We start from the raw sequence: 57,671 nt of genomic DNA on the forward strand, positions 1-57,671 counted from the left end.
TGGAGCAAGAAAAGTCATAGCAGCGGATTTTCAGATAAATACGCCTCAATGCGTCAAAGAAGCTATAGGAAACTATAGGGAGGATAACGACTGGCTGGGACGTTTTCTGAACGACTGCTGTGATGTGGATCAGTGCTATAAGGAGAAGTCAGGAGAGATATATAAGGAATACAGGCGATATTGCGGAGAGACAGGCGACTTTATCCGTAGTACTACTGATTTCTATGGAGCTCTGGATCTTTGCGGTTTTGAGCGTAAAAAGACAAAGAAAGGTATTATAGTCAGCGGTCTGAGACTGAAAGCAGATGATTTTCTTGACTGATGACCTGCACTAAAAAACACTGTTTTTCTCCAATTTATGGAAAAGTGCATATCGGTGTATATTATTTCCATACTTTACGCAGGCGAGAAAAAATAAAAAATTCTATTATGTAAAAGGTATGGATTTGATAATCACCGAGGTGCACTTCTCATAGAATAGCCCTTTATTTGATGTGACGGGTGAATGTCACAAGAAAGGATAAATACCATGACGAAAAATGAAACAGGCAGCTTCTATAGCTGGATGATATATAATTTTCTGGAAAAGAACAATCGCTTCGGTGATCTTGCCAGAGATATGAACGAGGACTATAGCTTCCCACATGATAATGATTTTGATGCCATTATTGACTACCTTGTCTTTGACTGCGGTGCAGCGGAGGCCTGTGTTGATGTATTCCGCGAATGCTGGAAGAAATATCAGGAGGCACTGGTATATGCTTGAAAGGGAAGTAGAGAGGAAGCTGGTGAAGGCTGTCAGAGACAGAAAAGGTGTCTGCTGGAAGTTCGTATCACCTGGAACAGCAGGTGTACCTGACAGGATAATACTGATGCCTGCAGGGAGGATAGCCTTTGTAGAAGTAAAAAAGCCGGGAGAAACTCCAAGAAAGCTGCAGCTTTCAAGGCACAGGCTCCTGCGGCGATTAGGCTTTAAGGTATTCGTGCTTGATAAGGCAGAGGAGATAGGAGGGATTCTTGATGAAATACAGACCACATGATTATCAGAAATATGCATCGGAGTTTATAAAGTCGCACCCTGTGGCAGCACTTCTCCTTGATATGGGACTGGGTAAAACCAGTATAACACTGACAGCTATACATGATCTGATGTTTGACAGCTTTGAGATAAGCTCTGTCCTTGTTATAGCTCCAATCCGCGTAGCTCAGAATTCATGGCCTGAAGAAATCAGAAAGTGGGATCACCTCAGTGACCTGAGATACAGCATAGCAATTGGCACTGTTGAAGAACGCAGGGAAGCTCTTAAGAAAAAAGCTGATATTTATCTTATCAACAGGGAGAATGTACAGTGGCTTGTGGAGGATAGCGGCATTCCATTCAAGTTTGATATGATAGTAATTGATGAGCTGAGTTCATTCAAGAATCATCAGACAAAACGGTTCAAGGCTCTGATGAAAAAGCGGCCTTTGGTCAGACGTATAGTAGGACTTACAGGAACACCAAGCAGTAACGGGCTCATGGACATTTACGCCGAATACCGAATACTGGATATGGGAGAAAGGCTGGGCAGATTCATAGGTAAATATCGTGAAGCCTACTTCAAGCCTGATAAGCGCAATGGAGTTGTCATATATTCTTACAAGCCTCTTCCTGATGCAGAGAAAGAGATATATGAGAAGATATCGGATATTACTATTTCCATGAAAGCTACAGATTATCTGAAAATGCCTGAGCTTCTGGAACTGAGCTATCCTGTATATATGTCCGATGCAGAAAAAGAGAAGTACAGTGAGATGAAGCAGGAACTTGTTCTTGATCTGCCTGACGGAGAGATAACGGCTGCAAATGCTGCCAGTCTCAGCAACAAGCTTTCTCAGATGGCAAATGGTGCCATATATGACGAGGATAGACAGGCAGTTAAGATACACGATCATAAATTAGACGCACTAGAGGATATAATAGAAGCTGCAAATGGTAAGCCTGTACTTGTAGCCTATTGGTTCAAACACGACCTTGAGAGAATAAGTGAGCGGCTTAAGTCTCTGCATATACAGTTTTCAACAATGGACAAGCCTGATGCTATACAACGATGGAACAGGGGAGAGCTCCCCGTAGCTCTTATACACCCTGCCTCAGCAGGACACGGTCTCAACCTTCAATCGGGAGGAAGCTGTCTTATATGGTTCGGCCTGACATGGTCGCTTGAGCTTTATCTTCAGACCATAGCAAGACTCTGGAGACAGGGGCAGAGATCAGGTACCGTAGTAATACAGCATATTATAACCAAAGGGACAATAGATGAGCGTATCATGAAGTCCCTGCATATCAAGGACGCAGACCAGTCCGCGCTGCTTGAAGCAGTGAAGGCAGAAATAGGACAATCATAGTAAATCAGAGTCAATCCGAGCGGAATACATACATCGGAGGTAACTTATGAATATTATCTGGCAATACTTAGATAAAAAGGGAGCAGCCATAAATGCTCTCAAGGATTATAACAGCATGGCATATATCATTGAGCACACAGATGAGGAGATAGCAAATATTCACGATGACCTTACTGCTATCGGCAGTCCCGAGTTCACTGATATGCCAGGCGGTATACATAACCCGCAATCAAGAGAAATAAAAATGGCAGCCGCTATTGATGAGATAGACGTGCTGCGCGAGCGATACAGGCAGGCGAAAGAATATATGGAGTGGTTTCAGCCTGCATGGGATACACTATCTGATGATGAACGATACGTTCTTGAGCAGTTTTATTGGGTGGAGGAAGATGTATATACTATCTGCGAGCACTTCAATATTGAGCGTTCTTCAGCGTATAACAAGAAAAACAGGGCTGTTCAGCATCTGACACTTCTTCTTTACGGAAAGGCATGAGTAATTTCGTGGATGACATTTCCGTAAAGGTGTGATATGATATATATTAGCAAAGAAAGAGAGCCGTTGTGGATATTCACAGCGGCTTTTATTATGTTTGAAGGAGGTGTCGGCGATGCCGAGGAAGGCACTGAAACCGTGCAAGCATTCCGGCTGTCCGAGATTGACAGAGGGTGTGTACTGCGACGAACACAAGCCGCTGCACCCTGACCGACCTTCAGCAACCAAGCGAGGCTACAGCAGCAAGTGGCAGCGTGTCAGTATTATAGACAGGGAATATAACGTCATCGCAGGACATGGACGTATAATGGCTGCTATCCCATCGGCAACTCCACGCAGGAGAACGCCGTGGTCATTGATACCTTCGGCGGCAGCGGCTCGACGCTCATGGCGTGTGAACAGATGAACCGCATTTGCTACATGATGGAGCTTGACGAAAAATACGCCTCCGTCATTCTCCGCCGCTATGTTGAGGACACCGGGAATGCCGAAGGCGTGTATGTAATTCGTAACGGGCAGCAGATTCCTTATTCCGATCTGGTTAAAGAGGTCGAAACGAAGGAAGGCTGACAACGTGATGAGTGTACGATTTAATATTCAGTATTTTGGTGCTTTTTTATCCATTCTAATATTTCTTCTATGCTTGCATCAGGCTTAAACTGTTTTTGATACAACCCACTCCAATACAAGTCACCGATGATGAAATCAGCATATTCCTCCATCATATCGATCTTTCTGTTATATACATCCCAACGCAAGGCAGCATACTGTGGTTCAGGGGATTCAAACAGTTCATAGCAATACGGATTGATGGTAAGCTCAGCAATGCTTTTATGGGTAAATTTTTCGATTGACGATATCATCTTTTCAAATGAATCGAATTTAAAAGCAGCTCGGAAACCACCCTCTGAATCACGATCATCATATGTGTGATCATAATCAAGAAAAACGGTATTATCCTTTGTGACTCTAAGCAGACAGCAAATGCCTTCATACTTTTTTTCACAGTAAACAACAGGCGGGTAATTTCCCAATTCAATATATCGTATCAACTCTTCTTTCGTCATGACTATCACCCCATAGTACGATGTTATTTACTATGATTATACATTATAGCCGCCGATCTGTCAATATCCGGAAACGCTGTAATATGCACAAATAGACGCAGTGTATATCGCCCTAAACGAACAGCAGATGCTGTATGCGGAGCTGGTAAAAGAGGTCGAAACGCAGGAAGTCTGACGCTGTATCATACTTATAATTTGTATTCAGTAGGAATTAAAAATCCTAAACGACCATTCGTATGCCTGTGGGTTCGCTCTGAATTTTTGACGATCCTCTTCAAGAATAATAAAACTATCAGGTAATCTGTACGAATGATTTTCCCATAATCCTTCATGCTTGTCTGATTCAAGTGCTGTGTATCTGTTTTCATAATGGATTCGTTCTAATTCATATATAAACTTTCGCAGCAGATTGGCTTTTATCAGGAAATTGTATTCATCGTTTTCACGTTCATCCCATTTATGGAATTCTTTTTCATCATCAGAAAGCTCCATATACGGAATATTATTTTCTTTTTCACGCTGATGTATATCCCAGTAACTGCTTTCAACTTCATATAAGAAACGGTTATCTTCAGGAAAAATCGCATTGCTGAAAAGGCAGCTGCACATTTCTCTCAAAGCCGATTGAGGAAATGGAATAATGATATCCTCATAGCTATAATTTGTCTTCAGATACCTGTTTATTATGTCAATCCAACTGTTACGAGGTACAGCCGCATCCCATCCGCACATCCATAATATAGTAAAATATTGGCATTCTTCGGGATCAAATACGTCAGGATCAAGCACTCTTTTTCGTGCATCTTCTGTATCGGGCATAGTAATACATCTTCCTGTTGCCTTCTCAGTTATCTTAGCTTCTATGTATAGATCAAGTCCCATAACATCCTCCAAATCAAGTAGTTAAATAAATACCGATTTCTGTTACTATGATTATACAGTGCCTATGACGATATGTCAATATCCGGAAACGCTATAATATGCACAAATCGGCGCGGTGTATGCTATCTTCAACAGACAGCAGATTCCGTATGTAGAGTTAGTTAAGGAGGTTGATACAAAAGAATCATGAAATGCTTTCGGGATTTATTATTTCTCCACGTTTTCTTATTTCATTTATAAGCTTAAGTTCTGAAATTATCTCGCCTTCAATCGGATATGTATCCTTAAGCTTCATTGCAGCCTGATATTCCTTTTCAGCAGCTTCGGCATCATGCTTGATAAGCAATTGATAAGCGTACATAAGTCTTCGTTTGGAAATAAATGTCTTACCTGCAGAGGAATGTACTTTGCAAGCTCCTGATCATATATCTTCTCAATTTCTTCAGCAGATGCACCATTCATTATTTTACAGAACATCAGTTCCGAAAGGCTTTCAAGCTGATAATACATGATCTTATCATCACTTGCAGCTTCGGATAATATCTTTTCTGCACCTTCATAATCCATTTTATCCATAAGAGCCTGTCCTTTTAGTAATTCTTCAGCTGCTTTGTAAAAGCCTTCGTTGCCAAGAGCCAGAAGCTCGGGAGAAATCTGTGACAGAGTCATGCCGTTAAAGAGAAGCCCGTTTACTTTCAGTGTTTTGTATATTGCAACTCTTTCAGCAGGATTTCGTAGCATCATCATTATATTATAGCCGTCATTTGGAACTTGTATTATCATTGGAATAAGGTTAGTAAAGCCAATGACTAGAGATATTGCTCCTAATACCCAAAGGAAAGTACGTATAATGATTCCGTTGATTGAAAAAGCTATTGGAAATGTGATAAGAGCAGTCAGGATGTTGAAAATACCTCCGCCTGCGTGATACAGGAAAAAAGGCACTTTTTCAGGTTCTTTGCTTTCTGGGGGCATAAGGACACATTGTCCTGCTGTACCCTTTATTGACATTTTTTTAAATTCAAATTTATTATTGCGCTTTATCAGTGTAAGTGAGCCTACTCTAAATAACAGATATTTGTACCCTGAGAGCAAACCGAAAACAAGATGTCCCGCTTCATGTATTATTATTATAAGCAGATAAGAAATAAAAAGTGAAACACAAGCTGTAATTACCATAGCTGTTTTGTCTGCTCCGCTTACAGCTAATGAACTGGGAGATATATGCTTGATTATTTTTCCAGCTACCAAGCCTCCACCGAAGCAGCCTATAAAAAACGCAGTTAAAAGAAATATTATTTTTTGATCTTTTTTCTTTTTCATTTCAATTCTCCTTAGTAGTTTTTTATTGTAGTTTATATTGCGTAAGAACCAATAAGAACCAAATAAGAACCAAACGCCTATTTGGACAAATAGTGTACTGGAAGAAAATACTCATATTTTTGGTTCTTACGTAAGAACCAAAATGACATTTTTAGAGAAAAACGGTATATAAAATTTTAACCACGCAGTCCATAAACCGCGTGGTTAAGCCATTTGCTTGGAGCTTGTGACGGGACTCGAACCTGCGACCTGCTCATTACGAATGAGCTGCACTACCAACTGTGCTACACAAGCAACTATTAAATTTTAGAAGGAGACCTGAACATTACGAATGCGCTGCACTACCAGCTGTGCTACACAAGCAAATATTAAATTTTGTAAGGCGGTCTGAACTAACCGATCAGCAAATCCGTAACATAGATATTATACATCAAAAGGGCGGCGATGTCAAGAAAAATCTTTACAAAAGGGAAATGCGACAGAAAAGACCGCCGCATTTCTCTGAACACACATTATATAAGAAAGAGGTCAATAGATGTTTACGTGTGCTTTTGAAGCAGGTTCTGTTTTGATCTCGAACTCGAAATCGTCGGAATTATCGTCAGAAAAATCGAAATCAACGTCTGAACCTATTGAGAGGCTGAACGACATCTCGGTATCTTCGGGAACTGGAGTGAATTCGTCAACCTTTACGAGATAAGCCTTGAAAACTGACAAATCATCAGACATATCAAGTATCAGCTTATCGTCCTTCTTTATGAGAGTCATTTCTTCGCTCTCATCTATAGACATACCGTCCTTATCCTTTGTTTTTCCCTCGTCGGGATCAACAACTGTAAAAGTGATCGTATTTGCGTCCTTTTTCTTCCACTTTATATCCAGAGGATCCTCAGAGCCTAAAAAGCCTGAATAGAGGAAAGAGAAGAACGAACCTGTATTATCCTCGTTGATCTCGATCTGGAAGAGAGTAAAAGCATCTGCACCCCAAAGATTATCGGTTTTTCCTTCTTCTGTTTCCAGCTCTTCACACTGCCACTTGCCTGAAAAACCGTCAGTATCGGACTTGTTTGAAGTCTTTCCGGACTTTTTATCCTTTGCTGTCTCTGTAGCAGCAGAAGACGATGGTGCGTCAGACTCATAATCCTTGACCTTCCTGATGCTGAAGCTGCAGCTTGCAAGAGCTGATGTAAGGCAGATAAGAGCTGCGGATAAACATAATACTTTTTTCATAATAAAACCCTCCTAAATCATGGACGTCTTTTTTGAAGTTCACTGCAACCTCTGTGGTAGTCATCTGAACCTCTCGACGAATGCATTGTAACACAGCCTGCTATCATTGTCAAATAAATGTCAATGGTAGGACAAGTTGCGAAAAACAGCCATAACAGGCGATTTCTGATATTCTGTTATGAAGCCTGCGAGAGAAGCGCGGTTTGGCTGATAACTGCCAGGATCGCCAGAAACAGGCAAAAAAACGATATACGGCAGCATGAAATGATATAAAAAAGTGCGATTCTGCGTTTTGAACAACTGGACTGCAAAAATAAGTATGCTTTATTGTGCTATATGCTGCAAAAACATATAAAAAAGCGGACAGAAATGAAATTTCATCTCTGTCCGGTCAATATTTATTCATAATCGTCTTCCGACTGGTCGCCGCTGTCGCCATTTTCATTTTCAGAGCCGCTCAGGTCGCCTGAAACATCTTCAAACTCCTTGGTAGTAACTTCCTCGACGATAGGCTTCTGACCCTTGTATACGGTAACTATGAAGCCGTCCACATTGTTTCCGGAGATCTCATATCTTTCTCCGTTGGGAACAGGAATGCTTGTCTTTTCCGAGCTGTCGTCAGCAGCCACGAAGTATATTTCGTAATCGTTCTTGTCGTCACTGAATTCAAGGTGTTCGCCGCTGTAGGGGTACTTGCGCAGGAGGTCAATATATTCCTCAAGGCAGAGGTCGTGTGAATCCATATAATATGCATGGGGCTTGCCCACATAGCGGAAGTGCCACGGCTCGTCACGGAATTTTGTAATGCTCTCCTTTGAACGTGTATAGCGAACTATAAAGCCGTACTTGTAGCAGTTCGCGTTTAACCACGCGAAATCGCCCTCGCCGTTGTAGTCATAGTTCTCTGTCTCGGTAAAGTCAAAGGCAAGACCTGATTCATGTTCGCTGAAGCCGGCAGGAGCGACCCGCTTTGAGTCGGATTCGCCGGTGGAAGCAAGGTCCTTCTGGTAGAGCTCGTCCTGAAACTCCTTTGTGCGGTATGAGCCATATATCTCAAGGGTATCATTTGCGTAGATATCATAGAAGTCCTGTATCATTTTTGACATTGGTCCGTATACCTGTCTGAGAATAGTATAGGAGGTGTCAACTATGGAGAAACAGTGGCAGTTGTTCTCGACGTTCATATCATAGATATTGACAAGGTCTTCGTTGAATGATGTAAAATACTCATGGTCTCTGTTTATAAGTATAAGGTCGCCGTAGAACTTGTTCTTTGTCTCAACGGACAGCGACTCGTATATGACCTGATTCGGGTCAGGCTCTGTAGTCTGGGTCATAAGGTCCTGTTCGATATTGTTATTATCGAAATAAGGCGACTGTTCCACCTTTGTGATGTCGGTAAAGGCGTTCTTGACAAAAAGGCCGCAGCTGCCGAGGAGTACAAGGCTTATAACGATCTCGGTGGTAGTTTTGGCGTGCCTTATGCTTTTTTCTTTGCTTATCCTTTTCTTGGACATAGGTATTCTCCAATCCGCTGTCATAATTCAGCTTGCAATAGGTTGCTTTTGTTCTTTATTATCTCTTTTCTGAAAGCTTTTTGATTACTGACATATGACCGTTACGGGAAATAAAAAGTGTTCTCCGACGGTTCACGGTATATTATAACACATTTCTTTGTGAAAATATAGTGGTTTGGGATTATATTTGTAAAATCGCGGTATATGCATAACAATATGACGAATTATATGTTATTATTTACCAATGAGGAGAACCTGATTGTTACTCAAAAAGCTCCTGTTATGTGACAAATTGCTCATAAAAACGGCACAAAGCGTTATTGTATACAAAAAGGGTCGGCACTTTAGCACAGTATTGCACAATCTTTTTTTAAACCCCTTGAAAATCCATTAACATAATGATATAATATATTTGTGAAAGTATGTATTAGCAGAGCTGTTAGGGGGGCGGCTTTAAAAAAACAGTCGTTCTTCCTGTATTTCCGGCTCTGCGGTTTTTCTGTATTTTCGCCTAAAGGAGTGATGTTTATGAAATGTCCACAGTGCGGAACCAACAATGAAAAGGGCTTCAAGTTCTGCGTGAAATGCGGAACCAATCTCGAAAATCCGCAGGATATTAACATTGAACAGGTAGATATGGGCGGATATCATTCTGAAGAAGATTCTGCGACCGGCGGATTTACCCTCGGCAGCGGCACTTTCACCATCAGCGACATTTCATCGAGGGATTCATCTTCAGACCTTTATACCGCCGCTGAGCTCAATGATACTGATGAAGAGTTTGATTTCAGCAGCTTTGACGATATAGATGAGCCTTTTATCCCTAAGCTCGATACAGGAAGAGTTACTCTTCCGGAACAGACAAAGGCTGTAAGGCAGGCACAGATGCAGAATGCGGGCGGTATGCGTCCGCAGGGCATGATGCAGGGTATCCCGCAGCCACAGGGCATGATGCAGGGCATACCTCAGCCGCAGGGTATGATGCAGGGTATCCCGCAGCCGCAGGGCGTGATGCAGGGAATCCCGCAGCCTCAGGGCGTGATGCAGGGAATCCCGCAGCCTCAGGGCGCGGCTTCACCTCAGGGCGGCGCTCAGCAGATGAACGGAATGCCTGTTTACGGACAGCCCGTGATGTATGCTCAGCCTCAGATAATCGGCTATGACCAGAACGGTATGCCTGTTTACGGTCAGCCCGTGATGTACCAGCCCCAGCTAATCGGCTATGACCAGAACGGTATGCCTGTTTACGGACAGCCTGTGATGTACAGCCAGCCTCAGATAATCGGCTATGACCAGAACGGTATGCCTGTCTACGGACAGCCCGTGATGTATGCTCAGCCTCAGATGGGCGAGCTGCCGGAGGGCGCCGCTCCCAATGCGGCAGGTATGCAGGCGGTGCCTAATATGGGAGGTATCCCCGGAGCCCAGTTCGCGCAGAATGCTCCTGTTCCTCCTCCGGTGGAGGACAAGGAAAAGGTAGAGGTGCCTGACGATTTCTGGGAGTTCTTCGACGGCGGAAAGGCTACAGAACACGCTGAGACAGATAACGCCAGCGACTTCTTCGGAAAGCGCGGAGATGAGATAGAGGGCATGAAGCGTTTCGAGAAGAAGGGCAATCCCTATATGAGCGATACCCCTCTTGTTGACGCCAGCGAGCTCAAGAAGAACGATTCCTCAAAGCTGAGCAATATGTATATGAAGAGCGCTGAAGTCGGCGACGCCAGCAAGCTCCGTGCCAAGGACGACTACAGAATGAGAGACTATATGGGCTCTACAAAGGCTGTTGACGCTTCTGAACTCAGGGCTAACGAGAAGGGCAAGGCGTGGAATATCATGGGCGGTACAAAGACGACCAACGCCGACGACCTTGAAGCCGCAGGAGCAGCGCAGCGCAGAGGTTCTATGATGGCTCAGGCAGATCACGCGGTACAGGCTATGCCTAAAAAGGCAAAGACCTACAACGACGAGATAGACGCCATAGAGCTGCCGGAAGAAATGAAGGCAAAAAAGACCAGAAACAAAGTGGAAATTCCCGGCTTGCCGGAAATTTAATAAATCTATTTTATATCTTATCAAGGAGATGTTGTAAAAAATGAAGAAGTTTTTACAGGAATTCAAGGAATTCGCACTCAAAGGCAATGTAATGGACATGGCAGTCGGCGTTATCATCGGTGCTGCATTCGGAAACATTGTAACAGCTCTCACTGAGGACTTCATCAATCCTCTCATCGCTTGTATAGGCGGCGCTGAAGTTGCCGGCAAGATCAAGCTCGGTGATACCGGACAGTACCTCAACTGGGGTCACTTCATCACAGCTATCATCAACTTCCTCATCATGGCATTCTGTATTTTCCTCATGATAAAGGCAGTAAACAAGGTCATGAGCATGGGCAAGAAAAAGGAAGAGGAAAAGCCTGCCGAGCCTCCGAAGGAAGAGGTTCTCCTCACAGAGATCAGAGATCTGCTGAAGGAAAAGAAGTAATTGCATACTTTCTGTTATAACACCAAAAGCTCCCGTATTTACGGGAGCTTTTTGCATATTTTTTATCCGATTTTCATTGCAAGAAGGAACAGACCTACGAAAGCGCACCACATTCCTCCGATGAGCCACGCGGAGAGCTTTGCGGAGCGGAACAGCTCCTTGCAGTACATCTCGCTGACATTGTCCGAATTTATGAAAAATCTGATCACTCCGCCGTATCCGGGGGAGAGGAAATCCTCGTTCTGGTCAAAAACTATGGTACGGTCTTCGATAAAAACTGTGGGTTCTCTTTTCCCGGTATATTCGTTCATGGCGAATCTCAGCTCACAAGGAATATCGCACCTTATTTTTCTGAGCCATGCGTCGGCGTAGTTCAGCACTATTAGTGCAACTCCGAAGAACAGGAAAAATATATGCATAAGGTCGTTTATGCGATCAAAGCTGCGTGAGAATACGCACACCCATGCAAAGCTCAGCGCTCCCCATATAACTGCCGCCGCGCTCTTGAAACAGAAACGTCCGCAGCTGAGATGATGTCTCAGGTGAACAGATCCTGCCCCGAAGAATATAGCGCTGACCGCCAGATAACAAAGCCTTACGTCTGTAATGCGGATCGCCGCAGGGATAATTGTCGCTGTCAAAGCAATGAGCAGGCATTTAGTTACATTTAAAGCCAGCTTTGTATTATAAGTCATATTCACAGCTTCAAGGAGTCTTTCCTTCAGTTCCTGATCACTGTATTCGTTGTAAGCTTTTTTGTTCATATTGATCCCTCATATCATTTGTGCCGCCTCAGAATAAGAGACGGCACTTTTATCAGCTGTTAATGTCACTTGATATCGGCGTGATGTGCCTGAAGCGACTTTACGCCGAGGTGAGTATTGTTCTTGATAGCCTTGATGCCCTCTGCGCTTGCCTTTGCGGCAGCCATAGTGGTCATGTAAGGAACCCTGTGCTTGATAGCAGCCTTGCGGATATAGCTGTCGTCGTGAGCGCTGGTCTTGCCTGCGGGAGTATTGATTATCATCTGTATCTCGCCGTTTGCGATCTCATCAGCGATATTCGGACGTCCCTCGTAGATCTTGAAGATCTTGTCGCAGGGGATACCTGCTTCCTTTATCATCTCATAACTCTTGCCTGTAGCGATTATATGGAAGCCCAGCTCATGGAATGACTTTGCGATATCAACAAGCTCAGGCTTGTCTCTTTCGCATACGCTGAGAAGAACAGTTCCCTCCAGCGGGAGCTTGTTCTTTGTAGCCTCCTGAGCCTTGTAGTAAGCCTCGCCGAAGGAAGGAGATATACCGAGGACCTCACCTGTTGAACGCATTTCAGGTCCGAGGAGAGGGTCTACCTCCTGGAACATATTGAATGGGAATACAGCTTCCTTTACGCCGTAGTGACCTATCTGCTTGTCCCTGAGCTCCGGAACGGGAGAAGGTCTGCCTGTGATAGAGGAAGTGATGATATCCGTAGCAATCTTTACCATGTTGATATCGCATACCTTTGATACCAGCGGAACAGTTCTTGACGCACGGGGATTTGCTTCGAGAACGTATACTGTGTCGCCCTCGATAGCGTACTGCATATTCATAAGTCCGCATACGTTCATTTCCACAGCTATCTTCTTGGTGTACTCCTTGATAGTAGCCACCTGCTTTTCTGTCAGGTTCTTTGAGGGGAGTATACAAGCGGAGTCGCCGGAGTGTATGCCTGCAAGCTCGATATGCTCCATAACAGCGGGAACAAAGCAGTGCGTACCGTCGGATATAGCGTCAGCCTCGCACTCTGTAGCGTGGTTGAGGAAACGGTCAATGAGGATAGGTCTGTCGGGGGTAACACCAACGGCAGCGTTCATGTATACTCTCATCATCTCGTCGTCGTGAACTACCTCCATTCCGCGTCCGCCGAGAACGTAGGAAGGACGTACCATTACGGGATAGCCTATCTTGTTGGCGATAGCGATAGCCTCGTCAGCGTTTACAGCCATGCCGGCCTCAGGCATTGGGATACCCAGCTTGTCCATCATAGCGCGGAAGTGGTCACGGTCTTCGGCAAGGTCGATAGTCTCCGGAGTAGTGCCGAGGATATTGACGCCGTACTTTTTCAGGTCGTTCGCAAGGTTGAGGGGAGTCTGTCCGCCGAACTGAGCGATAACGCCCACAGGCTTCTCCTTTTTGTGTATAGCGAGAACATCTTCAAGAGTAAGGGGCTCGAAATAGAGCTTGTCCGATGTATCATAGTCAGTTGATACTGTCTCAGGGTTGCAGTTTACGATAATTGACTCGAAGCCCAGCTTTTTCAGTGCGAGCGCGGCGTGAACGCAGCAGTAGTCGAACTCGATACCCTGACCGATTCTGTTAGGACCGCCGCCGAGTATCATTATCTTGGGCTTTTCGGTGCTTACAGGGCTCTTGTCTTCGTCAAGATGATATGTTGAGTAGTAGTAAGCAGCGTCCTTTGTACCGCTTACGTGAACGCCCTCCCATGCTTCCTTTATACCGAAGCCGATACGGGCATTGCGTATCTCCTCCTCTGTTACTTCGAGGAGAGAGCTGAGGTAACGGTCGCTGAAGCCGTCCAGCTTAGCCTGTCTGAGCACGTTCTCGGCAGGAACTGAGCCCTTCATTGTAAGGAGCTTCTCCTCCTCGTCAACGAGCTCCTTCATCTGCTCGATGAAGTACTTCTTTATCTTTGTGAGCTCATAGAGCTCGTCTATGGTCGCGCCCTTGCGGAGAGCCTCATACATTACGAACTGTCTCTCGCTTGTGGGGAAGCGGAGCTGTGCGAGGAGCTCCTCCTTGGTCATGCTGTTGAAGTTCTTGGCAAAGCCGAGACCGTATCTTCCTGTCTCCAGTGAACGGATAGCCTTCTGGAAGGCTTCCTTGTAGGTCTTGCCGATGCTCATTACTTCGCCGACAGCTCTCATCTGAGTGCCCAGCTTGTCCTCAGCGCCCTTGAACTTCTCAAATGCCCAGCGGGCGAACTTGATAACTATATAATCGCCGTCGGGAACGTACTTGTCAAGAGTACCGTACTTGCCGCATTCGATGTCCTTCAGTGTAAGACCGCAGGCGAGCATAGCCGAAACGAGAGCGATGGGGAAGCCTGTTGCCTTTGAAGCGAGAGCGGAAGAACGTGAGGTCCTTGGGTTTATTTCAATAACTACTATACGACCGGTCTCAGGGTCACGTGCGAACTGACAGTTGCAGCCGCCGATAACCTCGATGGATTCGATTATCCTGTATGACATCTCCTGGAGTTCCTTCTGAACGTCCTCAGGAATAGTGAGCATAGGTGCGGAGCAGAAGGAATCGCCTGTATGAACGCCGATAGGGTCGATGTTCTCGATAAAGCATACTGTGATCTTGTTGTTCTCCGCATCGCGGACAACCTCAAGCTCCAGCTCTTCCCAGCCGAAGATACACTCCTCGACCAGTACCTGTCCTACAAGGGAAGCCTGAAGACCTCTTGCACAGACTACCTTCAGTTCATCTACATTGTATACCATACCGCCGCCGGCGCCGCCCATAGTGTAGGCAGGACGGAGAACAACGGGATATTTCAGCTTTTCAGCTATTTTAACAGCCTCATCGACAGAATATGCTACCTCGCTCTTTGGCATACCGATACCGAGAGCCTTCATAGCGTTTTTGAACTCTATACGGTCCTCGCCGCGCTCGATAGCGTCCACCTGAACGCCTATTACCTGAACGCCGTACTGTTTGAGTACGCCTGCCTTGTCCAGCTCGGAGCAGAGGTTGAGACCTGACTGGCCGCCGAGATTGGGAAGAAGAGCGTCGGGGCGTTCTTTTTCGATTATCTGGGTAAGTCTTTCGAGGTTGAGAGGTTCGATGTAAGTAATATCAGCAACATCGGGATCCGTCATGATAGTAGCAGGGTTTGAGTTTACGAGGACTATCTCATATCCAAGCTTGCGGAGAGCCTTGCAGGCCTGAGTGCCTGAGTAGTCGAATTCGCAGGCCTGTCCGATGATGATAGGACCCGAACCGATTATCATGATCTTGTTAATATCCTGTCTTTTTGGCATATTATACTCCTGACCCGTACACCGGAAAATGTACGTTGATATATTTGCCATGAAACGTCATGGCGCAACTTCTTACCTTATATAATAACATAATTCGGTGCAAATTGCAATATAGAAAATATCTTTTACGACCAGTACAATTTTAGGGAATATGCCGTATCTGTATGAGCCGTTAGCTTGCAGGGGCGTACAGTGTGCGCCCGCCACTTACCTGCTTTTTTTGCGGGCGGGACTCGTCCTGAAAAAAATTTTTTTGTTTCCTGTTACACCCTGCAAAAAAAATGCGTTAGTATAAGTGAAGGCTGCTTTCAGCCTTGAATTTTATGTAAAGGATGTAATAAGAATGAAAAAGGTAAAACTTATCGGCACATTACTTGCAGCTGTGATAGCAGCAGCACCCGCAGCAGGTTTCACAGGAAACGTATTACCGTTCAACGATAATGCTATCGTTGCAGATGCAGCAGCATATGCACCTATTTCAAGAACGGTATTCGGTACGTATTTAGTATTCAGATCCAATACCGTTGATCCTATTCTCTCGACTGGCAACGGTGAAGGCTGTTACAATTTACATTACAGAAATGGCAGAATGGTGATTTCAAGAGTTCATTATGCACAGGGCAGAAGATATGAGTACAATGTAAAAATGTATGATGTGGGCGGAAATTCTCTCTTATTACAGGGAGACGGAAATCTTGTAGCATATAACTGCGCATATCCTGATGATTTTTCGCGTCCCACCGCACATTCAAATACATGGAGCTTTGATCTTGCAAACATTACATTCAGTTACACTTATAAACTGACTTATTCGGGCGAATTGCAGATCCAGCGCAATTTCTTATCTGGACAGTATAAAGGAAAAAGCGATATTATCTGGAGAAGCTCAACTGGCAGAATGTATAAATTATGATCATGAAAATCTAAAAAGAATAATCATAAGTGAAGGCTGCTTTCAGCCTTGGATTTAATGTAAAGGATGTAATAAGAATGAAAAAGGCAAAACTTATCGGCACATTACTTGCAGCTGTGATAGCAGCAGCTCCCGCAGCAGGTCTCACAGGAAACGTATTGTCATTCAATGATAATGCTATCGTGGCAGAAGCAGCAAATACTCCGGCTTCAGTTACGATTTACGGCAACGGAACAGAATACAGGCAATCAAATAATCCTGTTCTGAAAAATGGTTCATACGCTTTATATTATCGAAACAACAGAATAGAAGTTACTCAAACTGTAAAGGCAGGCAGATCAACACAGGTACGGACCCGAAAGTACAGATCGGTAGGCGGAGTCAAGCTTTCAATGCAGGGAGACGGTAATCTTGTGACTTACGATCAGTCCGGACGTCCCGTATGGCATACCAATACATGGATGTATAACCTCTCAGACCCAAAGGTGCGTTTTACCTATCAGTTGACCAGCACTGGCACATTACAGATCAAACGTACATTTTTAACTGGACAGTTTGCAGGTAAATATGATATTATCTGGCAGATGTAATATATAAAAAAGGACTGCAAAAGCAGTCCTTTTTCTTACCCTTTGCGCCGTGCAAGCATTGCAAGGGTAAGGGAGAGATTCTCATATAGATGTCCTGTTATCGTCAGCCAATAGTTCTTGAATGGTACAGCCTTGAAAGGTAAAAATATTGTAATTATATATTTTTCCAAAGATTACTGCGCTTTTGTATTCGTGTGTCATATAGCATTTGCGCCCGTCAGAAAGTGTGAACACTGCTCTGTTTCCATCATATTTCGCTCTGACAAAAGCTGTGAATTCACTGAGGTCTTTTGCAACGACTACCTGTACATCTTCGCCGTTTTTGTTTCTGACAGTACGCAGAACTTCGTATTCGCTGTCGTTATTGACTTTTATTATTTTTGATATATCGCCTGCTTGAGTGTAATCATAACTGATAAGGTGGTATTCCGAATAAGCAAACGGAGAAATAATGCCTGCGAGTACGATAATTAATGCAATAATGGTTATTTTCTTTGCTTTTGACTTGTTTTTCATGGTATTCTCCTTTCAGCAGCGGAAAAGCTTTTGCTTACAAGTCTATAATAGCATATAAATACCTTAAAAACAATAAATATGACGAAAAAGTAATAGAAAAAGGGCTGCAAAAGCAGTCCTTTTTCTTACCCTTTGCGCCGTGCAAGCATTGCAAGGGTAAGGGAAATATTCTCGTTATGCACCGCAACGCCCTTTGGAGCGCTGAGATATACTGCGGCAAAGTTGAGGATAAACCTTATCCCTGCCTTTGCCATTCTGTCGCAGACCTCCTGTGCAGCCGCCTCCGGAACGGTAATGATACCGATGTGTATGCCGCTGCTTTTGCAGAAGCTTTCCAGCTCGTCGATATGGCGGACCGGCTTGCCGTTTATGGAACTGCCCACGCGCTCGCTGTTGCAGTCGAAGCCGCAGACTATATCGAAGCCGTAAGCCTCAAAGCCGTTGTATTCAAGCATAGCCCTGCCGAAATTGCCCATACCTGCCACAACAACGCTGTCATGGTTCTCGAAGCCAAGAAATCTGCCAATATCGCTCATAAGCTCGGAGGTGATATAGCCCACCTTGGGTCTGCCGCCGCTGCTTACCGAAGCAAGGTCCTTTCTGACCTGAACGTCGTTGAGTCCGAGGGCTTCCGCGATCGCCGTAGCAGAGATATTGCCTTTTTTCCGCTCTTCCGGGAGGGATCTGAGATAATTGAAGTACACAGGGAGACGCGCCAGCGTCTGAGAGGTAATATTCTTATTCATGGTGTACCCCCGTTCAGGGACTTACTTTTTCTGCATATATTCGTCCATAGCTGCGGCAGCCTTCTTGCCGGCGCCCATAGCGAGGATAACTGTAGCAGCTCCTGTTACAGCGTCGCCGCCTGCGTAAACGCCCTCCTTTGAAGTAAGACCGTCCTCATCTGCGATGATACCGCCCCACTTCTGGGTATCGAGACCTGCTGTAGTGGACTTGATGAGCGGATTCGGCGAAGTACCGATAGACATGATGACGCAGTCAGCCTCGATGTCCACGAAAGCGCCGTCTATCGGGACAGGCTTTGCTCTGCCGGAAGCGTCGGGCTCTGAGAGCTCCATCTGCTGGCAGTGAACGCTCTTTACCCAGCCGTCGTCTGTAGCCTGTATCTCAATAGGATTTGTGAGGAACTTGAAGATAATGCCCTCTTCCTTTGCGTGCTCGACTTCCTCTGCTCTTGCAGGGAGCTCAGCCTCTGTACGTCTGTAAACTATGTATACCTCAGCGCCCAGTCTCTTAGCGCAGCGGGCTGCATCCATAGCAACATTTCCGCCGCCTACGATAACAGCCTTTGTGCCTGCCTTGATAGGAGTAGCGCTGCCCTCCTTGTAGGCTTTCATGAGGTTTATACGTGTGAGGAACTCGTTGGCTGAGTAAACGCCGTTGAGGTTCTCGCCGGGGATATTCATAAATCTGGGAAGACCCGCGCCTGAGCCGATGAATACGGTCTCGAAGCCCTCTTCCTTCATGAGCTCGTCAACAGAGATAGTCTTTCCGACTACTGTATTTGTCTCCACCTTTACGCCGAGAGCCTTCAGACCGCCGATCTCCTTCTGAACTATTGACTTGGGAAGTCTGAATTCGGGGATACCGTAGGAGAGAACTCCTCCCGCAACGTGGAGAGCTTCAAATATAGTAACGTCGTAGCCCTTCTTGGCAAGGTCGCCTGCGCAGGCAAGACCGGAAGGACCCGAACCGATAACAGCAGCCTTGTGACCGTTCTTTGCGGGTACTTCGGGAGCTGCTTCGGGCTGTGCGTTGTGCCAGTCGGCAACGAAGCGCTCCAGTCTTCCGATAGCAACGGGTTCGCCCTTGATACCTCTTACGCACTTGCTCTCGCACTGTGTCTCCTGGGGACAAACTCTTCCGCATACAGCAGGGAGAGAGCTGGACTTTGTGATTATTTTGTAAGCCTCTGCGAAATTTCCCTCAGCCACCTGAGCGATAAATGCGGGGATATCTATCTGCACCGGACATCCTGTTGAGCAGGGCTTGTTCTTGCAGTTAAGGCAGCGTTTAGCTTCATCTATAGCCTGTTCTTCGGTATAGCCGAGAGCTACCTCGCTGAAATTCTTGTTTCTTACGTCGGGAGCCTGTACAGGCATCTCGTTTCTTGCAGCAGACATATTCGGCATTTTACTTTACCTCCTTGAACAGATTGCAGGCTTCCTCGTATGCATGGCGCTCGAAGGGCTTATACATAGCTCCTCTTGCCATAGCCTGGTCGAAGTCTATAAGATGACCGTCGAATTCGGGACCGTCGACGCAGGCGAATTTTGTCTCGCCGCCGACTGTGAGACGGCAGCCGCCGCACATTCCCGTACCGTCTATCATTATGGGGTTCATAGAAGCAACAGTGGGAACACCGTACTCCTTGGTGAGCTTGCAGACGAACTTCATCATTATGAGAGGTCCGATAGTGATGACTCTGTCGTACTTTTCGCCGCTGTCTATGAGCTTTTTGAGAGCGTCGGTAACGAGACCCTTTTCGCCTGCGCTTCCGTCATCGCTCATAAGTACGAACTTTGAGCTTGCTGCTTTGAACTCGTCCTCAAGAATAACGAGGTCCTTTGTTCTGAAGCCAACTATTGAATGTACCTCAACGCCGAGGGCATGGAGCTTCTTTGCAACGGGATAAGCAATAGCGCAGCCAACGCCTCCTCCTACGACAGCTACTTTTTTGAGACCCTCTGTCTCTGTAGCCTTTCCGAGAGGTCCTACGAAGTCCTGTAAGCAGTCGCCCTCGTTCATGTGGTTGAGCTTTTCTGTCGTAGCGCCTACTATTTGAAAAATGATAGTAACAGAGCCGCTTGTGCGGTCAAAATCAGCGATAGTGAGCGGTATGCGCTCGCCGTCAGCGTCTGTTCTGAGTATTATGAACTGTCCCGGCTCAGCCTTCCTTGCTACCTTGGGAGCGTTTATACGCATAAGGGTAACGGTGGGGTTGAGGCTTCTTTTTTCAAGAATTTCAAACATTGTCCATACCTTCCTTGCGATAGATTTGCAATGCGGGAGCTTTTCGCGGACGTCGCCGTTGACTTCCGCCGATACAGGCATTGCATTGATATATTCAATATTATATCACATAACGGGGGTGTTGCACAAATATAACAGCGGAATATCGATATTCCGATATCGATATTTTTGCTGTGAATGATATCGGGAGCACTGCCGGACTTTGGCTTATCTCCGTGGGAATACAGTGGAAATAATAAAAAAGGGCGGCGTGAGCCGCCTTGAAATATATAATTGCATAGTATAAGGGCTGATCGGTCATCAGCCCCTGCACAGCGCAGATCTGACTGTAAAATACAAGGGGCGATGTGAACATCGCCCCGCAAATAACAATATATGATGATTATTCTTATTCAGAATGCGCCCATATTCAAATACACATATCATTTGTACTCTGCAAAGGCACTCTCATTTCTTACCTCATAAAGACGGTTTACAAGTTTCAGCTCGTTTTCCGAGAGCTTATGTCCGGAAGCATATATGAGCATATCCTTGAAGTTGTTGTCCGGGAATGCGCATTTGCGCTGTACAAGACCATATTTTCCGCACAGGCTCGCAGGCATGGGAGAGTCCAGCATGAAAGCCTGAGGCACGGTGAGCAGGAAGTCGAGAGCGCTTCCGCGGTCGTACATACAAACCTTTCTTACGGGAACGTCAGCAGGACGGTTTGAAGCATAGAGCTTCTCGACGGCTCCCGACACATAGGGAACAGCGTCGTCGCCCTGTCCGAGCTCGGTGTAGTTGCAGGAAAGGTCGGAATAGGTTATGATATCCGCGTTTGCGGCAGGGTGCTCGGAGGACATTACCGCCAGCATCTCAAATTCCCAGAGCAGCTTGTTGTCGAGATTCTTTTCCGCAAGGAAGTCTGTGAAGTATTTCTCATGGGCTGCGTTGAAGCGGATTACTCCGAAGTCGTAGCCGTTTTCACGGACGTTTTCGATAGTTCTCAGGGAGTTGGTCTCACAGAAGAATATCTCCATATCTTCGGGAGCGTTCAGTCCCGCGATATACTCCGAGAAAGCCTTTGAGATGTAGCCGGTTCTCGGTACAGATATCCTCAGACGGCTGTTTTTCGGCTTGTCCGGAGAGTGTATCGCCTCCATATTGTCTATCTGTATAAGTATCTGCTTGGCGTAGTCGAGGAACCTGAGTCCCTGATCTGTAGGTATTACGCCCTTTGAGGTACGTCTGAATATAGTTATGCCAAGGGTGCTTTCCAGTTCCTTGATAGCCTTGCTCAGATTGGGCTGAGCCATGTAGAGATTTTCCGCAGCCTGTGTTATGGAGCGTGTCTTTTCTATCTCAACGGCGTATTTGAAGTGAAGAGTATTCATGGTTCAGTCCTCCTTTTGTTATTTTCTTCTGTTTGGGAAGCCGTTTCCGTTCGGATTATCCACGCGGTGTACCTCAAGGTGTCTTGAGCCGGAGGGCTTCCTGTTTTCGGGAGCCGCAGGTGCGGCAGGTTTCTGTTCTTCTTTTTGCGGAGCTGCTGCGGCACCGGGAGCTGCCGCCGGCTTTTCCTCAGCCTTTTTCGGCGCTTCATGAGCAGCGCTTCTTTCTGTTATTTTTGCGGGCAGACACGGATTTCCGGAAGCTATACAGTCTGACGGGACGTCCTTTGTAACGGCACTGCCAGATGTTATCACCACGTTATCGCCGATAGTTATTCCTGCCGCTATGGTCACATTGCTGCCGAAGCATACGTTATTGCCTACCTTGATAGACTTTGCGTATTCAAGTCCGGTATTCCTTGTGACCGAATCGAGAGGGCGGTCTGCCGTACAGAAACAGCAGTTCGGACCGATATACACGTTATCGCCGAAGGTTATCTCGGCATTGTCTATCATAACGCAGTTTACATCGGCGTGGAAGTTGTTTCCGATAACTATATTGTAGCCGTAATTGCAGAGGAAGCCTGCTTCGATAGTTACATTATCGCCCTTCAGAGCGACAATCCTGTCGATGACTCTTTCCTTTTTCTGGAAATCGTTGTACTCCAGCGCGTTGAATTCAGCGCAGAGCTTTCTTGCCTTTACTCTTTCTGTGAAAAGCTCTCTGTCGCTTGCGTCATAAAGCTCTCCAGCCTGTTGTTTTTCTTTTTCGGTCATTTTAAACCCTCCTTGTTTTATATTATATTTATAAGCTGAGATCAGCGTTTTAGCTTACCATTGTCTGCCCCGGCCGAGTATGAATTTTAAGAGAAAAGCTCCCCATACCGGCGAGGTGAACAGTACGATCATAATAAGTTTCACTATGAATTGCCAGAGACTTTTACAATAATGCCCGAACACACTTTTCAGGTAATACCGCTCAGGAGAATCCGGGTCTATCATTATCGTATTGTCTAAACCGGTGCTTTCGGCAAATATTGACCCGTCATGATCCATGAAGTGATAGCATTCGCCCTCATAATAGTATTTGTAAATGTTAGTGCCGTCAGGCGCGTAATCATCGTGTTCATAAGGCACCGGGCAGGTGCAGGAGTTTTTTCTGCCTAAAGCGGCGGCAGATAAAACGATAAGATATATCAGCCTTCCGATGGTTATTGAAGCAATAGTCACTATCATAAGCGCAAGTACTATTTTTGCGGCAAAGCCTGCTATTGACTTATCATACATGGAAAGGGACCCGCATATCCCGAAAAGCGTTACGAATATGCCGATTATCAGTAAAGGCAGGCGGTTCTTTGCGTTGTTTTCCACTGCTCTGCCGTTTTGATATATCGTTCCGCTGTTGTCTATTCCCGGTAAAATGAATAATATACCGACGAGCGGGAGAGACAGCAAGGGCTTGATGAGCCCGATAACGCATATTACGGCAAACAGTATGATGTAAACGAGCATGGAAACGGCTATACCGCCTCCTTTTCGGACCTGCGTTATGAGCAGTGAGTAGTCAACTTCTTTTTCCACCAACGGAAGTATATTTATCTTTTTCATGTCTAAGCGGCGTTTATCAGCACTTGCTTCCCTTTGAGCCGAAGCTTCCTCCCATTGAGAGTATATTGGTATCAAATGTATAGCTTATCTTCTCGCCCTGTCTGTAGCGTTTGAGAGCGAGCTGTATGAGCCTTTCGAGGAGCTCAGTGTACTTCACGCCCTTGGGCTCCCAGAGATAGAAAGCGAGAGAGCCGGGGATAGTGTTTATCTCGTTGATATATATCTTGTCTGTTGCCATATCTATCATGAAATCGATACGTGTAACGCCGTTGAGTCCGAGATAACGGAAGGCGTCAACAGCTGTCCTTCTGATGAATTCGTCCTGTTCGGGAGTGATATCAGCGGGTATCTTTCTTTTAAGGGTAGCCATGCCCTTGCTGCCGCCCTTGCCGCCGCCTACGTACTTCTGGTCGTAGCTGAGGATATCGTCGCCGCTTGCCTGTACCGGCTCCTCGCATACGGAAGCCTCAGCGGACTCGCTGTCGCCTGCTACGGCGCAGTTTATCTCCTTGAGCTGAACCACACAGGGCTCGATGAGGATACGGTCAGCGAACTCGAAAGCCTCCTCGATAGACTTTATAAGACTGTCTCTGTCCTTGCCCTTTGAGATACCTACGCTTGAACCGAGGTTTATGGGCTTTACGATAACGGGATAGCCGAACTTCTTCTCTACCTCGGCTACCATTCTGTCCATGTCGTTTATCTCGTATGACGAGAAGCGGCAGCAGTCAAGAACAGGGAAACCTGCGTCTTTAAGGAGTATCTTCATTACGAATTTATCCATGCCGATCGCGGAAGCAAGCACATCGCAGCCTACATATGGCAGGTCGAGGGTCTGCAAATAGCCCTGCAGAGCGCCGTCCTCAACATTGGTGCCATGAACGATAGGGAAAGCAACGTCAATATCGGAGATGACATTTGAGCCGAACTTCTTCATCTTCTGGCGGATAAGCTGTACCTTGCCCTCGCTTCTTACGAAAACGCACTCGGTACACTCTTTGAGGAGGGCGGGGATATCCCTGAAGCTGTTGATATCCATGAGCTTCTCGCCTGTCCAGAATTCGCTCTTTTTTGTCATATATACAGGGATAATGTTGTATTTTTCCTTGTTTATGCTTGCCATAGCCTGAACTGCCGAGATGACTGATACCTCATGCTCGACGCTTCTTCCGCCGAAAAGAACTGCAAGATTGATCTTCATTACTATTTCTCCTTTTATTTAATTCGGAATTAATGTGTCTGCTTTGCAGACATATCAAAATATTTCAGATCTATCGCCGACAGGCGCTACCTAAATTCCTAATTCCGCATTTCTCAATAATTGTCGGGCAGGTCGTTTTCAAGAAGGACTATTTTCTTCTTGTCAGTCTGATAGGCGTTTACGTGGGCGAGAGCCTCGCTGAGACTGTCCGCAACGAAAACATTTTCCATATCATAGCCTGCGTCCTTGATACCGTTGTATATCGGCACTGTCTGAGCCTTGCCCACGAGAACTATATGGTCGCAGGCTTTTGCAGCCTCCTGACCGAACTCGAAGTTGAGCTCCTCCTGCTTCGCGCCAAGCTCTACCATACCGGGAGTTACCAGTATACGGCAGGCGTCGAAAAGTCCCAGTACATTGAGAGCTGCGCGGCAGCCGCTGGGATTTGAGTTGTATGCGTCGTCGATAAAGGTCATATTGCCGCCCTTGTCGAGAAGCTGCAATCTGTGGGGAACTGCGGCGATACGCTTGACAGGGAGAGTGAGCTTTTCAAGCGATATGCCCGTACCGTGAGCGTAGGCGATAGCGCCGAGTACGTTCTGTACGTTGTGCTCACCGAGGAGCTTCATTGAGAAGCGCTGTGTCTCGCCGCCGGGAGCAGTTACCGTGAACTCAGTGCCTCTGTCTGAAACGGAAATATCAGTTGCGCGGTAGTGGTTGCCCTCCTGAAGTCCGTAGAGCACCGCATTTGGATATTCGGGAGCCTTTTTACGGATAAGCTCGTTGTCACCGTTGAGGTAAATCTTACCGCCCTTAGCCTTTACATGGTCGGCAAGCTCGAACTTGGTATTCACCACATTCTCGATAGAACTGAAGGTCTCAAGATGCTGAGGACCGACGGAAGTGATTATTCCGTCATGGGGGTCCGCAATGCCGCAGAGCTCCTTTATTTCGTGAACTCGTCTCGCGCCCATTTCGCAGATGAAGTATTCGTGAGTGGGCTTTAAGTCGCGGCGAATGGTTATTGTAACTCCCATGGGAGTATTGAAGCTCTCAGGAGTTTTCAGGGTGTTGTACTGTGAGTTGAGAAGCTCGTCAAGGTAGAACTTCATACTGGTCTTGCCGTAGCTTCCCGTGATACCCACTTTATGGAGCGTGGGACACTCGGAAAGTATCCTCTTTGCGTCGTTGATGTACCAGTTCTGTACCGCTTTTTCCACGGGCTTGTTTATCAGATTGGACAGCGGAACGAGTATGGGAGTAAGGTACAGCGCAGAGCCAACAAGTATATATGGCAGAGCCGTTATGAACCAGTGTGTTTCTTCCCGGCCGCCGTTTGCAGTGTCCACCTGCACGAATGTCTTTCCGTTAAGAATTGCAATTACATAGAATACCGCAATGAGTATACCGAAGGTTATCATCATGCGTTTCATTCTTGCCGTATAAACAAGGGGCTTCTTGAACTTCTTGCCGGGCTTGTTGAGCAGGGCTGTTATGGCATTGAAGAAGCAAAGCGTTATGACAAAAATGGCTGCAGTCACTTCACTGCCCCTCTGGAGCGGTATCAGCAGAAACTGCGTCAAAAACAGCACCGCAGGCAGTATATAGCGCTTTCTGTTCTTCTTCATCCAGCGTGAATGTTCGGGAGTCTTGTAGCCGTTGAGCTGCAGCATATGGAACTCTCTCAGTCCGAGAAAGACTGTCGCCGTCAGCGCAATGACCGCAAATATTATCCATAAAACCAAATTCATATATTTCTCCTTGAATTCGGAATTCGGAATGCGTAATTCGGAATTAATGTGTCTGCTTCGCAGACTGATCAAAATATTCAGATCTATCGCCGACAGGCGATACCATAATTCCTAATTCCGAATTCCTAATTCCGCATTAATATCATTCTTCTATCTTCATGAACGAGCACATCACGCGGTTAAAGGTGAACTGCTGTTCAAGGAATGAATAATGCCCTGCGTTTTCCAGCTTTACAAGACCTGCGTCGGGTATGAGCTTCTCCATTTTCTCACCGTCGGAAAGGGGAGTTGCAGTATCGTTCACGCCCCATATGAGCAGTGTGGGAGCCTTTATATTCGGCAGGTAAGGCTCCAAGTCCTCGTTTACCACCTTTACCATGACCTGTCTCATCATGGGCGAAGCTGCGGCGTAATCCGCGCTTCCCATTTTCTTGCGGAAGTTCTCCAGCGCGTCGGGGAAGAGCTTTTTTACTATGCCCAATGAAAGGACAGCCTTTCCCATTTTGTAATAGCGTGTGCGCCAGCTCTTCTTGTTGGACTTCGGCGGCATGATGCCTGCGCTGTCCACGAGTATTACCTTTGTCACCCTGAAAGGCAGGTCGTCGCGGCTGTGCATTTTTATGATGACACGTCCGCCGAAGCTGTGACCGAGGAACATAACCTCCTTAGCGTCGTAGTCTTTGAGGAAGTCGATAACGAACTGCACATAGGAGCTCACGTCCCATACTTCCTTTGGCTCGTCGCTCTTTCCGAAGCCGGGCATATCCATAGCCACGACCTTGTACTTCTTCGAGAGAAGCTCCATCATATTGGCAAAAAGGGTGATATTGCTGCCCCAGCCGTGAAGCAGTACGATGAGGTCGCCCTCGCCCTTTTCCTCGTAGTTTATCTTCAAACCGTTGACTGTTTTTTCCAATTCTATTATCTCCGTATCTCTAAGTTGAGAGTGGAGAGTGGAGAGTGGAGAGTGGTGGTGTCTGCTTCGCAGATATATTTTAAAAAGCTTATCGACTCTCAACTCTCAATTCTCAACTTTCCACTCTTATATCATATACGGCATACAGCCGCAAATATACATATATAATTTATTATATCACTTACGGTATTTATTGTCAACAAAAAAATCGGGCGGCAGTTAAGCCGTCCGAATGAGGTCATTATTCTTTTGCTTTTGTGTCGAGCCATAGCTGCCATAGGTCGATAACAACATCTTTGTCACGACAGTGAACAGTAATGGTGTCGCCTTCTTTTACATCGGGAAATCCGCGGACTGATACGTTAGGGGATTCGCCGCGGTCATCAAACGGAAGCTTGAAAGTTGGATATATCTCCATTGACAGTTTGTAATTTGTCATATCTGAGAAATCCCAGAAATCCCTGTGCTCAACATATCTTGCGTTGCTGCAGTCCGGCATAATGCGGACTATAAGTTCTTCGCGCGAGTCGATTTCGGCAGCATCTGGTATTCCGTCATTGTTGCTATCGGTAATGTCAGCTTTATCACTCCAGCTATATGTGTTCACATTCGTGATTTCGGCTGTATAGTGGAGCTTATCAGAGCTAATGGGTATAACTCCCACGAACAGAAAAACAAAGGCGGCTGCCAGTGCGGCGAAAGTTCCGAAAAATATTGCAAAAGCCCTCAGTATGAAGCGCTTTTTTACTTTTTTCAGCGGTTTTACGTCCTTATCAGGCGCTTTTATAATATCTTCCTTATTGTTCATGCTCTCATAGACAGCATTGCACTCCTCACACTCATGGAGGTGCTTTTCTATTTCTTCGTTGCTGTCCTGAGATGTAAGTTTGTCGCAGTACAGCGGCAAAAGGTCTCTCACGATATTGCATTTCATAATATCACTCCTTTCATTGTAGGGACGACCATTGGTCGTCCGAAAAGCAAATTTCATGTCGGACGCGCAATGCGCGTCCCTACAGGCTAACGGCTATCGGCTAATTTCTGTTTCGCGCGGTAGTAGGTCACACGTGCCCAGTTTTCGGACTTGCCGAATATCTCCCCTATCTCCCGGAAGCTCAGCTCCTGCGAAGCCCGGAGCAGTATTATCTCCTTTTCCGTCTCCGGCAGGGAGTGTATCCTTTTCAGCAGGCGGATACGGCTGTCCTCGCTTTCCGCCTCCTCGTCGGGACGGGGAGAGGTGTCCTCGATGAGCTCTGTTATCTCCTCGCTTGTATGCTTCCTGCGTTTGCGGAGCTCCTCCAGCCATGCGTTCCGCGCGATACTGCACAGCCATGTGTATACGGAGCTGTCTCCCTTGTACTTTTTAAGCGACCGCAGAGCACGGTAAAAAGTCTCCTGAGTGAGCTCCTCGGCGGTATCGGCATTGCCGCAGAGGGTCATGAGGTACAGGAACACCTTTCTGCCGTTTTCCCTGTAGTATTGCTCCATATCCGACGACACGACACCGCCTCCTTTCCGAACGTTCATATATTAGTTGCACGAAATGCGCATTCGTTACAGAAGATCAGAAAAATTTTCAAATTGACATTGCAGACCTTTCGTGCTATACTGAAAAAGTATTGGATATACGATATTATACAACATTTTGCATACATCTTCAACTCAGTTCCGGAAAAACGGCTGTATATTGTCCGTTGCTTTTTTTACAATTATATGATATAATAATAAGATAGCGGCATTGGATCGGCAGCCGCTGCATAATTACTTCTACTGAGGTGCGTAATGGCAAACAAGTATTCACTGGGTATAGATGTGGGCTCGACCACCGTAAAAACGGTCATAACCGACGCTGACGGGGAGATACTCTACTCCAAGTATCAGCGGCATCTTTCAAAGGTCAAGGAGACCGTAACAGATCAGCTTAAAATAATACAGGCGGACTATCCCGACGAGGAGTTCACTGTCTGCATAACAGGCTCGGCAGGTCTCGGACTTGCAAATTCCGCAGGCATACCCTTCGTGCAGGAGGTACACGCGGCGTTTCTTGCCGTAAAGGAGAAGCAGCCCGACGCCGACGCGGTCATAGAGCTTGGCGGCGAGGACGCAAAGATAATATTCCTTACAGGCGGCGTTGAGCAGCGTATGAACGGCACCTGCGCGGGCGGCACGGGAGCTTTTATAGACCAGATGGCTACACTTCTCGGCATCACCGCCGACGAGCTGGACGAGCTGTCCCTCCACGCCCAGAAGGTATACCCCATAGCTTCACGCTGCGGAGTATTCGCAAAATCAGATATACAGCCCCTTCTCAATCAGGGAGCAAGACGTGAGGACATTGCGGCAAGTATCTTTCAGGCAGTTGTCGATCAGACCGTTTCCGGACTTGCTCAGGGACGTACTATCGAAGGAAAGGTGCTTTTCCTCGGTGGTCCGCTGTTCTTCCTGAACGGACTTAAAAAGGCTTTTGTAAAAACTCTCGGACTTGACGGCAGCAATGCGGTATTTCCGCAGGAGGCTCCCGTATTCGTGGCTTACGGCTGCGCAATATATGCGGCTACAGCCGAGGACGCCTTTGCCATAGACGATATTATCGAAAAGATACAGAACGCAAAGGCTTCAGACGATATTGTCACGGGAGAGCCCCTTTTCAGCTCTCAGGCAGAGTATGAGGGCTTCATAGACAGGCATAAGAAATTCGATCTTAAATACGCCGATCTTCGTACATACACCGGTGACGCATACCTTGGCATAGACGCGGGCTCCACTACCACGAAGCTTGTGCTCATAACCGATGACGGACGTATGCTCTACCACCATTATTCCTCAAATCAGGGACAGCCCCTCGACAAGATAGCCGATCAGGTGAGGAAGATATACTCCGAGATGAATCCCGGCATCACCATAAAGGGCTCGGCTGTTACCGGCTACGGCGAGGATCTGATAAAGGCAGGTCTTTCCATAGACCACGGCATAGTTGAAACTGTTGCCCATTTCAAGGCGGCGGCATATTTCTGCCCCGACGTTGACTTCATAATTGATATCGGCGGACAGGACATCAAGTGCTTCAAGATAAAAAACCAGAGCATAGACAGCATAATGCTCAACGAGGCTTGTTCATCGGGCTGCGGCTCTTTCATACAGACCTTCGCAATGGCTCTCGGATACGATATCGCCGAATTCTCCCGGCTGGGACTCTTTGCGGAGCACCCTGTCGATCTCGGCTCACGCTGTACTGTATTCATGAACAGCTCCGTAAAGCAGGCGCAGAAGGACGGCGCTACCGTTGAGGACATCTCCGCGGGACTTTCCTCGTCCATCATCAAGAACGCCATATATAAAGTAATACGCGCGAATTCTCCTGACGACCTCGGAAAGAATATAGTAGTACAGGGCGGCACCTTCCTCAACGACGCGGTGCTCCGCTCCTTCGAGAAGGAGCTTGGCAGGAATGTTATACGTCCGGCCATTTCCGGACTTATGGGAGCTTTCGGCTGTGCCCTCTACGCAAAGGAAAGAGCGGACGGAGAGCCCTCAAAGCTCATACCGGCAGAGGAACTGGAGAACTTTACATATACCTCACGCTCTGTGAACTGCGGCGGCTGTACCGCGCACTGCCAGCTGAATATCATCAGCTTCGGTCAGGGACGGAAATTTATTTCCGGAAACCGCTGCGAAAAGGGCGGCGGAGCCGTCAATAAAAACACCGTACCGAATCTCTATGAGTTCAAATACGACAGTATCCTCAATACCGTAAAGACCCATCAGCCAAAGCGTTTCCGCGCAACAGTGGGACTTCCCCTTGCGCTGGGCTTCTATGAGCAGCTGCCCTTCTGGCACACGCTGTTCACGACTTTGGGCTTCAGGACGGTCATTTCCGACGAGAGCTCAAGAGATATGTATTACCTCGGACAGCACACCATACCCTCGGATACGGTATGCTACCCCGCAAAGCTTACTCACGGACATATCGAGAATCTTCTCGACAAGGGAGCGGATTTCATATTCTACCCCTGCATGAGCTACAATCTTGACGAGGGCGGCAGCGACAACCATTTCAACTGTCCTGTAGTCGCCTATTATCCGGAGCTCCTCAAAGCCAACAATCCGAAGCTCAACGATGATAATTTCGTGCATCCCTACCTTGACCTGAATATCAGAAAGAACGTCATAAAGGTACTGGGACAGGCTCTCGGCAGGTATAATGTCAGAGGAAAGATATCTGAGGCTGTGGACAGGGCATACGAAGCCCTTGAGACCTATCACCATACCGTGACCCGCAAGGCAATGGAGATAATAAACCAGGCAAGAGCCGAGGGCAGAAAGATAATAGTCATCGCCGGCAGACCCTACCACATCGACAAGGAGATAAACCACGGGATACACAAGCTTGTGTCAAGCCTCGGCATGGCGGTCATCACTGAGGACAGTATCGCAGGTCTTGCGGAGACTCCGAAGCTGGGGGTACTCAATCAGTGGACCTATCATTCACGTCTTTACCGCGCGGCGAAGTACGTAACTACTCAGCCTGATATGCAGCTCATACAGCTGGTATCCTTCGGCTGCGGAATAGACGCCGTTACCGGCGACGAGGTGAGACATATACTGGAAAGCCGCGGAAAGCTCTATACACAGCTTAAAATAGATGAGATAAACAACCTCGGCGCCGCAAGGATAAGACTCAGGAGCCTTGTTGCCGCTATGGAGCAGGCAGAGAAAAAGCCTGCCAGAAAGCGAGAGGTGCAGCCTGTGTGACGTCACAGGCTCCAAGCATTTATTGGGTAAATAACTTTTTTGGCGGTCGGTAACTGCGGGGCGTTTGCGTATTTGTGGTATAATAAGCAATTGCGAACGCCGTATACACAATAAACCACCAGAATATTTATATACCCCATTTATTATACGGAGGTCACTATGCCCGAATATGCAAAGTTTACCGAGGATATGATAAGGACCCATACTATCCTCGTTCCCGATATGCTGCCCATACACTTCAAAATGCTCATATCCATATTTGAAGCAAAGGGCTATAAGCTGGAGCTGCTGCGGAACGATTCACGAGCCGTAGTTGACGAAGGCCTGAAAAATGTACACAACGACGCCTGCTATCCCGCACTGCTGGTAATAGGACAGTTCATGGACGCGCTGAAAAGCGGAAAGTACGACCCTGACAGGACTGCCCTGCTCATTACCCAGACGGGCGGCGGCTGCCGTGCCTCAAACTATATCCATCTGCTGAGAAAGGCTGTGGCGAAGAACTATCCCCAGATACCGGTGGTATCCCTCAATTTCAGCGGACTTGAAAAGGACAGCGCCTTCAGGATAACAGCGCCCATGTTTCTGAAAATGCTGTACGCCGTGCTCTACGGCGACCTGCTCATGACCTGCTACAACAAGTGCAGAGCCTATGAGATAAACAAGGGCGACGCAAAGAAAATGCTGGACAAATGGCACAGGAGACTGTGCAATATCTTCCGCAAGGGCAGTAAGATGTTCCTGAAAACCAAGAAGATATACAGGGATATACTTGACGACTTTGCTTCCATCCCCCTCAGCAGCGAGAAGAAGATAAGAGTAGGCATAGTGGGAGAGATATACGTGAAGTATTCTCCCCTTGCCAACAATCATCTTGAGGATTTCCTGATATCCGAGGGCTGCGAGCCTGTTGTGCCGTCGCTGCTGGAGTTCGTGATGTACTGCGCAGCGGCAAACTTCAACAACGCCAAGATATATGACCACCCCACAAAAAGCTCTGTGTTCAACAAGATAGGCTACGACCTTATCTACGCAAAGCAGAAGGAGCTGATAAAGGTGATGAAGGAGCAGGGCAGCTTCGAGCCCCTCCACGATTTCGAGCACCTGAGAAAGCTTGCTGACAAGTACATCAATCAGGGCGTTGTAATGGGCGAGGGCTGGCTGATACCTGCGGAAATGGCTGCGCTTGCGAAGTCGGGCGTTGAGAATATAATCTGCACTCAGCCCTTTGGCTGCCTGCCGAACCATATAGTCGCGAAGGGTATGTCAAGAGCAATAAAGCAGGACAATCCCAACGCGAATATAGTTGCTATAGACTATGACCCCGGTGCCACACGGGTAAATCAGGAAAACCGCATAAAGCTCATGCTTGCAAACGCGCGTCTTTGATTTTACGCTCACACATGATATAAGGAGCTCGATATGATAAAAACAAGAACAGGTCAGGTCGTGGTATCAAACGAAAAACAGAACAGACTGCTGAAAAAGCTTTACGGCAGCACTGCGGGAAGAGTCATGCTTAAAGCGCTGACAGCTCCCGCGCTGTCATATATAGCAGGCTGCTTCATGGATTCGCCCCTGTCAAAGCCGCTGATAAAGCCCTTCATCAGACGCTGCGGTATAGATACGTCGGAGTACATTATGAAGGGCATAAATTCCTATAATGACTTTTTTACCCGCAGGATAAAGCCGGGCAGACGACCTGTGGACACTGATCCTGATCACCTTATAAGCCCCTGCGACTCAAAACTGACCGTTCACAAGATAAACAGCAGGAGCTTTTTCTGCATAAAGGGCTCACGTTACAGGGTATCCGACCTGGTCAGCAACGAGTTCCTCGCAAAGCGCTACTGCGGCGGATACTGCTGTATATTCCGGCTTGAGGTGAACGACTATCACCGCTACTGCTATATAGACGACGGAGTGAAAAGCGAAAATACCTATATACGCGGAGAGCTCCACACCGTAAATCCCATAGCCCTTGAAAGATACAATATCTACAAGCGCAACAGCCGTGAGTATACTGTCCTGCATACCGAGAATTTCGGCGATGTGGTGCAGATAGAAGTTGGAGCAATGCTGGTGGGAAGGATAGTCAACCTTCATGAAGAGAGCTCTTTCATGCGGGGCGATGAAAAGGGAAGATTCGAGTTCGGCGGCTCTACGATAGTCCTGCTCTTTGAAAAGGACAGTATCGTTCCGGATATGGATATACTGAGAAATTCCGCCGATGGTACCGAAACTGTCGTGAAGTACGGAGAAAAGATAGGAACAAAGGCTCCTGAGGAGCAGACATGAATACCCGGAGAATGATATGAAAAAAATATATTTGCTGCTGCTTTGCGGCGTTATGTTTACAGCCGCAGGCTGCCTTGAAAAAAAAGAAGTATCCGTCGAGGTGCCTCAGATAGATGTCGCTCCTACGCTGGAACCTTATACCGTCGCGGACGGCGTTTTCGACGTTGACGCGGTAAGGAGCAATATCACCATAAAGGGACAGCACTTTGACCTGCCGGTAAAGCTTTCATCACTTGGCAGTGAATGGGAGTACCGCTTTTACAGCAGGTCGGAGTATGGCCTGAAAAACGGCAGCGGATTGGCGACACTCTACTTCAGGGGTGTTGAGATGTGTACCGCTTCACTGGAAAACTGCTACAAGGGCGCGGAAAAAGAAAGCGTTGTATACAGCATCTCAATAAAGACCAGCGAAAGCGATATCTACGGGATAGTTCCGCTGGTCTCCACCGTGAGCGACGTGGAAAAGCTCCTTGGCAAGCCGGATGACGAGCAGACAATGGAGATACCCTTTATGCACAGCTATACCTACGGTGTTCTCAGCGGGACTGACGATAAGGGCGTCGTGAGAGGCCATTCGGTCACTGTGGATTTTGACCAGAACGGAGTCGTGGACTTCGTGAGCGTTACCTATTCCGATATGAGCGGAACGGAAGAAAAATAATTTTTATTTACCCCCTTGACAAATGGCGGCAAGTGTAGTATAATGTGTAAAGTGATTTTGCATTACAGCATGAAGAGGTACGCTGAATATGGCTAAGGAACTGAAATTCGTAATGCTCCTTGACTGCTACGGAGACCTGCTCACAGAACACCAGCGCAGTATCATGGAGATGTATTACTGCGAGGATCTCTCCCTTGCGGAGATAGGTCAGCCGCTGGATATAACAAGACAGGCAGTGCGCAGTATAATAAAGCGTACAGAGGATATCCTCATGAACTATGAGGAGAAGCTCGGCTTCGCCGAAAGGCTCGGAAAAATGCGTGAATACTTCGGACGTATCGAGTCCGCGGCAGAACGCATCGCCGACGGGGATATCAAAAATGAAATAACAAGTGATATAAAAAAGGTGAGGGAGCTCCTCTGAGCGACCTGACTATTTCATAAACAGGAGGCTTCATAATGGCATTCGAGGGACTTTCCGAAAAACTTAATAACGTCTTCAAAAAGCTCAAATCAAGAGGAAAGCTCACAGAGTCCGACGTAAAAGAAGCAATGCGCGAGGTTCGTCTTGCTCTTCTTGAAGCTGATGTAAGCTACAAGGTAGTAAAGGACTTCGTAAAGAATGTCACCGAACGCGCTGTTGGCGAGGAAGTGCTCGCAAGCCTTACCCCCGCACAGCAGGTAATAAAGATAGTTAACGACGAGCTCGTTTCACTCATGGGCAACAGCAATGCCCGTATAAATATGGCTTCAAAGCCGCCTACGGTAATAATGATGTGCGGTCTTCAGGGTTCAGGTAAGACCACCCACGCCGCAAAGCTTGCAAAGCTGCTCAAGAAAGAGGGACACCGTCCACTTCTTGCAGCCTGCGATATTTACCGTCCTGCCGCTATCAACCAGTTGCAGGTGGTAGGCGCGAAGGCTGACGTAAAGGTATTTGAGATGGGTCAGACAGACCCGGTAGTAATCGCTAAGAAAGCTCTTGCCTACGCTAAGGACTACGGTCACGATATCCTTATCATAGATACCGCAGGCCGTCTTCACATAGACGAGACCCTCATGGACGAGCTGGTAAACATCAAGAATGAGACCCAGCCCGATGAGATAATGCTGGTAGTTGACGCTATGACAGGTCAGGACGCAGTAAACGTCGCAAAGGCGTTTGACGACGCCGTAGGCATCACAGGCGTTCTTATGTCAAAGCTCGATTCAGATACAAGAGGCGGTGCGGCACTGTCCGTACTTTCCGTAACAGGCAAGCCTATCAAGTTCGTGGGTATGGGCGAAAAGCTTGACGATTTCGAGCAGTTCCACCCTGAGAGAATGGCTTCAAGAATACTTGGCATGGGCGATGTTCTTACCCTTATCGAAAAGGCTGAGAACGTAATGTCCCAGAAGGACGCTGAAAAGCTGACAAAGAAGTTCAAGGAGAACAAGTTCGATATGGACGACCTCCTCGACCAGATGAAGCAGATAAAGCGTATGGGCTCCATGAAGTCAATACTTGGTATGCTCCCCGGCGTCGGCGACAAGCTCAAGGACGCTGATATCGACGAGGGCCAGCTCGGCAGGGTAGAGGCTATGATAACCTCTATGACACGTGCTGAAAGAGCAAAGCCCTCTATCATAAATCCCTCCCGTAAAAAGCGTATCGCAAAGGGTTCGGGAACAAAGGTAGAGGACGTAAACAGACTGCTGAAGCAGTTTGAGCAGATGCAGTCGGTAATGAAGCAGTTTACAGGCAAAAGCGGAAAGATGTCTCTCCGCAAGGCAAGAAAGAACCTTGCAGGTATGAACTTTGACAAGTTCACAGGCAAGGGCGGCGGCAATCTGCCGTTCTGACAGGTTTTCAATGCGGTCTCCCGCCGCTTGAATATATATTATGTTTCCGGAGGTGAATACAATGGCAGTAAAGATCAGACTCAGAAGAATGGGTGCTAAGAAGGCTCCTTTCTATCGTGTAGTAGTTGCTGATTCCAGATATCCGAGAGATGGTCGTTTCATCGAGGAGATCGGATACTTTGATCCTACAAAGGAGCCCTCTGTAGTTAAAATAGACGCAGATAAGGCTAAGGACTGGATCGCAAAGGGCGCTCAGCCTACAGACACAGTAAAGGCTATCCTCAAGAAAGAGGGAGTTCTTTGATCATAAGCTAAATGGAAGAGGAGAGGCTTGAGCGTCTCTGCCTCTGTCCGGCAGCTTTACGGAGGTTTTTACAATGAAAGATTTACTTTATGCCATCGCAGCAGGTCTTGTAGAAGATAAAACTGCCATAAATATTACCGAAGACGCACCGGATGAAGAGGGCGTTATAGTTTTTCACCTTAACGTAGCTCCAGACGATATGGGAAGAGTTATCGGCAAGCAGGGCAGGATAGCAAAGGCTCTCCGTACGATCATGCGTGCAGGTGCAGCTAAGAAGGACCAGAAGGTCTCTGTTACGATCGAATAAAAAGTGAGCTCCCTATAAAGGGAGCTTTTTGTTGGCTTACGTTTAACGTAAGCCTTTTTTATTTTTCGTCGCCGCCGAAATAGAGGTCTGTCATCTGATTTAAGCCGAACTTTTCCGCAAAGTGCTCAAAGTCCTTTTTAGCCGTTACAAGGCTGTAACCATTTTCATCAAAGAAATCATCGTCCATATCGCTGAGCTGGGCATAGAATTCAAGACCTATCATCAGGTTTTCCTTGGTGTTGTTATCAGAGAGCCTGTCAAGCTGCTCAACAGCTTCTTTCGGCTCGCCGTTCCTCATTTGTTCTATGAGTGCGAATGCCTTCTGCCTTTCGACCTCCTGCAGCATTTCAAAGGATCTCTCCACCTTTGTGCCAAAGACCACCTTGGCGATAACAGCGGTCATTTCTTTTATCTGCCGCATGATGTAATCCTGTTCAAACATAAACAGCCTCCTTTCGTTATAAAAACAGACCTGCCGTTTATGGCACGACAGGTCTGTATCGTTTGTCAGAAATCAAGCTTTGAGCGGAGCTTCTCGAAGAAGCTCTGACGCTTTGCGTAGTTCTTTTCGTTGAGTGAAGCCTCGAACTCTTTCAGGAGGTCCTTCTGCTTCTTTGTGAGGTTCTTGGGTACTTCAACATATATCTTTACGTACTGGTTTCCGCGGTCTGTGCGGTGGAGGCGTGTAACGCCCTTGCCCTTGAGGCGGAATATAGTGCCTGTCTGAGTGCCCTCGCCGATAGTATATTTTACGTCTCCGTCGATAGTGGGGACTGTTATCTCGGCGCCGAGAACGGCTTCCATGTAAGTAACAGGGATATCGCAGTGTATGTCGTAGCCCTCACGTCTGAATATGGGGTGGGACTTTACATTGATGCCAACGAGAAGATCGCCGCTGGGACCGCCGTTTACGCCGCAGTCTCCCTGACCGCCGATACGGAGTGTCTGTCCGTCGTCAATACCTGCCGGGATATCCACGGATACGGTCTTCTGTACTCTTATACGTCCTACGCCGCGGCACTTGCTGCACGGGTTCTTGATTATCTTGCCCTTGCCTCCGCAGTGAGGACATGGCTTTGTTGAGGAAATAGCGCCGAAGGGAGTACGCTGAGTAGCCTTGATAGTACCTCTGCCCTGACAGTCCGGACAGATATCCGGAGTTGAGCCTGCCTCTGCGCCTGAGCCCTTACAGGATTCACAGACGCACATACGGTTTATCTTGATATCCTGCTTTTTACCGTTGCAGGCGTCCATAAAGCTGATGGAGATAGTTTCCTGTATATCCGCGCCTCTTCTCGGAGCGTTTGCGTTTGAGCGCTTTGAGCCGCCGCCGAAGCCGAATCCGCCGAAGATACTGCCGAGGATATCGTCCATATCGGCAAATCCGCCGAAGCCGCCCATACCGTCAGAGCCGCCGCCGTAGCTGGGGTCGACACCTGCATGGCCGAACTGGTCATAACGGGCACGTTTTTCGGGGTCGGAAAGCACCTCGTTAGCCTCGTTTATCTCCTGAAACTTCTCAACGTATGAAGGATCATCGGGGTGAAGGTCGGGGTGATTTTCTCTTGCCTTTTTTCGGAAGGCTTTTTTTATCTCGTCCTCAGAAGCACCCTTCTGTAATCCGAGGACTTCATAATAATCTCTTTTTTCAGCCATAGATAACTCCATTCTGTCGCTGCCGGAGCAATGACAATGTTGTAGGGGCGGATATTATCCGCCCATGCCGTTTTAAGGGCAGGTTGCGGGCGGCTGATAACCGCCCCTACAATAATTTACAGTAAATACACCTATAGGGCGGAAGTTCATTCCGCCCTAAAAGTCTTATCAACTGTTCTCAATTGAATCCTCATATTTGCCTCTGCCGCCGTCGTAGCCGGAAAGCTCGTCGTTCGCAAGGTTGTAGAAGCCCTTGAAGCCAAGGTAGACCAATGCGATAAGAGCGGCAATTATCAAAATAGTCTTCAATTTTTTATTCATAGATCAGACCTCTGTGAAGTCAGCGTCAACTACTCCGTCGTCGTTTCCGCCCTGAGCGCCTGCGTCAGCCGCACCGCCCATATTAGCGAACTGTGACGGGTCTATGCCCTGAGCGCCGTTAGGAGCAGCCTGCTGGTAGATCTTAGCGGAGAGGTCGTAGAATGCCTTCTGGAGATCTTCCTTGAGGGACTTTATCTCGTCGTTGTTGTCAGCTGCGATAGCTGACTTGAGAGCTGTGCATTTAGCTTCTATATTGGATTTCTCGTCAGCGGATACCTTGTCGCCGAAGTCTGTGAGAGCCTTCTCGCACTGGAATACAAGGTTCTCAGCCTCGTTCTTGTTGTCAACGGCTTCACGGCGCTTCTTGTCCTCAGCAGCGTACTGCTCGGCTTCCTTTACAGCCTTGTCGATATCGTCCTTGGACATATTCGTGGAAGCTGTGATGGAGATGTTCTGCTCCTTGCCTGTGCCGAGGTCCTTAGCGGATACGTGAACGATACCGTTCTGGTCGATATCGAAGGTTACCTCGATCTGAGGGATTCCTCTCGGAGCGGGAGCGATACCGTCGAGACGGAAGGTACCCAGCTGCTTGTTGTCTCTTGCGAATTCACGCTCACCCTGAAGTACGTTGATATCAACGGCAGGCTGGTTGTCTGCGTATGTTGAGAATACCTGTGACTTCTTTGTAGGGATAGTTGTATTTCTTTCAATCATTCTTGTGCATACTCCGCCTGCTGTCTCGATACCGAGTGAGAGAGGAGTTACATCGAGAAGAAGGAGACCGTTCTTAACGTCGCCGCCGAGAACGCCGCCCTGGTATGCAGCACCGAGAGCTACGCACTCATCAGGGTTGATACCCTTGAAAGGATCCTTGCCGATGAGCTTCTTTACAGCTTCCTGTACAGCGGGGATTCTTGAAGAACCGCCGACCATGAGCACCTTGTTGATCTCGGATATGCTCAGACCGCTGTCGCTGAGAGCCTGTCTTACAGGTCCCATCGTGGACTCAACGAGGTCAGCTGTGAGCTCGTTGAACTTAGCCTGTGTAAGTGTGAGGTCGAGGTGCTTTGGAGTACCGCTGGCGTCAACAGTGATGAACGGGATATTGATATTTGAAGTAGTTGTGGATGAAAGCTCTATCTTTGACTTTTCAGCTGCGTCCTTGAGTCTCTGAGCAGCCATCTTGTCCTGTGAAAGATCGATGCCCTCAGTCTTCTTGAACTCCTCAACTATCCAGTTGATGATACGCTGGTCGAAGTCGTCGCCACCGAGACGGTTGTTACCTGCTGTAGCAAGTACCTGCTGAACGTCCTCGCCCATTTCGATGATAGATACATCGAAGGTACCGCCGCCGAGGTCGTAAACCATTACGGTCTGCTCCTCTTCCTTGTCGATACCGTATGAGAGAGCAGCTGCTGTAGGCTCGTTGATGATACGCTTAACGGTAAGACCTGCGATCTGACCTGCGTCCTTTGTAGCCTGTCTCTGTGAGTCTGTGAAGTAAGCAGGAACTGTGATAACAGCTTCTGTTACAGGCTCGCCGAGGTAAGCTTCAGCGTCAGCCTTCAGCTTCTGGAGTATCATAGCGGAGATCTCCTGAGGAGTATAGTTCTTGCCGTCGATAGAAACTTTATAATCTGAACCCATGTGTCTCTTGATAGAAGAAACGGTCCTGTCGTGGTTTGTGATAGCCTGTCTCTTAGCCACCTGACCTACGAGACGCTCGCCGTTGTTTGTGAAAGCAACGACTGAAGGAGTTGTTCTTGCGCCCTCGCTGTTGGGGATAACTACAGCGTTACCGCCCTCCATAACAGCTACGCAAGAGTTAGTTGTACCAAGATCGATACCAATGATTTTTGCCATAATATATTCCTCCTGATCTATAAGCCATCAGCCATTAGCCATTAGCCTTTAGCTGGTGGTGTCCGCATTGCGGACGGATTTGATTGTTTTGATTGATTTTTTTCGGAACGCCGAGGGCGGCGTTCCCTACAGGCTAAACTGCCACTGCCACCATAGCAGGTCTTACCAGCTTATCTCCGAGCATATAGCCCTTCTGGAACACTGCGCACACGTAATTGCTTGCGTAGTCCGTTCCGTCCTGCTGCTGTATGGCATTGTGCAGGTTCGGATCGAATTCAGCGCCGAGAGCTTCGATCTCGCTGACATTCATCTGCGTCAGGAAGCTTTTGAACTGATTGTAGATCATGTTCATGCCGTTTTTGAAGTTCTCGTCGGAACATTCCGCTTCAAGCGACCTCTCGAAGCTGTCAAGCACGGGGAGAAGCTTCTCCACGCACTGAACGGAAGCGTTCTGATAGGTCTCCGTTTTCTCCTTTGCGGTCCTTTTGCGGTAGTTGTCGTACTCCGCGAACAACCTCAGGTATTTATCCTTTTCCTCTGCGAGAGCGTCTTCGAGGTCGGCGAACTGAGCGGCTGAATCGTTGTATTCGCTTGCCGCGTCGGCTTCATCGAGTTCGTCGGAGTTGTCTCCGGCTTCCTCAGCCATATCCTCGTCGAGCTCATCGAGGGGCTCTGAGATATTCTCGTTTTTCTCCATCGGTCATTGCTCCTTTCTACGGCTCCTGTATATCTGACGGAGCGTTTGTTATGTCATCGTCGCCGTCCATGAGAGCAGATATCTTCTGCGTCAGGTACTCGACGTAAGGGATTATCTTTTTGTAGTCCACACGCATGGGACCTATTATTCCCAGCGAGCCGGCTTCCTTGCCGCCCTTGCGGTATTTTGAAACTATAAGGCTTGAATTGCCTATTGCGAAGCTGTCGTTTTCCGAGCCGAACTTTACCTGTATGCCGCTGAAAGCGTTTTCAAGCATCTCGGAAAGTCCGTCCTTGTGTTCAATGAACTTTACGACCTCCATTTTGTCCAGTTCTTCACAGGAGAGAAGCTTTTCGCTTCCGCTGACAGTCAGCTCCTGCTGGCGAAGATCCTCTGAGAGCTCGCATATACCTTTTACAAGGGGAGAAAGCGATACCATGTAGGCGCTTACCGCGGCCACCATTTTATCGAACATTTCTTCCGAGAGGTCATCGACTGATACGCCGCTGAGGTTTTCCTCTATATAATGTGTAAAGAAATCCAGCTGTTCATGACTCAGGTCGAATTCCAGTCTGCAAGCCTTGTTTTTTATGCTTCCGTTGGAGGTTATCAGCAGGATAACGTAAAGGCGCTTTCCTGTGGGTATGACCTCTACCTTTGATATTACCGAGAAACGCGGTACCGCGTTGGTAACTACCGCGGCGCACTGAGTTATCTCAGTGAGAGCGGTGGCGGCGTTCTGCACAAGGAGCTCCTCAGGAGTGTCCTTGCCGCCCAGCATTTCATCGAGCCTCAGCTTTTCATCCTCCGGCAGATCGTGGGGAGTCATGAGCTCGTCGATATATAGGCGGTAGCCCTTGAAGGTGGGGACTCTTCCTGCTGAAGTGTGAGGCTGTTCGAGGTAGCCGAGCTGTTCCAGCGCTGCCATATCGTTTCGGATAGTAGCGGAAGAAACATTTATATTTTCAAGCTGCGAGATCGATTTTGACCCGACAGGCTCGCCTGTCCGGACGTACTCGTCAACCACGGCAGCAAGTATTTTCAGCTTTCTGTCGTCCACTGCACTCACGACCTTTCAATCTCGTTAGCACTCTATCTCTTTGAGTGCTAATTATAATTTATCACTATTGTGATGTTTTGTCAAGGGGTTTATACATTTTCGGCTTTTTGACCTATTTTTACCACCTGCTTATATGCATTTAGAGCAAATTGACAAAGAGTATAACAAAGCGGTTTTTCGTGGATTATCCTATTGACAAAGGCGTTTTTACGCTGTATAATAAAGGTGCAGTAAGGTACTGCATAAAAATGTTTGAAGAGTAAAAATGCGTTCGTTATACCTACGGGTATTCCAGTGTTGACCGGACGGGGAGTTGTCGGTCAAACGAAAAGCTTAGGCTTACGGTTCGTATTTTGCATCCCGCTTCATAGGACAATATAAAAGAGACTATGCCTTCTTTTCTTGTCGTATGAGTGAGGAAAAGGAGGATTTTTTTATGACTACAAACAACAGAGAAGCTGCGGTAAAGCAGGATATCAGACTTTTCGGCAGCACAAAGGTGCTCATCGTTGCGGCGCTCCTTGCGGCAATGAGCATCGTGCTGGGCAAATTCGGCGCTATAAATATAGGAAACAGTATCCGTATCGGCTTCGGCGGACTGCCCATACAGATGGCAGGTATCTTCTTCGGACCTGTTGTGGGAGCTGCTGTGGGACTTGTTGCGGACGTCATAGGCTGTCTGCTCAAGGGCTATGCCATAAACCCCATTATCACCATAGGCTCGACCTGTATCGGACTTTTCTCAGGTCTGGTTTTCCACTATGCCCTCCGTCCCATGAAGAGCGTTCTTCTGCCGAGGATAGCCATTTCGACTGTTGCGGCTCACGCTGTAGGCTCAATGCTCATCACATCCTTCGGACTTTATGTCTACTATCATACCCCGTTTGAGACTCTTATGCTGCGTGTACCGATATATCTTATAACAGCGGCTCTCGAAACAGCTGTCATATACCTGATGCTCAAAAACAAGGCGTTTTCCGCAGAGCTTGACAAGGTAAGAAGAAAATGAACTTCACGGAAGCGCTGGATTATATGAAAAAGGCTGCCGAAAGGGGCAGTGTACTGGGACTTTCCCGTATCACCGAGCTCCTCAGGCTTCTGGGAGATCCGCAGGAAAAGCTGAAGATCGTACATATAGCAGGCACCAACGGTAAGGGCTCCTTCGGGGCTATGCTTACCTCTGTGCTTAAAAGCGCAGGCTATAATGTCGGGGGATTTTCTTCCCCTGCCCTGACCGGAGTTACGGACAGCTTCCGCATAGGCGGCGAGGAGATATCAAAGCAGGATTTCGCCGACCTTATCGGTGATATTGCGCCTGTATGCGAGAGCATGGCGGAAAAGCCCACGGAGTTCGAGGTGCTGACTGCGGCTGCCTTTGAGCTATTTGTGCGCAGAGGCTGCGATATAGCGCTTGTTGAGTGCGGAATGGGGGGCGACCTTGATTCCACCAATGTGATCAAGGCTCCCGTATTGTCGGTAATTACCAATGTTCAGAAGGATCATGCCGCTTTTCTCGGAAATACCATTGGGGAGATAGCTTCCCACAAATGCGGTATCATAAAGCGCGGCAGACCCGTTTATTTCGGCGGCGACAGCGAGGAAGCCTACGAGATAGTCATGGATACCGCGGAGAAAACGGAGGCGGAGCTGTTCCTGCCTGATTATTCGCAGTTTGCGTGGTCTGACGAAAGCTGCACCATAAACGGTACAGATATCACTTATAAGGGCGAAAAGCTCCATATACCGCTTCTTGGCACCTATCAGTGCGAGAATGCGGTGAACGTGCTGAGCTGCGTTGAGATACTGAGGCGCGAGGGTATGGATATACCTGCTGAGGCAGTCCGCGAGGGACTCGCAAACGTGAAATGGCACGGTCGCTTTGAGGTGCTGTGCAAAGAGCCCCTTATCATATACGACGGCGCTCACAATCCCGACGGCATACGCTGTGCGGCAGACAGTATACGCCGATATTTCGATAAAAAAGTCGTTCTGCTCATTGGCGTGATGGCTGACAAGGAATATGAGCTCTACGCGGATATGCTTTCTGAGCTCGCAAATGCGGTATTTACCGTAAAACCCGATAATCCCCGCTCGCTGGACAGCGCAGTCCTCGCGGAGACCTTCCGGCGCAAGGGCGTAACGGCGGAACCTTATGACGATTTTGATGAGGGCGTAAGAGCTGTGTACAGCTATGCAAGTGAGAGAAAGCTCCCGCTCATAGCGCTTGGCACACTTTATATGTACAGGCAGTTCACGGAGGCTCTTGAAGAGCTGAAAAAGGACAGGAAATAACACAAAAACCGGCTCTGATACGCATATCAAAGCCGGTTTTGTAATTCATGCTCCCTGAAAATGGGACGTTATTTCCTTTCGTTCTCTTTATGCTTGCCGATGGTAAAGGAGCTTGCTTTCCACTTGTCGTCTTCCTTTACGGCTTTTACTGTCATTTTCTCCACAACGCCGAAATTGTTCACCGGAACCGCAGCTGTGAATGATGTGTCAGATGATTCGGTCATCTCAGGCTGTCCGGCGTACTCAAGACCCTTGCTGCCGTCGGACTGCACCAGATAAAGATAGCCGCCGTACTCACGGAATGAAGCGCTGTCGCCCTCGTATATCCCCTTGTACTTTTCGAGGAGAGTTCCGCTGAAGGAGTCGCTGAGCAGCTTCTTTACGTCATCTGTGCTGCTGAAACGGCTGTCTGTCACCTTGAAGAATATCATATCAGTGTCCTTGCCGTTTTCCTTGACAGTGAACTCTTTTGCCAGCTCGTTGTCGGTCTCGACGCCTGCGCCTGTCCGGAGCATTTCCGCTGTATTTACCGCTTCAAACAGCCTTACCGCGTCAGCGAGATGCTCATCGGAGACCTCGGCGGCAGTTGTTTCCTCTGTGGGAGCGGCAGTAGTTGCGGCAGCAGTCGTTTCGGACGCAGCTTCTGTGGCAGTTTCAGCGGTTGTTGCTGAAGTTCCGGAAGAAGTTGAGCCAGTGACCTGCGAACCAGCCTTGCTTCCGCAAGAAACTGCGGAAAAGCAAAGCATTGCAGCTGCTGCGATATATTTTATCTTTCCTTTGTTCATATTTATCCTTTCTTTTTACAGTATCTTTTTATACGTCTGCATCTATTATGATACACATTTTTGACGGATAATGCAAGATAAATAATTCACAAACTTTGTGGGAGCATAGCTGCTTTTTAGTGTATTTAGTGCAGATATGGAAGAACTGTTGGTAAAAACGGCGCAAAAAAGGACTGCCGGAGCAGTCCCTTTTAATGTCATTAACCGATCTTGGGAAGATTTGCAATTGACTTTGCGATCTCCTCGTCTGTGGGGATATAGTCGCTCATAGTGCCGTCGTTGTATGCGCCGTAAGCGTACATATCAAAATAGCCTGTACCGGTGAGACCGAAGAGGATAGTTTTCTCCTCGCCTGTCTCCTTGCATTTGAGAGCCTCGTCGATAGCGGCGCGGATAGCGTGGCTGCTCTCCGGAGCGGGAAGAATACCCTCAACTCTTGCGAACATCTCAGCAGCCTCGAATACAGATGTCTGCTCGACTGATGTAGCTTCCATGAGACCCTGATCGTAGAGCTCGGAGAGTATGGAGCTCATGCCGTGATAGCGGAGTCCGCCTGCGTGGTTAGGTGAAGGCATGAAGCCGCTGCCCAGTGTGTACATCTTCTGGAGCGGGCAAACCTTACCTGTGTCGCAGAAGTCGTAAGCGTAAGTACCTCTTGTGAAGCTTGGGCATGATGCAGGCTCAACTGCGATAATACGGTAATCTGCTTCGCCGCGGAGCTTCTGACCCATGAAAGGTGAGATAAGTCCGCCGAGGTTTGAACCGCCGCCTGCGCAGCCGATGATGATATCGGGCTTGATGCCGTACTTGTCCATAGCAGCCTTTGATTCAAGACCGATGATGGACTGGTGGAGGAGTACCTGAGCGAGAACGCTTCCGAGAACATAGCGGTAGCCTTCCTTGGAAGTTGCAGCCTCTACAGCCTCTGAGATAGCGCAGCCGAGGCTTCCGTTAGTACCGGGGAATTCCTCCAGTATCTTTCTGCCGATCTCTGTTGTATTTGAAGGCGAAGGAGTTACGTTAGCGCCGTAGGTACGCATTACCTCACGGCGGAAGGGCTTCTGCTCGTAGCTTACCTTGACCATGTATACATTGCAGTCGAGTCCGAAGTAAGCACAGGCCATTGAAAGAGCCGTACCCCACTGACCTGCGCCAGTCTCTGTGGTAACGCCTTTGAGACCCTGCTTCTTTGCGTAGTAAGCCTGAGCGATGGCGGAGTTGAGCTTATGGCTTCCACTGGTGTTGTTGCCCTCGAACTTATAGTAGATCTTTGCGGGAGTGCCCAGCTTCTTTTCGAGGAAGTAAGCTCTTACAAGGGGAGATGGACGGAACATTCTGTAGAAGTCCTGTATCTCCTGAGGGATGTCGATGAAGGGTGTAGTTTCGTCAAGCTCCTGCTTTACAAGCTCGTCGCAGAAAACGTGGCTGAGCTCTTCTGCTGTGCAGGGCTTGCCTGTGCCGGGGTTGATGAGAGGAGCGGGCTTCTTTTTCATATCAGCGCGTACATTGTACCACTGCTTGGGAAGATCCTTTTCCTCAAGGTAGATCTTGTAAGGTATTTTCTCATTTGACATTGACATAGTAATTCTCCTTTTCATAAATAATATTTGGGTTCGTACCATGCTGAGACGGAAATATAAAAAGCTTCTGTCCCGGCATTAACTGCGGGGACAGAAGCTGTAAGTTCTTCTGCGGTGCCACCCTGCTTGACGCTGTGCGTCCACTCAGTACGTACATGACATACGCCGGTTTTGTTAACGCAGAGCCTCTGCGTCTCACCTACACAGCGCGGTAAAAAGCGCCTTCAGCTTGCCCTCGGAAGTCCATTCACTCTGCCGCACTTACCTGCTCGCACCAGCCGCAGGCTCTCTGAAAAGCTAAAACAGAAGCTACTCACACTTCTTCAACGGTTTATTACAACGAAATTATAACACATACAACCGGATATGTCAATAGCGGCTGCTGTTTTTTCAACGAAAGCGACTAAGAAGATATTTGTCTGAGGGTGGATTTGCTGCGAAATTTCAAAAAGCACAGCCGCGTCTGCGCGGATATACGGTCAATTGAATGATTTTTTACCGAAAAGCGCGGCATAAAATCGGAAAAGGGCTTTTCAACGGTGTGCAAAAGTGGTATAATATTACTTGATATCGCTGCGGTACTTCGCACGTGTACGGGATATACTTTCCTCGCTTCGCTTAATGAGGTTGAGGAGAGATGACGAGTACTGCGAATAGTCCTTCTGGAGAGTTGCCGTAGTAACGTAGAGGGTATCGAAATTATCAACGCAGTCGTTGCCGTCAAGGGCAATACCGCTGGAAGCGGCTTTGATGTTTGCCTCACTCATTGAAACGATAGCGTTGGAGCTGTCGTTTGCGATGACCTTGGGGATACGGAAGAGCTTCTGGTCGTTATGGGGGTTAGCGTTGTAAACGATACGGAAGAGCTTGTATACCGACAGCATGAGGTATGACGATACCTCTTTTATAAGAGTGATACTGTTTGCCTTCTGCGCAAGGCTGAAGAGCAGACTGATAGAGTTGTTGATGATCCTTCTGTTGAAGTTGATGATCTCTGGAGACGGCATCTTCATGCTGTTGTTTCCGTCGTCGTCCGGGATATCTTCTATAGTAATGGTTTTTCCTTCTGGCTCGGGAGTTCTGCCAAGCAGATAGTCGCAGGAAACATTATAGTAATCTGCGATCTTTACAAGGAAGTTGAGTCCGCACTCTCTTATTCCCTTTTCGTAATGCGAGAGAAGAGCCTGCGAGATGCCTAAGTCCGTGGCAGCCTGCTTCTGACTGATGTGTCTTTCCTTACGCTGTAAAGTTATTATTCTTGCGAAATCCGAGTTCATTGAAATTCCTCCAAATCGTATGGTTTTGAAAAAAATCTTGTACTTATATTATAATACAAAATGTATAATTTGTAAATATGCAGAAATATGAAAGAATTTGTTGAAAAAAGTAGTATTTTTCGTGAAATTTACTAAGAGTTAAAAAAACGAGCAGTATTTTTGTGCAAAATTATCCTATCTGTAGCACCTGCCCGGAAGGTGTGACAAGGTAATAACATATAAAAGGAGAGTGTTATGAAAGGTTACAGGATAAGCGTGCTCCGTCACGGCATGACGGAAGCCAATGAAAAAGGCATATACATAGGCAGCACGGATATGCCCCTGTCGGACAGGGGCGCAGCAGACCTTGCGGCAAAGATGGACGAGTTCGACTACCCTGCTGTACATAGAGTTTACTCATCGCCGCTGAAAAGATGTACAGAGACTGCCGAGATACTTTTCCCCTATACTGAGCTTTGTCCGGTGGACGACCTCAGGGAGCTGAATTTCGGCGATTTCGAGAACAAGAGCATTGACGAGCTCGCAAAGCGGGCTGACTATAACCAGTGGCTCCGCGGCGGCAAGGAGAGCCGTCCGCCCAACGGCGAGAGCCTTGAGGAGCTGACAGCACGTACCTATAAGGCTCTCCATGCGGTGATAACGGATATGATGGAGTCGGGGCTCACCCACTGCGCCATGATAACCCACGGCGGTATAATCTCGAATATGCTCAGCTGCTTCGGTATACCCAAATATCCGCCGTCGCAGATAACTGCTGAGGCGGGAGGCGGCTTTGATATTATTGTTACCGCACAGATGTGGCTTAATTCACAGGCGTTTGAAATTCTTGGATACTGTCCGTATGACAGGATACCCGATGACGAATACTGATGTATTTCCTGAATATTTCATGAAAAAGAGCCGATAATATCTGCAAAAACATTTGAGTAAATACCTTTTTTGGTGGTCGGGAACTGCTGTGCGTTTGCGTAAATGCCCCAAACCACAAATAAAAATTCTGTCAAGGCCGCCATTTATGGCGCTTGTCTTGGCCTTTACAGAATTTGTATTTGTGGTATAATAAGCAATTGCGAACGCCGTATGCACAATAAACCACTAAAGAATTTATATACCCAAACATTCTTCGGAGGCGCGGATATGAAGGTCAGGGAACTGATACGCTATACAGACAGGCTGCTGAAAGGCAGACGCACAAGGACTATGCTTATATGCATACTTCCCGTCGGAGCGGAGCTGTTTTTCCGCTGTGCGGAGGCTGCGGTGTGCAGTCTGCTGCTGTATTTCGGCGACAGGGAGCCTATCAGCCTCTTCGGCAGCGGCGACCCGGCAAGGCTTGCGGTAACGGTCATGAGCACTGTCCTGAGGTGGCTGACGGCTGCTCCGCTGATGTATGCGGCGGTGTACCGCCTTTACGGTCTGACCGCGGAGCGCTGCGACAAGCGGCGTGAAAGCTTTTCACGGATACTGCTGAGGAAATGTACATTCAGGCGCAGCATCTCGGCTGCTCTCTGGACAAGGACAGCAGGGCTCCTTGCGCTGGCGCCGGCTGTTTTCTTTGGATTATCGGCATTCGGACTGATACATGACAGAATGTTCGCAGATGAGTTCTTCGTCGTGGTCAACGCCGTTTTCCTTACGGCGGTATCGCTGATGATGTGGCTTTCGCTGAAGCTGAGCTTTGCGGCTGTACCGTACCTGCTGGTGCGATTCCCTAAGCTTACGGCTTTTCGCGCCATGCTGTACTCGGTAAGGCTCATGGGCGGCAGAAAGAGAGTATTCCTGCGGCTTATAGCGATATATCTTCCGCAGATGCTTACGCTGGTGCTGCTGCCTTACGCCGTTACAAGGCTCATGACCGCTTTTTCGCTGAGTATCGACATTTTTATCAAGGAGGACGAGTACCTTGAAACGAATAGAGCTGACGGTGGAGAACGCAAAGCCCGTAACTCTGGAAAAATTTCTCACAGGAGAAAAGGGCGTATCAAGGCGGCTGCTGACAAGGCTTAAACGCTGTGAAGGCGGCATAACGCGGAACGGAGAGCTGATCCGCAGTATTGACGAGGTCCGGCAGGGAGACGTGATAGTTCTGAGCCTCGCGGACGACAGCTTCCTCGAACCCAATGGCAGCCTGAACGTACCCATAGCCTTTGAGAACGACAGGCTTGTGGTGTTCGACAAGCCCAGCGGTATGCCTGTACATCCTTCCATACGCCATCAGGGCGACACCCTCGGAAATTACTTCGCTCACCTTTATCCGGAGCTGACCTTCCGCTCGGTGAACAGGCTCGACCGTGACACCTCAGGGCTGTGCGTCATAGCCAAGGACGCTCTTGCGGCAAAGCTGCTGCAGGGGAGCTGCAAAAAGGTATACTATGCGGCTGTACACGGCACTATCCCGGAGAGCGGCACTATAGACGCGCCCATAGCCCGTGAGAGGGAGTCTATAATACTCAGGTGCGTCCGTGAGGACGGACAGCGCGCGGTAACGCATTATAAACGGCTGCAATGCAATGGGAGGTACTCTCTTGCGGAGATAGAACTCGAAACAGGACGTACTCACCAGATAAGGGTACATTTTGCTCATACCGGAGCTCCGCTCGCAGGGGACGACCTCTACGGCGGACTTCGTGATGATATAAACAGACAGGCTCTCCACTGCGGCAGGATAAGCTTCAATGATCCGCTGACAGGAGAGAGCATAACAGTTTCCTCGGAAATACCGGAGGATATAAGATCACTTTTCACACAGGAGGAAAAATAATGGAAAAGATAGCAAGCTTTCAGGTAGACCACACAAAATTCGGCGTAGGAATGTACATATCACGTATAGATGACGATATAGTAACCTATGACGTGCGCATGGTAAAGCCCAACGGCGACGTATACCTTGCGACTCCCTCAATGCATACCATAGAGCATTTATTTGCGACCTACGCGAGAAATTCCGAGTTCGGAAAGAATATAGTATATGTAGGACCTATGGGCTGCCGCACGGGATTCTATCTGCTCACAAGGGGTATTTCCCACGAGAACGCAATAAAACTTGTGCGTGAAGCATATACTTTCATCAGGGACTACGAAGGCGTTATACCCGGCTGTACAGAGGTGGAATGCGGCAATTACCGTGAGCATGATCTTGCTTCCGCAAAGAAGGACGTAGTTCCGCTGCTTGAAAAGCTTGAAGGTTATACAGTGGAAATGCTTGATTATTCATGGCATTTTGACAAAAATTAAAAGCGGATTTTGTGCATGATGATGAAATATCCGCCAAATTGAGATATTTAGCGGATCATTTCTTTTTATTGTCACAAAATACTGGTATAATAATCTTTGTGTGATATTATTACCGTGAAAGGAGGAGGCACCATGGCAGGAAAACGGCATGAGTACAGCTATGTATATACGCCCCGTGATAAGAAGCCGGAGATACCGAAGATACCGCAGGAAACAGCATATACAGAGCATTTCGGTGCGAAGGAGTTCTTTCCGGAATTCGGCGGATTTGCTGTTGATCTTGTAAAAGCGCTGTTCAAGGGTCTGCTTTATTCGCTGAAGCTGATAGGCTCGGAGCTGCTTAGTCTCGGCGCTGTCATACTCAAAGGGCTGATATGGCTTTTCATGGAGCTGATATCTCCTGTACGGGAAAGATTCAATCTTAACAAGGGACTGCAGAAGCAGGTCCGCAAGGCAAAGAAGCTTGGCGAGGAAGAGTACAAAAAGGCTCTCTTCCATTTCTGGTGCTCCTATCTCTTCGGTGAGGACGGAGTATTCTATACCGCTTTCAATTATATACTTCCCATTCTTTCGATTGTGTTCCTTGTGGGAATAATACGGTACGGTTCGGGACTTGAGTACGGACTCAGCGTAGAGTACAACGGCAGGGAGATAGGCATAATAACTGCCGAAGCCGATTTCGAGGAAGCCGAGCGGGAGGCTCAGCAGAGAATATCATATATCGGAAACAATGAAAAAATAGACCTTTCGGCAAAGTATTCCCTCAGGATAATCAATGAGAATGATAAGGTGTATACAGCCTCGCAGCTTGCGAATGAAATGCTTGCCGCTTCCGACCACGCTCTTACTGAAGCATACGGCATATATATAGACGGCAGGTTCATAGGTGCGGTCAGAAACAAGGAAAAGGTGCAGGACGCCCTTAACGAGAGGATACTGAATTTCCGTGTGGACGGCGTAATAAAGGATGTCGCATACAAGGGAGATGTTGAGTACACCAAGGGAATGTATCTTGCGGAAAGCGTTCTTTCAGAGAAGGATGCGATAGAGCTCCTTACTTCCTCAAAGGAGAAAAAATCGGTATATATCGCTCAGAGAGAGGATACAGTCGTAACTATAGCACAGAAATTCAATATGGATCTTGCAAAGCTGGAGGAGATGAATCCGGATATAACCGCCAACTGCCGTAAGGGTATGCTGGTCAATGTCATCGAGACCGAAAGCTATCTGCCTATACAGTATGTCCGCGAGATATCGCCTGTTACCTTTATCGACTATGAGACCGTAGAGGTCGAGACAAGCTCTCTCAACGCAGGTACAAGGGACGTTATCGCCAAGGGCAGACAGGGCGAGAAGGTCAGCCATATAGAGGTCACCTACGTGGACGGCAAGGAGTATTCCCGCAAGACTATCAGCACACAGATAACAAGACAGCCTGTAGTCGAAAAGATAGGTATAGGCATATATGCCGCCAGACCTGACAGCGCGAGCACTGTCCTTACAGGCTCCGGAGAGTTCGGCTGGCCGGTTGACGGAGGATACGTTAGCGATCCGTTCATCAGCGACAGAAACCATAAGGGTATGGATATAGGCGCTATGACCGGTACCGAGATATATGCCGCAGCAGACGGCGTGGTAGTATCTGCCGGCTGGAATTCCGGAGGATACGGCTATTTCGTGCAGCTCGGACACGTTGACGGATATCAGACCGTATACGGTCATATGAGCTCCGTGCTTGTTGTCGAGGGACAGGAGGTCTCAAGAGGACAGCTCATAGGACTTGTTGGAAATACCGGTAATTCCTTCGGCTCCCACTGCCATTTTGAGGTGCGCCATAACGGAGTATGCCTTGACCCCGCACTCTTTATAAATACTGCCGACAGCTTCAATGAAATTGCCAACAAACAGAAAGAGGAAGAAAAGAAAAACAAGAAGAACTGAAAGAGCTCCGCGATCGCGGAGCTTTTCTTTTACTTTCTGTTCTTTTTGTAGATAATTGCAAGGCCCTTGATGAGCAGGTTGCTGTCGAGTATTATCTTTCGTCTGCACAGAGGCACCACAAGCTCGGACAGACCGCCTGTAGCCACGACGGTACACTTTTCGCCAAGCTCCTCCTCCATGCGGTCGATAATGCCGTCGAGGGCGCTTGCGTTGGAGTAGAGTATACCGCTCTTCAGGCAGTCAACTGTGTTTGTTCCGATAACATGGGGCGGAACTTCAAAATTTATCTTGGGGAGCTGTGCGGTGCGTGCGGTGAGAGCGTCTGCCGAGACCTTCATACCTGTGAGTATCACGCCGCCGCGGTAGTTTTTCTTGCTGTCAACTACGGAGAGAGTGGTAGCCGTTCCCATATCTATGATTATGAGCGGAACAGGGTACTGGTTTATCGCCGCGACTGCGTCAACAGCCTGATCGCTGCCCAGCTGTGCCGGGTTGTCGATTAGTATATTCAGTCCGGTTTTTACTCCGGGACCTGCCATCATCACCTCAACTCCGAAGAGCTTTTTCACAGCTTCCTTGACTGTATTCGTGACAGACGGAACTACCGACGACATTATAGCGTCGTCTATGTCTGAGATGTTGAAGCTGTTCATTTCAAGTATGGTCTTTATGAGTACAGCGTATTCCGCTGCTGTTGCGTTGTGGTCTGTGCTTATGCGCTCGAAGATAAGCACCTCGTCCCTGTCGTCAACACAGCCGAAAACAATGTTTGTATTACCGATATCTACTGCTAAAAGCATAATTATCCTCCTGTATATTTTTAAGCGGTTTTTGAGAACCGGACGTTCGCAGTTTCATATTATACTACGCAAACGTCTGACTGCCTTCGACCGCCAAAAAAGCTATATTCCCTGTTATTTATCCGTGCGGAATGGCGGCAGCGGCAGCTCGTTCACGCCGAAAAGTCCGACCTCAGCATAGTTTGTCCATTTGAAACGGGCTGCGGCAGGAGCCTTGACATTGTCGCTGTGAAGCTCGATATAGGGCAGCCTTACCTTTGCTTCGGCAGGATAGTATTTACCGTCTGCTCCCGCTATCTCAAAGCCGTCGAGGCAGCGTTCGTCAGTGCCGCAGAGCCCTCTTTCGCAGTTGGTGAGGTATATGTGCATGGTATCTCCTATGACCTCATAGCTGTCATACATCGGCGGCAGTGTGTCGCTGTCGTTCAGTATGCCGTATACCACGTTCATAGCCTGAAGATACAGCCTGTGACCGATGGGGGATTTGTCCAGCGGGTGTATATTGTTGAACTCGCCGCAGTCGAGAGCGACTGCGAGACCGGTATTTTTTACAGTGCGGAAAACCTTTTCCTGAGCCTCCCTGATGTAAGCCCAGCTCTGTGTATCCGGGTCGTACTCGTATCTGAACATGGGCAGCTGAACTATCATGAAGGGCAGTTCATCGTCATGCCAGTCATGCCGCCAGTTCTCTATCATAGCCCTGAGGAGAACATCGTAGGTATGGGGGCGGCAGTCGTCGGCTTCTCCCTGATACCACAGCACGCCTGCAAGGGTATACGGAGCTATACGGCTGAGCATAGTTTCATAAAGTCCGCCGGGACGCAGGGGATTTTTTATATTCAGCGGACCGGAATACGGATTTTCACCGCATTCGGCCAGCACCTCGTCCCACTTTGCGTTGGGGTGGGCGGCAACGTATTCCTCTGTCGCGCTGTTCCATTTCAGCTGCTTTTCGGAATATGCGTCGTATTCAGCTATCATCTGCTCGTCGGTCTTGCCTCTGGTCTCGTTGTCGTAGTCATCAAGGTAGGGGTGCAGACGGCTGTCATAGCTGAGATACTCGCGGCTCATCCATGCGGAAGCGGAGGTCCCGCCCCAGTTGCAGCCGATTATTCCCACTGTAACTCCGAGTCTGCGGCTCAGCTCCTTGGCGAAGTAATATGCTGCCGCCGACCATGAGCGGGAATTGTCCGGGGAAGGAGTCATCCAGCAGGACTCCCTTTCGGCTCTGAGAAGCTCGTCGCCGGGCATACTGCATTTGGGAGTATAGTAATATCTCACGTTCTCGCCGTAGCAGGCTGCAAGGGCGGCAGCGCCCCTGCGGTCGTAGCGGAGCTCGAATTCCATGTTGGACTGACCTCCTGCGAGCCAGACCTCGCCTATGGCTACATTGCTGAATATCTTCTTTACAGCGCCGCATGACACCACAAGTGTACATGAACCAAGCTCTTTGCGCGGCGGGAGCACGGCTTCCCATTTACCGTCCTTTATGACAGCGCGGGCGGAGCTGTCGAGCTCCGGGATACTTACGGTTATAACCTTTTCTCTGTTGGTGCAGGTACCGAAAACACGTATCGGCTTATTGCGCTGAAGCACCATATTATCGCTGAAAACAGCTGCTATCTTCATAATATCCTCCTCTTTACTTGAAAATGAGAGAGCCCGTATTCTCCAGTGATTTCAGCAGTGTGAAACGCGCTTCGTCGCGGTATTCGGGCTTTGCCATATAATACATATAGGTTTCGAGCACATTTATAGGACTTGCGGTCCTTCCCTCTATTTTGAACTGTTCAAAGCCCATAGGAACATATTTCTCCCATATATCGTCGGGGGAGATATGTGTGCGCAGACCCTTTATATCGAAGAGACCGCGCTTTGAGTACGGGCAGTCGCGGAAATTCTCGGTGTCGTACCTGTCACCGTTGAACGGGAGGTTGGGATACTTCTTTATATGCTCGTTATAGGCTATCTGCTGAACGCCTATGGTATAATAATGAGCCGAACGTCGTGGACATCCCGGCTCGCAGCAGGCGTTTGACAGGAATTCTATACGCGGTCTGTCCTCCATTGGTATCTGTTCGAGGAGGTCGAATCTGTTGTTGAGGTCGTAGTCCATAACGACTATATGGTAATCCTTTTTCAGCTCTTCAAGGAGACCCTCGATAGTATCCAGGCGCTTGCAGGTGGAGCTTGTGAGCTTGTAATCGGGATAGTTGCGTCTGATATAGTCTTCAAGCAGGGGCGACATAACAATAGCTTCGTTTAGGCCGTTGTTTGCCATTGCCATAACCATATTGCAGAACTGATCGCTGAGGTGTTTCTTTTCAAGTGCGGGATTTGTGAATGTAAAGCGGAGGGGTATACCGAGGTCGTTGAATGTCTTTATAACGCCCTTGACAAAGGTCTTGTCGCATACGCCGCCCTGGGTCCTGCCGCCGTTCCACAAGGAGGGTGGAAACACGCCGTAGAACGACGCTATCTCTACTCCCTCGCGGAAAAACTCAGGCTTATGGCTGAGAAGCTCCGCAAAGACCAGATTGAGCTTGAAGTTGCCGGAAAAGTCGGGAAGATGGAAACGTACTCGCATAGTATTCTCCTTAAATCAATGTATGGAATGATTTTAGTGTTTTTATTATCAAGTCAGGATCTGACGTAAAAGTTGAGAGTTCAGGTGTTCGCTTCGTTCACGTTATTCAAGTTTTCTCG

General features: G+C 47.9%; 55 protein-coding genes, 1 tRNA gene, 2 pseudogenes and 1 riboswitch. Of the genes and pseudogenes, 26 read left to right on the top strand and 32 right to left on the bottom strand.

What is annotated here, in order from left to right; all coding sequences use genetic code 11:
- The 7 genes and pseudogenes from QZZ36_RS01510 to QZZ36_RS01540 all read left to right on the top strand — a co-directional run.
- Window positions 1–322, top strand: a pseudogene (locus tag QZZ36_RS01510) (DNA primase); the annotation flags it as partial.
- Window positions 323–529: 207 nt separating this feature from the next.
- Entirely contained in the window at window positions 530–766 is a 237-nt protein-coding gene (locus tag QZZ36_RS01515; protein WP_295075658.1) for a YozE family protein, read from the top strand.
- Window positions 759–1,040: a VRR-NUC domain-containing protein gene (locus QZZ36_RS01520; RefSeq protein ID WP_295075661.1), complete on the top strand. Its 282-nt coding sequence runs from the start codon at window positions 759–761 to the stop codon at window positions 1,038–1,040. Before QZZ36_RS01515 ends, QZZ36_RS01520 begins: the two co-directional genes overlap by 8 nt.
- Window positions 1,021–2,388 carry a DEAD/DEAH box helicase gene (locus QZZ36_RS01525; RefSeq protein WP_295075664.1) on the top strand — a complete coding sequence of 456 codons (1,368 nt, stop codon included), beginning with the start codon at window positions 1,021–1,023 and terminating at the stop codon, window positions 2,386–2,388. The genes QZZ36_RS01520 and QZZ36_RS01525 overlap by 20 nt, the downstream gene beginning before the upstream one ends.
- Window positions 2,389–2,434: 46 nt before the next feature.
- Window positions 2,435–2,884 (top strand): hypothetical protein, encoded by a 450-nt coding sequence (locus QZZ36_RS01530; RefSeq protein ID WP_295075667.1) that lies wholly within the window; start codon window positions 2,435–2,437, stop codon window positions 2,882–2,884.
- A gap of 115 nt (window positions 2,885–2,999) precedes the next feature.
- The gene (locus QZZ36_RS01535) at window positions 3,000–3,290 is read left to right on the top strand and encodes a hypothetical protein (RefSeq protein WP_295075669.1); all 291 of its coding nucleotides are present in this window, start codon (window positions 3,000–3,002) and stop codon (window positions 3,288–3,290) included.
- Window positions 3,200–3,454: pseudogene (locus tag QZZ36_RS01540) on the top strand (DNA methyltransferase); the annotation flags it as partial. The gene QZZ36_RS01535 and the pseudogene QZZ36_RS01540, both read left to right, overlap by 91 nt.
- 20 nt (window positions 3,455–3,474) lie before the next feature.
- On the opposite strand, the gene QZZ36_RS01545 reads toward QZZ36_RS01540, so the two are convergent.
- From QZZ36_RS01545 to QZZ36_RS01570, 6 genes are all read right to left on the bottom strand, one after another.
- Entirely contained in the window at window positions 3,475–3,951 is a 477-nt protein-coding gene (locus QZZ36_RS01545) for a hypothetical protein (protein WP_295075671.1), read from the bottom strand.
- Between the two features lie 201 nt (window positions 3,952–4,152).
- Window positions 4,153–4,833, bottom strand: coding sequence for a hypothetical protein (locus QZZ36_RS01550; RefSeq protein ID WP_295075673.1), 681 nt, complete (start codon window positions 4,831–4,833; stop codon window positions 4,153–4,155).
- A 291-nt stretch (window positions 4,834–5,124) separates the two neighbouring features.
- The gene (locus QZZ36_RS01555; RefSeq protein WP_295075675.1) at window positions 5,125–6,156 is read right to left on the bottom strand and encodes a hypothetical protein; all 1,032 of its coding nucleotides are present in this window, start codon (window positions 6,154–6,156) and stop codon (window positions 5,125–5,127) included.
- A 218-nt stretch (window positions 6,157–6,374) separates the two neighbouring features.
- Window positions 6,375–6,450 (bottom strand) — tRNA-Thr (locus QZZ36_RS01560).
- A 234-nt stretch (window positions 6,451–6,684) separates the two neighbouring features.
- Window positions 6,685–7,386 (bottom strand): hypothetical protein, encoded by a 702-nt coding sequence (locus QZZ36_RS01565; protein WP_295075678.1) that lies wholly within the window; start codon window positions 7,384–7,386, stop codon window positions 6,685–6,687.
- A gap of 398 nt (window positions 7,387–7,784) precedes the next feature.
- Window positions 7,785–8,903 carry a M15 family metallopeptidase gene (locus tag QZZ36_RS01570; RefSeq protein ID WP_295075681.1) on the bottom strand — a complete coding sequence of 373 codons (1,119 nt, stop codon included), beginning with the start codon at window positions 8,901–8,903 and terminating at the stop codon, window positions 7,785–7,787.
- Window positions 8,904–9,431: 528 nt separating this feature from the next.
- Between QZZ36_RS01570 and QZZ36_RS01575 the strand changes: the two genes are divergently transcribed.
- Window positions 9,432–10,955 (top strand): zinc-ribbon domain-containing protein, encoded by a 1,524-nt coding sequence (locus tag QZZ36_RS01575; RefSeq protein WP_295075684.1) that lies wholly within the window; start codon window positions 9,432–9,434, stop codon window positions 10,953–10,955.
- A gap of 40 nt (window positions 10,956–10,995) precedes the next feature.
- Entirely contained in the window at window positions 10,996–11,385 is a 390-nt protein-coding gene (mscL, locus tag QZZ36_RS01580; protein WP_295075687.1) for a large conductance mechanosensitive channel protein MscL, read from the top strand.
- A gap of 62 nt (window positions 11,386–11,447) precedes the next feature.
- Here the strand turns inward: mscL and QZZ36_RS01585 are convergent, their stop codons facing one another.
- Together QZZ36_RS01585 and carB are read right to left on the bottom strand one after the other, a co-directional pair.
- A complete protein-coding gene (locus QZZ36_RS01585; RefSeq protein WP_295075690.1) occupies window positions 11,448–12,149 on the bottom strand; it encodes a hypothetical protein in 702 nt (233 codons plus the stop codon).
- A 65-nt stretch (window positions 12,150–12,214) separates the two neighbouring features.
- A complete protein-coding gene (carB, locus tag QZZ36_RS01590; RefSeq protein ID WP_295075693.1) occupies window positions 12,215–15,436 on the bottom strand; it encodes a carbamoyl-phosphate synthase large subunit in 3,222 nt (1,073 codons plus the stop codon).
- Window positions 15,437–15,779: 343 nt separating this feature from the next.
- Between carB and QZZ36_RS01595 the strand changes: the two genes are divergently transcribed.
- Window positions 15,780–16,349, top strand: coding sequence for a hypothetical protein (locus QZZ36_RS01595; protein WP_295075696.1), 570 nt, complete (start codon window positions 15,780–15,782; stop codon window positions 16,347–16,349).
- Between the two features lie 77 nt (window positions 16,350–16,426).
- Window positions 16,427–16,939, top strand: coding sequence for a hypothetical protein (locus QZZ36_RS01600; RefSeq protein WP_295075699.1), 513 nt, complete (start codon window positions 16,427–16,429; stop codon window positions 16,937–16,939).
- 81 nt (window positions 16,940–17,020) lie between these two features.
- Here the strand turns inward: QZZ36_RS01600 and QZZ36_RS01605 are convergent, their stop codons facing one another.
- The 12 genes from QZZ36_RS01605 to QZZ36_RS01660 form a co-directional block, all read right to left on the bottom strand.
- Window positions 17,021–17,455, bottom strand: a complete 435-nt coding sequence (locus tag QZZ36_RS01605; RefSeq protein ID WP_295075702.1) for a hypothetical protein — start codon at window positions 17,453–17,455, stop codon at window positions 17,021–17,023.
- Window positions 17,456–17,580: 125 nt separating this feature from the next.
- Window positions 17,581–18,201, bottom strand: a complete 621-nt coding sequence (locus QZZ36_RS01610; protein WP_295075705.1) for a redox-sensing transcriptional repressor Rex — start codon at window positions 18,199–18,201, stop codon at window positions 17,581–17,583.
- A 21-nt stretch (window positions 18,202–18,222) separates the two neighbouring features.
- On the bottom strand, window positions 18,223–19,608 hold the full coding sequence (gene gltA, locus QZZ36_RS01615; protein ID WP_295075707.1) for an NADPH-dependent glutamate synthase: 1,386 nt from the start codon (window positions 19,606–19,608) through the stop codon (window positions 18,223–18,225).
- 1 nt (window position 19,609) lies between these two features.
- Entirely contained in the window at window positions 19,610–20,449 is an 840-nt protein-coding gene (locus QZZ36_RS01620) for a sulfide/dihydroorotate dehydrogenase-like FAD/NAD-binding protein (protein WP_295076137.1), read from the bottom strand.
- A gap of 422 nt (window positions 20,450–20,871) precedes the next feature.
- Complete coding sequence (locus QZZ36_RS01625; protein ID WP_295075712.1) at window positions 20,872–21,822, bottom strand: LysR family transcriptional regulator; 951 nt, start codon at window positions 21,820–21,822, stop codon at window positions 20,872–20,874.
- Window positions 21,823–21,840: 18 nt separating this feature from the next.
- Entirely contained in the window at window positions 21,841–22,596 is a 756-nt protein-coding gene (locus QZZ36_RS01630) for a sugar O-acetyltransferase (protein ID WP_295075715.1), read from the bottom strand.
- A gap of 54 nt (window positions 22,597–22,650) precedes the next feature.
- Window positions 22,651–23,427, bottom strand: a complete 777-nt coding sequence (locus QZZ36_RS01635; RefSeq protein WP_295075719.1) for a hypothetical protein — start codon at window positions 23,425–23,427, stop codon at window positions 22,651–22,653.
- A gap of 16 nt (window positions 23,428–23,443) precedes the next feature.
- Window positions 23,444–24,628 carry a D-alanine--D-alanine ligase family protein gene (locus tag QZZ36_RS01640; RefSeq protein ID WP_295075722.1) on the bottom strand — a complete coding sequence of 395 codons (1,185 nt, stop codon included), beginning with the start codon at window positions 24,626–24,628 and terminating at the stop codon, window positions 23,444–23,446.
- A gap of 113 nt (window positions 24,629–24,741) precedes the next feature.
- Window positions 24,742–26,379, bottom strand: a complete 1,638-nt coding sequence (locus QZZ36_RS01645) for a Mur ligase family protein (RefSeq protein WP_295075725.1) — start codon at window positions 26,377–26,379, stop codon at window positions 24,742–24,744.
- Window positions 26,380–26,521: 142 nt separating this feature from the next.
- Entirely contained in the window at window positions 26,522–27,295 is a 774-nt protein-coding gene (locus QZZ36_RS01650; RefSeq protein ID WP_295075727.1) for an alpha/beta hydrolase, read from the bottom strand.
- A gap of 241 nt (window positions 27,296–27,536) precedes the next feature.
- A complete protein-coding gene (locus tag QZZ36_RS01655; protein WP_295075731.1) occupies window positions 27,537–28,229 on the bottom strand; it encodes a zf-HC2 domain-containing protein in 693 nt (230 codons plus the stop codon).
- 86 nt (window positions 28,230–28,315) lie between these two features.
- Window positions 28,316–28,795: a sigma-70 family RNA polymerase sigma factor gene (locus tag QZZ36_RS01660; protein WP_295075734.1), complete on the bottom strand. Its 480-nt coding sequence runs from the start codon at window positions 28,793–28,795 to the stop codon at window positions 28,316–28,318.
- Window positions 28,796–29,077: 282 nt separating this feature from the next.
- Between QZZ36_RS01660 and QZZ36_RS01665 the strand changes: the two genes are divergently transcribed.
- The 8 genes from QZZ36_RS01665 to QZZ36_RS01700 all read left to right on the top strand — a co-directional run bounded on the left by QZZ36_RS01665 (window position 29,078) and on the right by QZZ36_RS01700 (window position 37,459).
- Entirely contained in the window at window positions 29,078–32,047 is a 2,970-nt protein-coding gene (locus QZZ36_RS01665) for an acyl-CoA dehydratase activase (RefSeq protein ID WP_295075737.1), read from the top strand.
- A 159-nt stretch (window positions 32,048–32,206) separates the two neighbouring features.
- Window positions 32,207–33,436, top strand: coding sequence for a 2-hydroxyacyl-CoA dehydratase (locus QZZ36_RS01670; protein ID WP_295075740.1), 1,230 nt, complete (start codon window positions 32,207–32,209; stop codon window positions 33,434–33,436).
- Between the two features lie 33 nt (window positions 33,437–33,469).
- On the top strand, window positions 33,470–34,345 hold the full coding sequence (locus tag QZZ36_RS01675; RefSeq protein WP_295075743.1) for a phosphatidylserine decarboxylase: 876 nt from the start codon (window positions 33,470–33,472) through the stop codon (window positions 34,343–34,345).
- A gap of 16 nt (window positions 34,346–34,361) precedes the next feature.
- Entirely contained in the window at window positions 34,362–35,006 is a 645-nt protein-coding gene (locus tag QZZ36_RS01680; RefSeq protein ID WP_295075746.1) for a hypothetical protein, read from the top strand.
- Between the two features lie 88 nt (window positions 35,007–35,094).
- Window positions 35,095–35,430, top strand: a complete 336-nt coding sequence (ylxM, locus tag QZZ36_RS01685) for a YlxM family DNA-binding protein (RefSeq protein ID WP_295075748.1) — start codon at window positions 35,095–35,097, stop codon at window positions 35,428–35,430.
- A 35-nt stretch (window positions 35,431–35,465) separates the two neighbouring features.
- Entirely contained in the window at window positions 35,466–36,848 is a 1,383-nt protein-coding gene (gene ffh / locus QZZ36_RS01690) for a signal recognition particle protein (protein WP_295075751.1), read from the top strand.
- Window positions 36,849–36,909: 61 nt separating this feature from the next.
- Window positions 36,910–37,152, top strand: coding sequence for a 30S ribosomal protein S16 (gene rpsP, locus QZZ36_RS01695; RefSeq protein WP_295075754.1), 243 nt, complete (start codon window positions 36,910–36,912; stop codon window positions 37,150–37,152).
- A 73-nt stretch (window positions 37,153–37,225) separates the two neighbouring features.
- Window positions 37,226–37,459: a KH domain-containing protein gene (locus QZZ36_RS01700; protein ID WP_295075757.1), complete on the top strand. Its 234-nt coding sequence runs from the start codon at window positions 37,226–37,228 to the stop codon at window positions 37,457–37,459.
- Between the two features lie 58 nt (window positions 37,460–37,517).
- Here QZZ36_RS01700 and QZZ36_RS01705 read toward each other — a convergent pair whose 3' ends face one another.
- The 6 genes from QZZ36_RS01705 to hrcA all read right to left on the bottom strand — a co-directional run bounded on the left by QZZ36_RS01705 (window position 37,518) and on the right by hrcA (window position 43,056).
- Window positions 37,518–37,901, bottom strand: coding sequence for a DUF6483 family protein (locus tag QZZ36_RS01705; RefSeq protein WP_295075760.1), 384 nt, complete (start codon window positions 37,899–37,901; stop codon window positions 37,518–37,520).
- Window positions 37,902–37,966: 65 nt separating this feature from the next.
- Window positions 37,967–39,115, bottom strand: a complete 1,149-nt coding sequence (dnaJ, locus tag QZZ36_RS01710; RefSeq protein WP_295075763.1) for a molecular chaperone DnaJ — start codon at window positions 39,113–39,115, stop codon at window positions 37,967–37,969.
- Between the two features lie 168 nt (window positions 39,116–39,283).
- Window positions 39,284–39,436 (bottom strand): hypothetical protein, encoded by a 153-nt coding sequence (locus tag QZZ36_RS01715; protein ID WP_295075769.1) that lies wholly within the window; start codon window positions 39,434–39,436, stop codon window positions 39,284–39,286.
- Between the two features lie 3 nt (window positions 39,437–39,439).
- Window positions 39,440–41,299, bottom strand: a complete 1,860-nt coding sequence (dnaK, locus tag QZZ36_RS01720; protein ID WP_295075776.1) for a molecular chaperone DnaK — start codon at window positions 41,297–41,299, stop codon at window positions 39,440–39,442.
- Window positions 41,300–41,432: 133 nt separating this feature from the next.
- Entirely contained in the window at window positions 41,433–41,996 is a 564-nt protein-coding gene (gene grpE, locus QZZ36_RS01725; RefSeq protein ID WP_295075779.1) for a nucleotide exchange factor GrpE, read from the bottom strand.
- Between the two features lie 16 nt (window positions 41,997–42,012).
- Window positions 42,013–43,056 carry a heat-inducible transcriptional repressor HrcA gene (gene hrcA / locus QZZ36_RS01730; protein WP_295075781.1) on the bottom strand — a complete coding sequence of 348 codons (1,044 nt, stop codon included), beginning with the start codon at window positions 43,054–43,056 and terminating at the stop codon, window positions 42,013–42,015.
- Between the two features lie 253 nt (window positions 43,057–43,309).
- Window positions 43,310–43,424: riboswitch (THF riboswitch) on the top strand.
- A 68-nt stretch (window positions 43,425–43,492) separates the two neighbouring features.
- Between hrcA and QZZ36_RS01735 the strand changes: the two genes are divergently transcribed.
- Both QZZ36_RS01735 and QZZ36_RS01740 read left to right on the top strand, forming a co-directional pair.
- The gene (locus QZZ36_RS01735; RefSeq protein ID WP_295075783.1) at window positions 43,493–44,065 is read left to right on the top strand and encodes a folate family ECF transporter S component; all 573 of its coding nucleotides are present in this window, start codon (window positions 43,493–43,495) and stop codon (window positions 44,063–44,065) included.
- Window positions 44,062–45,348 carry a folylpolyglutamate synthase/dihydrofolate synthase family protein gene (locus QZZ36_RS01740; protein WP_295075785.1) on the top strand — a complete coding sequence of 429 codons (1,287 nt, stop codon included), beginning with the start codon at window positions 44,062–44,064 and terminating at the stop codon, window positions 45,346–45,348. The genes QZZ36_RS01735 and QZZ36_RS01740 overlap by 4 nt, the downstream gene beginning before the upstream one ends.
- Before the next feature lie 68 nt (window positions 45,349–45,416).
- Here QZZ36_RS01740 and QZZ36_RS01745 read toward each other — a convergent pair whose 3' ends face one another.
- From QZZ36_RS01745 to QZZ36_RS01755, 3 genes are all read right to left on the bottom strand, one after another.
- The gene (locus QZZ36_RS01745; protein ID WP_295075787.1) at window positions 45,417–46,133 is read right to left on the bottom strand and encodes a hypothetical protein; all 717 of its coding nucleotides are present in this window, start codon (window positions 46,131–46,133) and stop codon (window positions 45,417–45,419) included.
- A 200-nt stretch (window positions 46,134–46,333) separates the two neighbouring features.
- Window positions 46,334–47,707, bottom strand: a complete 1,374-nt coding sequence (locus tag QZZ36_RS01750; protein ID WP_295075790.1) for a TrpB-like pyridoxal phosphate-dependent enzyme — start codon at window positions 47,705–47,707, stop codon at window positions 46,334–46,336.
- 566 nt (window positions 47,708–48,273) lie between these two features.
- Window positions 48,274–48,990 (bottom strand): helix-turn-helix domain-containing protein, encoded by a 717-nt coding sequence (locus tag QZZ36_RS01755; protein WP_295075792.1) that lies wholly within the window; start codon window positions 48,988–48,990, stop codon window positions 48,274–48,276.
- Between the two features lie 234 nt (window positions 48,991–49,224).
- Between QZZ36_RS01755 and QZZ36_RS01760 the strand changes: the two genes are divergently transcribed.
- The 5 genes from QZZ36_RS01760 (at window position 49,225) to QZZ36_RS01780 (ending at window position 54,165) form a co-directional block, all read left to right on the top strand.
- Entirely contained in the window at window positions 49,225–49,860 is a 636-nt protein-coding gene (locus QZZ36_RS01760) for a histidine phosphatase family protein (protein ID WP_295075795.1), read from the top strand.
- A 267-nt stretch (window positions 49,861–50,127) separates the two neighbouring features.
- On the top strand, window positions 50,128–50,997 hold the full coding sequence (locus QZZ36_RS01765; RefSeq protein ID WP_295075797.1) for a hypothetical protein: 870 nt from the start codon (window positions 50,128–50,130) through the stop codon (window positions 50,995–50,997).
- Window positions 50,894–51,751: an RluA family pseudouridine synthase gene (locus QZZ36_RS01770; protein WP_295075799.1), complete on the top strand. Its 858-nt coding sequence runs from the start codon at window positions 50,894–50,896 to the stop codon at window positions 51,749–51,751. The genes QZZ36_RS01765 and QZZ36_RS01770 overlap by 104 nt, the downstream gene beginning before the upstream one ends.
- On the top strand, window positions 51,751–52,224 hold the full coding sequence (locus QZZ36_RS01775; RefSeq protein WP_295075801.1) for an S-ribosylhomocysteine lyase: 474 nt from the start codon (window positions 51,751–51,753) through the stop codon (window positions 52,222–52,224). Before QZZ36_RS01770 ends, QZZ36_RS01775 begins: the two co-directional genes overlap by 1 nt.
- 132 nt (window positions 52,225–52,356) lie before the next feature.
- A complete protein-coding gene (locus QZZ36_RS01780; protein ID WP_295075803.1) occupies window positions 52,357–54,165 on the top strand; it encodes a M23 family metallopeptidase in 1,809 nt (602 codons plus the stop codon).
- A 29-nt stretch (window positions 54,166–54,194) separates the two neighbouring features.
- On the opposite strand, the gene QZZ36_RS01785 is transcribed toward QZZ36_RS01780, so the two are convergent.
- The 3 genes from QZZ36_RS01785 to QZZ36_RS01795 form a co-directional block, all read right to left on the bottom strand.
- A complete protein-coding gene (locus tag QZZ36_RS01785) occupies window positions 54,195–54,965 on the bottom strand; it encodes a type III pantothenate kinase (RefSeq protein WP_295075805.1) in 771 nt (256 codons plus the stop codon).
- A gap of 114 nt (window positions 54,966–55,079) precedes the next feature.
- Window positions 55,080–56,594, bottom strand: a complete 1,515-nt coding sequence (locus QZZ36_RS01790; RefSeq protein WP_295075807.1) for a sialate O-acetylesterase — start codon at window positions 56,592–56,594, stop codon at window positions 55,080–55,082.
- Window positions 56,595–56,607: 13 nt separating this feature from the next.
- A complete protein-coding gene (locus tag QZZ36_RS01795; RefSeq protein WP_295075810.1) occupies window positions 56,608–57,552 on the bottom strand; it encodes a hypothetical protein in 945 nt (314 codons plus the stop codon).
- Window positions 57,553–57,671 lie beyond the last annotated feature (119 nt).

Origin of the sequence: Ruminococcus sp. (assembly GCF_016287535.1) — a bacterium.
Taxonomy (GTDB): domain Bacteria; phylum Bacillota; class Clostridia; order Oscillospirales; family Ruminococcaceae; genus Ruminococcus.

Bases quoted from the DNA above. Each gene is read 5' to 3' on its own strand.
- QZZ36_RS01515 (WP_295075658.1), top strand. From the start codon at position 530: ATGACGAAAAATGAAACAGGCAGCTTCTATAGCTGGATGATATATAAT.
- QZZ36_RS01520 (WP_295075661.1), top strand. From the start codon at position 759: ATGCTTGAAAGGGAAGTAGAGAGGAAGCTGGTGAAGGCTGTCAGAGAC.
- QZZ36_RS01525 (WP_295075664.1), top strand. From the start codon at position 1,021: ATGAAATACAGACCACATGATTATCAGAAATATGCATCGGAGTTTATA.
- QZZ36_RS01530 (WP_295075667.1), top strand. From the start codon at position 2,435: ATGAATATTATCTGGCAATACTTAGATAAAAAGGGAGCAGCCATAAAT.
- QZZ36_RS01535 (WP_295075669.1), top strand. From the start codon at position 3,000: ATGCCGAGGAAGGCACTGAAACCGTGCAAGCATTCCGGCTGTCCGAGA.
- QZZ36_RS01545 (WP_295075671.1), bottom strand. From the start codon at position 3,951: ATGACGAAAGAAGAGTTGATACGATATATTGAATTGGGAAATTACCCG.
- QZZ36_RS01550 (WP_295075673.1), bottom strand. From the start codon at position 4,833: ATGGGACTTGATCTATACATAGAAGCTAAGATAACTGAGAAGGCAACA.
- QZZ36_RS01555 (WP_295075675.1), bottom strand. From the start codon at position 6,156: ATGAAAAAGAAAAAAGATCAAAAAATAATATTTCTTTTAACTGCGTTT.
- QZZ36_RS01565 (WP_295075678.1), bottom strand. From the start codon at position 7,386: ATGAAAAAAGTATTATGTTTATCCGCAGCTCTTATCTGCCTTACATCA.
- QZZ36_RS01570 (WP_295075681.1), bottom strand. From the start codon at position 8,903: ATGTCCAAGAAAAGGATAAGCAAAGAAAAAAGCATAAGGCACGCCAAA.
- QZZ36_RS01575 (WP_295075684.1), top strand. From the start codon at position 9,432: ATGAAATGTCCACAGTGCGGAACCAACAATGAAAAGGGCTTCAAGTTC.
- mscL (WP_295075687.1), top strand. From the start codon at position 10,996: ATGAAGAAGTTTTTACAGGAATTCAAGGAATTCGCACTCAAAGGCAAT.
- QZZ36_RS01585 (WP_295075690.1), bottom strand. From the start codon at position 12,149: ATGAACAAAAAAGCTTACAACGAATACAGTGATCAGGAACTGAAGGAA.
- carB (WP_295075693.1), bottom strand. From the start codon at position 15,436: ATGCCAAAAAGACAGGATATTAACAAGATCATGATAATCGGTTCGGGT.
- QZZ36_RS01595 (WP_295075696.1), top strand. From the start codon at position 15,780: ATGAAAAAGGTAAAACTTATCGGCACATTACTTGCAGCTGTGATAGCA.
- QZZ36_RS01600 (WP_295075699.1), top strand. From the start codon at position 16,427: ATGAAAAAGGCAAAACTTATCGGCACATTACTTGCAGCTGTGATAGCA.
- QZZ36_RS01605 (WP_295075702.1), bottom strand. From the start codon at position 17,455: ATGAAAAACAAGTCAAAAGCAAAGAAAATAACCATTATTGCATTAATT.
- QZZ36_RS01610 (WP_295075705.1), bottom strand. From the start codon at position 18,201: ATGAATAAGAATATTACCTCTCAGACGCTGGCGCGTCTCCCTGTGTAC.
- gltA (WP_295075707.1), bottom strand. From the start codon at position 19,608: ATGCCGAATATGTCTGCTGCAAGAAACGAGATGCCTGTACAGGCTCCC.
- QZZ36_RS01620 (WP_295076137.1), bottom strand. From the start codon at position 20,449: ATGTTTGAAATTCTTGAAAAAAGAAGCCTCAACCCCACCGTTACCCTT.
- QZZ36_RS01625 (WP_295075712.1), bottom strand. From the start codon at position 21,822: ATGAATACTCTTCACTTCAAATACGCCGTTGAGATAGAAAAGACACGC.
- QZZ36_RS01630 (WP_295075715.1), bottom strand. From the start codon at position 22,596: ATGACCGAAAAAGAAAAACAACAGGCTGGAGAGCTTTATGACGCAAGC.
- QZZ36_RS01635 (WP_295075719.1), bottom strand. From the start codon at position 23,427: ATGAAAAAGATAAATATACTTCCGTTGGTGGAAAAAGAAGTTGACTAC.
- QZZ36_RS01640 (WP_295075722.1), bottom strand. From the start codon at position 24,628: ATGAAGATCAATCTTGCAGTTCTTTTCGGCGGAAGAAGCGTCGAGCAT.
- QZZ36_RS01645 (WP_295075725.1), bottom strand. From the start codon at position 26,379: ATGAATTTGGTTTTATGGATAATATTTGCGGTCATTGCGCTGACGGCG.
- QZZ36_RS01655 (WP_295075731.1), bottom strand. From the start codon at position 28,229: ATGAAATGCAATATCGTGAGAGACCTTTTGCCGCTGTACTGCGACAAA.
- QZZ36_RS01665 (WP_295075737.1), top strand. From the start codon at position 29,078: ATGGCAAACAAGTATTCACTGGGTATAGATGTGGGCTCGACCACCGTA.
- QZZ36_RS01670 (WP_295075740.1), top strand. From the start codon at position 32,207: ATGCCCGAATATGCAAAGTTTACCGAGGATATGATAAGGACCCATACT.
- QZZ36_RS01675 (WP_295075743.1), top strand. From the start codon at position 33,470: ATGATAAAAACAAGAACAGGTCAGGTCGTGGTATCAAACGAAAAACAG.
- QZZ36_RS01680 (WP_295075746.1), top strand. From the start codon at position 34,362: ATGAAAAAAATATATTTGCTGCTGCTTTGCGGCGTTATGTTTACAGCC.
- ylxM (WP_295075748.1), top strand. From the start codon at position 35,095: ATGGCTAAGGAACTGAAATTCGTAATGCTCCTTGACTGCTACGGAGAC.
- ffh (WP_295075751.1), top strand. From the start codon at position 35,466: ATGGCATTCGAGGGACTTTCCGAAAAACTTAATAACGTCTTCAAAAAG.
- rpsP (WP_295075754.1), top strand. From the start codon at position 36,910: ATGGCAGTAAAGATCAGACTCAGAAGAATGGGTGCTAAGAAGGCTCCT.
- QZZ36_RS01700 (WP_295075757.1), top strand. From the start codon at position 37,226: ATGAAAGATTTACTTTATGCCATCGCAGCAGGTCTTGTAGAAGATAAA.
- QZZ36_RS01705 (WP_295075760.1), bottom strand. From the start codon at position 37,901: ATGTTTGAACAGGATTACATCATGCGGCAGATAAAAGAAATGACCGCT.
- dnaJ (WP_295075763.1), bottom strand. From the start codon at position 39,115: ATGGCTGAAAAAAGAGATTATTATGAAGTCCTCGGATTACAGAAGGGT.
- QZZ36_RS01715 (WP_295075769.1), bottom strand. From the start codon at position 39,436: ATGAATAAAAAATTGAAGACTATTTTGATAATTGCCGCTCTTATCGCA.
- dnaK (WP_295075776.1), bottom strand. From the start codon at position 41,299: ATGGCAAAAATCATTGGTATCGATCTTGGTACAACTAACTCTTGCGTA.
- grpE (WP_295075779.1), bottom strand. From the start codon at position 41,996: ATGGAGAAAAACGAGAATATCTCAGAGCCCCTCGATGAGCTCGACGAG.
- QZZ36_RS01735 (WP_295075783.1), top strand. From the start codon at position 43,493: ATGACTACAAACAACAGAGAAGCTGCGGTAAAGCAGGATATCAGACTT.
- QZZ36_RS01740 (WP_295075785.1), top strand. From the start codon at position 44,062: ATGAACTTCACGGAAGCGCTGGATTATATGAAAAAGGCTGCCGAAAGG.
- QZZ36_RS01745 (WP_295075787.1), bottom strand. From the start codon at position 46,133: ATGAACAAAGGAAAGATAAAATATATCGCAGCAGCTGCAATGCTTTGC.
- QZZ36_RS01750 (WP_295075790.1), bottom strand. From the start codon at position 47,707: ATGTCAAATGAGAAAATACCTTACAAGATCTACCTTGAGGAAAAGGAT.
- QZZ36_RS01755 (WP_295075792.1), bottom strand. From the start codon at position 48,990: ATGAACTCGGATTTCGCAAGAATAATAACTTTACAGCGTAAGGAAAGA.
- QZZ36_RS01760 (WP_295075795.1), top strand. From the start codon at position 49,225: ATGAAAGGTTACAGGATAAGCGTGCTCCGTCACGGCATGACGGAAGCC.
- QZZ36_RS01765 (WP_295075797.1), top strand. From the start codon at position 50,128: ATGAAGGTCAGGGAACTGATACGCTATACAGACAGGCTGCTGAAAGGC.
- QZZ36_RS01775 (WP_295075801.1), top strand. From the start codon at position 51,751: ATGGAAAAGATAGCAAGCTTTCAGGTAGACCACACAAAATTCGGCGTA.
- QZZ36_RS01780 (WP_295075803.1), top strand. From the start codon at position 52,357: ATGGCAGGAAAACGGCATGAGTACAGCTATGTATATACGCCCCGTGAT.
- QZZ36_RS01785 (WP_295075805.1), bottom strand. From the start codon at position 54,965: ATGCTTTTAGCAGTAGATATCGGTAATACAAACATTGTTTTCGGCTGT.
- QZZ36_RS01790 (WP_295075807.1), bottom strand. From the start codon at position 56,594: ATGAAGATAGCAGCTGTTTTCAGCGATAATATGGTGCTTCAGCGCAAT.
- QZZ36_RS01795 (WP_295075810.1), bottom strand. From the start codon at position 57,552: ATGCGAGTACGTTTCCATCTTCCCGACTTTTCCGGCAACTTCAAGCTC.